Origin of the sequence: Cyanobium sp. Candia 9D4 (genome assembly GCF_024346155.1) — a bacterium.
GTDB lineage: Bacteria > Cyanobacteriota > Cyanobacteriia > PCC-6307 > Cyanobiaceae > Cyanobium > Cyanobium minutissimum.
On record NZ_JAGQCK010000005.1, the window covers coordinates 107,784 to 160,458 of the forward strand.

Consider the following 52,675-nt stretch of genomic DNA (forward strand, 5'->3'; position numbering starts at 1 on the left):
GAGTCGGGGAGACTGGCCGAAACCCCTGAGGTGCCAGGCCACGTTGAAGGGGGCCCCGCCGAGGACCTCGGTGCCATCGGGGAAACAATCCAACAGGACTTCGCCGAAAACGGTGATCGCACAGGGTGCCTGCATCCGGTCACTCCAGCTCCCGCACGGCATCGGCATGAAAGTGGCCGATTCCTTCCAGGATGCCCGAACTGTAGTTGCCATTCATCCCCAGGAAGCCACCCCTGGCCAGATACAGACGATCCTGGGTGCCCATGCGCATGGATTCCGCCACGGCCTGCGCCTTCACATCGGGGTGGGCATTGGCGACCAGCACGGCTGGCACGGAACTGGTGAGAACGGACAGGTCATTGCCACTGTCACCGGCAAAGATCGTCTGCTGACAGGACAGTCCCTGCTCGCGCATCAGAAACTCAATCGCCTGAAGCTTGCCCGCCCGCCGGGGAAGGATATCCAGCAGGCCGATGGCAGCGGCTTCATCAACACTGTGAACAAGACAGACGGCGACATCCCGTTCCTGCAGGCGGGCAAGGATCTCCCGGTTCAGGGCCGGAAGATCGGCCTCCCGGGGAACGAAGAAACTGAGCTTGTGGGAGTTCTGTCGGCTTTCCGGCTGCAGAGTCAAACCGGACACATCGGACAGCACCATCGCCAGATCGGACCATCCATCGCCTTGCCAGTCCGCCGAGATGTGCCTGGACCACGCCTCCAGAGGGGACCAGCCACGGTTCTGCCTGGCGTAGATGGAACTGCCCACATCGGCGATGATCCAATCAGGCTCAGGCAGTCCATAGTCATGGATCGCCTCCTCCACCAGGGCCAGATGTCGGCCACTGACGTAGGCCAGCAGCGTCTGGGGCCGGGAGACCAGCTGGGCGAAGGCCGGCCGGGCACCCACCGATTCGGTGGCCTCGCCGTTGGGCAGAAGGGTCCGGTCCAGGTCCGTGCAGATCAGGAGAGGTGGCATCAACGGGTGGCGACGGGCTGCGACATCAACGGAAAAAACCGTAGTGATCAATCGCTTCAAGAATGCCGGCTGCATGCGATCCCTCAGAGAAGTACACCCGCTCGGTATCGTTGAGCTGGTCGAGCTCATCGCGATGGGGGCTGTCCACGACCACGCCCAGCGTGTTGCCCCGGAGCATGTCCTCATCACCCCGGGAGCCTCCGTTCACCAGCACCTTCCCGAGGGGAATGTTCCAGCGGTTGGCCACGTACCGAAGGGCCTGCCCCTTGGAAGCGCGGGCAGGGACGAAGTCGAGGAACTGCCCGAAGGACAGACTGGTGTGGGCGGACAGCTCATGCTGACGCAGGAGCGTGAGAATCTCCTCGAGGGGAGGCGCCTGGTGGTCATCGTAGTAATAGGAGAGCTTGAACCGGCTCTGGTGCTCCTTCTCCTGCAGGGTCAGTCCAGGCAGGGATTCCATGAGGCGTTGCAGGACCTGGGGGGTCCAGAGATGGTCGATGTGGTGGGTCCAGGCGATGTCCGTGGTCAATTGGGGTGGGGTGTAGATCTCCGTGCCGAGGCTGGTGATCAGGACATCGGGCATCGGGATCCCATGCACCTTCAGGAGTTTGAGCACGGAGTTCAGCCGTCGTCCGGTCGCAATGCCGAACAGAACCCTGCGATGGTGCTGCCGGATCAGCTTCACAAACTGAGCGAGAGCCTCAGGATCACCCAGCAGGGTGTTGTCGATGGCCGTGAAGATCGCGCGGGTGCGGGTCTGCACTGCCGGGGCCTTCGACAGAGGGGCCGGACGGGCCTTTTCGCGAGCCTGGAGAACCAGATCTCCCAGCCGTTCGAGATAGTTCCTGGCGTGGGCTTCCCACGAATAAATCCTGGCGACATTCACCAATCCGTTGCGGGAGAACGTGGACCACAACTCCCCATCCTCAAGAATCTGCAGCAGCGCCCTGGTGATGGAGGTCTCGTCAAGGGGATCAATCAGCAGACCGTTTCTGCAGTTCCCGATGATGTCGACCGGCCCGCCCACCTCAGTGGCCACCAGGGGCAGCCCGCTCGCTGCTGCCTCCAGGAGCGTGAGCCCGAAGGGCTCGGTGAGGGCCGGGTTGACAAACACACCCTTGGAGGAGGCCGCTAACCGATAGATGTCGGCCACATCGCTGGGGGAATGGTGCTTGGGCAGGGCCACCAGCCCATTGAGCTCATGGCAGTCGATGACCAGGAGCAATTCCGTGAGGACGTTCTGGGCGCCTTCCTGGAGTTCACGGATGTCATTACGATTGCCGGCAATGATGACAAGATTCGCGAGCTTCTTGAGGCGTTCTGATGTCCCATAGGATTCCAGAAGAGAAACGATGTTCTTGCGTTTATCTGGCCTTGAGAGGGCCAGAATCATGGGCTTATCGGGTTCCCGGAGATACTTGCCAAGGGTGCTGGCAAAGGCGACGGGGCCATCCTCGGGGTCGGGGGGATGGAACTGATTCAGGTCGGTCCCCGGTGGAATGACCGACATCTTCTCCGGGGTGTAGCAATCGTAGAGCTCATATTGGTCTTCAATCTCATTATGCGTACTCGTGATCACAAGGTTGGCACTGTTCAGCACATCCTCTTCGGCACTGATCCTTTCAGCCATCCGGTAGCGCTGTTGAATCTCTTCCACCGGCAATCCCAGGGCCAGAAGCCTCCGCAGCTTGTCCCGACCCAGGGAGTGGCCCGTGTGCACAAGGGGAAGGCCGGTGAGGTGGGAGAGGCGGACACCCACATAGCCGGCATCGGCATAATGGCTGTGCAGCACATCCGGTCGACGCGGCTGGCGATGGAGCCAGGAGTGAAGCTCATCTGTAAAGGCATCGAGATGGCCCCAGAGCTCTTCCTTTGGGAGGTAGAGATCCGGTCCGGCAGCGATGCGAATGATGCGTGCCTTCCTCTCAAGAGGCTCAACGGGCCTGGCGTAATCCGCAGACACCTCGGGATCCCGGATGCAGCGGGTGACCAGATCCACCTGGGCAACACCCGGTTGCTGGGCCAGGGCCCTGGTGAGCTCCACCACGTACTTTGTCTGTCCTCCGGTATCGGCATCACGACCCAACTCCAGATTCTCCCCGCGGATCAGACCATGGATGCTGATCATCAGGATGTAAAGAGAACGGTCGGGGATATCCATCGGCATCGTTTCGGGGTCGGACAACCCTGGGGGCACTTCAAAAAATCACCCGACCCGTCCCATGCGCGACCACGAGGGCTGGATTGTGGTGACTGAGTTGTGGTGAGAGAGAGGTGGTGATCGGAGCGCTAGACGCGCTGCTCGGTACGCATAGCGATTCTACCGCAAATCGCTGGTGACAACCCTTCCGATGGGGTGACACAGTCGTTGCATGGAGCTCTCACGACAACACCATCGAATAGCACACGAACAAACAAACTCCAGACCAAAGGGCACGTCCCGTGGTCGCCGTATCGACCCCACGTTGTCACCTGCCCGCCTGGACACGCCACCCTGCCGTCGATCGAGCCGTGGGCCTGATGCACGGGCTCAGCCCAGCAGCCAGCGCAGCATCAGGGCCAGCTGACCGACAATCCCCCTGCCGGTGAGCTCTTCGCCGATCAGGGCCGCCAGGAATCCGATCATCGCCACCCGTCCGTTGAGTCGCTCGACCCCGGCCAGGGCGGACCGATTCCAGGGGCGGGAGGTGGTGAGGCCCTCCCCGAACCGCTCCAGGGGCTCGTAGAGAAACGGCGGCTCGGCCGTGTCCGTACCGGGTTGCTGCCTGCTGTCTTCGTCCACGGATGATGCCCTCGGATGCATCCAGCCTATGGGTCACCGCCAGAACGGTGACGCGCCCGCATGGTCCGGCTACAGTACAGGTGTACCAGAGGTCCGCCATGGCACCCGGCCAGATCGATCCTGCGGTGGCCCCGCTGCGGCGGGCCAACCCCCAGCGCTTCCGTGAAGCTCGAGCCGGCCACCTGGCCGTCGTCGCCATGGCCGGCAGGCCGTGGTTCATCGGCAGGATCTGCGAGCTCAGCGGCCCCACACCGGCGGATTTCGCCCGGGTGCTCAATATCGACACCGGCGACATCGAGAGAATCCCGGCACCCTGGATTGTCGAACTCATGGGCGACGGTGGACTTCTTAACGAGCGCCATCCTCGCCAGCGGATGATCAGTTCTCGAGCAGATTGATGCGGTACAGCACCTCCTCGAGGGCATCTGCAGCGGAGATGGCGCTGTAACGCTGCGGCTGATCCGGGCCGCAGCAGGAGGGCACCGGCGCCAGGACCGTCCAGGGCCGGGCATGGCAGAACTGCACGACGCTGTGGCGCTCACCGGTGGCCCCCGGCGGCGCCACCACCCGATGCCAGCCGGTGGGGATGCGGCCGTTGGACAGACGCTCCAGCATCAGACCCGTGTTGATGATCACCCGCCCCTCCGGCGGGGCGGCCTCCACCCATTGCCCGGCCACATGCACCTGCAGCCCCGGCCCGGTGGCCCTGGGCAGGGCGGTGATCAGATTGATGTCCCCATGGGCCGCCGCCCACACATGGTCCTGCCCCGGAGCCTGGGCCATGGGGGGGTAGCGCAGGGCCCGGGTGAGGGTGGGGGCCTCACGCACCATCTCCTCGAAGAAGCCCTCGGCGCAGCCCATGCCCACGGCGATCACCCGCAGAAAGCGGCGCTGGAGATCGGCGATCGCCCGGTGGAACTCCCCCAGCACGGCGGTGATGCCGGGAACGGCCGCCTCCGGCAGGACCTGCTCGGGGTAGAGGGACGGGAACCGGAGCCGCAGGGGATGCCCGGGCGGCAGCGGTTCCGACCAGTTCAGCATCTCCTTCCAGTCCGGCTGGTCGTTGCCCGCGGCCGTCTCCACCAGCACCTCCGTGTAACCGGTCTGGCCGCTGGAGCCCGGGGCCCGGAAACGCCGCTTGGTGTCGGCCTCGAGGGCGAAGAACCGCTGCAGGAGCCCGTAGGCGGTGTCCAGCAGGTCGACGGGCAGGTCGCTGCTGGTGTAGACGAAGCCGCTGGCCAGGCTGCGCCTCACCCCGTCGACCACGGCGTCGCGGGCGTCCGCGTCACCCCGCTCGAAGGCCAGCAGATCCACATCCAGAATCGCCTCGTGCATCGGGTGTCCCGCTCAGCTGCGGCCGTTGACGATCACCGGGCTGCCGCCGCCCCCGGCCGCCCCCGGCAGGGCCGGCACCACCGAGGTCTGGCCGTCCCACTTGTCGAGGAACAGCTTGTAGAGCACCTGGTCGTCGAGGCTGGAGTTGAGGGTCTGGTAGCGCTTGGCCTCCTGCTCGGCGATCAGCACCTCCGTCTGGGCCCGCAGCAGCTGCTGCTCGGCGATCTGCTTCTGCTCGATGGCGGCGCGGTACTCCTCGGCGATCTGCAGACCGGTCAGATCCAGACCCTGCACGGTCACGTAGTCGAACTTGCGCAGCTCCTCGGCCACCTTCTCCTGCACCAGTTCGGAGATGGAGTTCCACTCGGTGGCGATGGTCACCAGTTCGTACTGGGAGAAGACCGACTTGAGGGCCTTCAGCAGGGACGGCTGGATCACCCGCGGATAGATCTGCTGGTCGTCGGTGGCGATGGTTTCGTAGATGCGGCCCGCTTCGGCGGGCTTCATGGCGTACTTGACCGTGGCCGTGGCCTGGATCACCTGCAGGTCCTTGGTGAGGGTGGAGAACTGCTCCGGCCGCACCTGGGTGCGCACATCGAAGAGGGAGGTGTTCTGGGCCAGGGGGATCTTGAGGTTGGCCCCGGGCTGTCGCGGCGCGCCGGTGACCTTGCCGAGGGTGGTGACCACCGCCACGCTGCCCGCCGGCACGATGAAGACCGTCTGGGTGAGCAGCACCAGGCCGGCGAGCGCGGCGGCGAAGACCAGCTGCCAGAGGCCGCCGAAGCCGTTGTCGGCCCCGGAGCGCATGGGGGATTGCATCGGAGAGCTGGGCACCTGGGGAAGCGACGACCCTAGGCAGCGCCGCAGACCGGGGGCCGCCATGGTGGGGGCGCCCGATGGCCTGGGGAGGGCTGGTGCTGCGGTTCCTGCTCGAACTGGTCCCTCCCCTGGGTGTCGGCCTGCTGCTGGGGATGCGGTTCCCCGGGCTGCCCGGACGGCTCGCCCCGCCGTTGATCCACTGGGGCATCCCCTTCAGCCTGGTGGCCCTGCTGCTGCGGGCGGGCTTCCGGGCCGAGCTGCTCACGGCGGCCCTGATGGCGGCGGTCGCCTCGGGTCTGGGCCTGCTGCTGATGCGCCTGCCGGCTCTGGGCCGCCGCATCCCCGAGGGCAGCCTGCAACTGGGCTGCATCGTGGGCAACACGGGCTACTGGGGGCTGCCCGTGGCCCTGGCCCTGCTGCCGGCCGAGGCCATCGGCTTCACGATCGCCTTCGATCTGATGGCCACCCTGATCACCTGGAGCCTCGGTCCGCTGCTGGTGGACCGGCGCGCCAGCGGCGTCCGCCGCCAGCTGCTGGGGCTGGCCACCAGCCCGGCCATGCGGGGGCTGGCGCTGGCCGTGCTGCTGCAGCAGACCCCCTGGAGCGCCGCCCTGGCCGAGTGGCTGTGGTGGCCGGCCTGGCTGGTGGTGCTGGTGGCCCTGGCCCTGGTGGGGATGCGGCTGGGTCTCATGCTGCGGCGCCGCCCGGCCGGCCAGGTCGGGGGGAACGTCCTGGTGGCGCCCCTGGTGGGCAAGCTGCTGGTGCTGCCGGCGGCCATGCTGCTGCTGGCCGGCCTGCTGGGGCTGCCCTCCGCCTTGCGGGACGCGGTGGTGCTGCAGGCGGCGGCCCCCACGGCCCTCTCGGTGCTGCTGCTCACGGAAGCGGCCGGCGCCGGGCAGAGGCCGTCCCCCGAAGCCGGGGGGCGGCAGGCGGTCGAGGCGGTGGCGATGCTGGTGCTCTGGAGCACCGCCCTGGCCCTGGTCTCGGTTCCGCTGTGGTGGTGGCTGCTGAGCGGTCCGCTGGGGAGCTAGGACAGGCCGACACGCACTGCCCGTCCGCCTACGGCCATGGCCGGTTCCCTCGCCCAGCGGCTCGACCGCAGCCTGTCCCGTCTCAAGGGCATGGCCGTGCTGCCGGTGCTGATCCTGGCGGTGCCCTGGGCCCAGGAGATCATCGACCAGGTCTTCTTCGGGGGCCGCTGGAACCTGCCGATGGTGCCGGGGGGCCCCTTCCTCGGGGTGCTCACCGCCCCCTTCAGCCACGGAGGCTTCGGTCACCTGATCAGCAACAGCCTCTGGTTCCTGCCCCTGTCCTGGCTGGTCCTGGCCAAGAGCCGGGGCGACTACCTGGCGGTGTGGCTGGGGGTCTACGCCACGGCCATCCCGGTCTGGCTGTTCTGGCACCAGGCCAGCCATGGCCTCTCCGGGGTCATCTACGGGCTGCTGGGCTACCTGCTGCTGATCGGCTGGCTGGAGCGCCGCCCCCTCTCGATTCTGCTGTCGCTCACCGCGCTGGTCGCCTACGGGGGGGCGCTGCCCAGCCTGCTGCCCTTCCTGAGTCCCCCTGGGGTGAGCTGGATCGGCCACGCCTCCGGTTTCGCCGGCGGCGTGCTCGCGGCCCTGGCGATCCACCGGGAAAGCGGCGGTTAGCACCCATGGCGCCGCCCCCTGCCGAGCCCGGGCGGCCCCGCCCCGACCGCAGCCGCCGGGTGGCGCTTCTGGCGGCCGCCATGGCCATGGTGCTGCTGGTGCTGCCCCTGGCCACGGGTGTCCTGGGCGCGGTGGTCCCGCCACCGCCCACCAGCTACGACCTCGCGTGGCGCGCCCCCTTCAACCGTCCGGACCACTACCCGCTGGCGCGGCGGCCGGATCCGTCCCTCTACCGCCCCCACGGTGACTGGTTCGGTCGCCTGATCCTTCCGGCAGCGGCCGAGATGGTGCAGGGCGGCGGTGACTGGGTGTGGCTGGAGCTGGAGCAGGCCCCGGCGGACCACGAGGGCCTGGTCGGCCAGCGCCTGCGGCTGGGCTGGCGGGACGAACCGATGCTGCGGGCCCTGGTGGACAAGGTGAGCACGCCGGTGCGGCTCGGGGAGCAGGCCGCTCTGGCGGCGCAGCAGGGCAATGTCGTGCCCACCCGCCTCGACGGCCGCAACGACGTGGGGCCGCTGCAGACCCTGGCGGGGGCCCATCCCCACGACGACATCACCGTGACGCTGGAGGAGGTACGCGTCGAGCAGCGGGACGGGAACACCGTGCTGCGGATCGGCCGCCCGCCCCTGCAGAGCACGGGCCGCTGGATGGCTCTGGTGCGGCTGCTCTCCCGGGACCCTGCCGACCAGGAGCGCTTCCGGGTGCAGCACTACGACCGGGGCCGGGGGAACTTCGGCGGCCCGATCGAGACGGTGCGACTGCCCCGCCAGCCCCCCGATCGCCATGGCCGGCGCTTCTTCGACCCCCAGGGACTGCTGGAGTCCCCCGTGGGCACGGACGGCTGGTACCTCTATGGCGCCCCGGACAGGGAAGGGACCTTCACCGCCCAGGCCCTGGAACCGCGCCGCCTCACCCGTCTGGAGAGCGACCGGGTTCTGCGGGGCACCGCGGCCGGCCTCAACGCCATCAGCCGGGTCAACTGGAGTGATGGCGAGACCCGACGCGGCCGCTTCAGCCGGGTGGGCCTGGTTCCCGATGGGGAGCAGGCCCCCTGGCAACCCGGTGACCGCTCCCTGGTGATTCACAACTTCGGAGGCATCGGCGGGCCCGATGGCGAGCCGATCAGCGGCTTCACGGTGACGGGCCACTTCGCCTTCGGCGCCGCCCGGGTCGTGCGCGATCCCTTCACCGGGGAGCCCCGCTTCGACCTGCGCTCCCACCAGATCTACGCCAACAATCCCAACGGCATCGTCTCGGGCAGCCAGGACTGGAGCGCCTACACCGGCAACCTGCAGCGGGGCTGGCTCGGGACGCGGCCGATCTCGGACGTGCTGGTGCGCACCGATCCCCTGCTCCTGGAGGAACTGGCGATCCAGGCGGAGGTGCTGATGGCGCGCTACCGCAGCGGCGACGGCGGCGGCGTCTCGCTCGTGTCCCCGGCCATCTCCTGTGTGCAGGATTCCAGCCAGGCCCTCTGGATCGCCATCGACCAGCTGCGCCGCCGCCGTCGTGAGCTTGACGGCACCGAGCTGCCCCGGCTCGCCTCCCTGGCCCGCTCCCTCGATGCCCTGCTCACCCCCTTCGGCATGGTGCGCGCCGACTGGCGCCACAACGCCTCGCTGATGGACCGCCCCGGCGATGCACCGGACCGGTTCCGGGCCAGCCCCAGCCTCTGGGATGGGCTGCTCAGCTGGCGCTCCATGCTGCCCCGCCGCGCCCACGACGAAATGGCCCGGGTGTTCCTGCGCCACGGAGACTTGCTCCATGTCCTGCGCACCAACCAGCTCCCCGGCGCCGACCGACGCCTGGCTCCCCTGGCGCCGACCCAGCTGCTCGGTCAGCTGCCGGTGGTGGGGCTGGCCCTGCCCCGGCTGATGGATGCGTTCTTCACGCCCCTGAGCCCAGCCGGCCTGGCTCTGGCGGCCCTGCTGCTGGGGGCCTACGCCGCCATCGCCCTGCCGCTGGGGCGCCGCAGCGGCTTCCTGCCGGCGACGGCTTCAGCGGTGGGGCCGTGGCTGCTGCTGCGCCGGGCCCCGGCCCTGCTGCTGTCCCCGGCGCTGGTGGAGGAGACCCTGTTCCGGGGCGCCCTGCTGCCGCACCCCCTCGAAGGTCTGGGCATGGCGGACACCGTCGCCTGGGGGGCGCTGAGCGTGGGGCTCTTCGTCGCCTGGCATCCGCTGGCGGGCCGGCTCTGGTACCGCCAGGGCCGGAGGCTGTTCGACGACGGCCGCTTCCTGCTCCTGGCCGGCCTGCTGGGGGTGGCCTGCGTGGTCGCCTACCAGGTCACCGGGTCCATCTGGGCGCCGGTGCTGATCCACTGGCTGGTGGTGCTGATCTGGCTGGAGCCGCTCGGGGGCCGCCGCTGGCTGGACGCGGGGATTCAGGGGTAGGCGTTGGGCACGAAGAACTGCTCGTTCATCGGCGGACGCTGGTAATCGGACCCGCTCTTGCGGGGGGGCAGTTCGATCGCCTTGGGTGTCATGTCCTCATAGGGGACCTTGCTGAGCAGATGGCGGATGCAGTTGAGCCTGGCCCGGCGCTTGTCATTGGCCTCGACGGTGAACCAGGGGGCCTCCGGGATGTTGGTGTGGGCGAACATCTCGTCCTTGGCCCGGGAGAACTCCACCCAGCGGTCCCGGGATTCCAGGTCCATCGGGCTCAGCTTCCAGCGGCGGGCCGGATCCTCCAGGCGGGAGCGGAACCGGGCCTCCTGCTCGTCATCACTGACGGAGAACCAGTACTTGATCAGGGTGATGCCGCTGCGCACCAGCATGCGCTCGAACTCCGGACAGGAGAGCATGAACTCCTCCACCTGCTCGGGCGTGCAGAAGCCCATCACCTTCTCGACGCCGGCCCGGTTGTACCAGCTGCGGTCGAACAGGACGATTTCACCGGCGGAGGGGAAGTTCTCCACATAGCGCTGGAAGTACCACTGGGTCTTCTGCTGGTCGGAGGGGGTGCCGAGGGCCACCACGTTGCAGCCCCGCGGGTTCAGCGGCTCCGTGATGCGCTTGATGGTGCCGCCTTTGCCGGCGGCATCCCGGCCCTCGAACAGCAGGATCATGCGGTAACCCACATGTTTGACCCAGTACTGCATCTTCACCAGCTCCACCTGGAGCCGGGCCAGTTCCTTTTCGTAGAACTTGCGATCCAGCTTGGGGGGACGTCCCTCGGAATGGTGGGAGAGGTCGTCGAGAATCGGCGAGGGCCTGTAGAGGTCCGACTCGCTCACACCGGAGGAGGCGAGACCGTTGCCATAGGCGCTGTCCGAGCGGTGCTTGCCTGCGGAGTCCTTCTTCTTGGGCGACTTGATCTTCAGGGTCTTGATCTTGAGACCACTCTTGTCCTTCTTGCCCATACCTTTGCCCTTCCTGCCGACAGTGGTGTGCTGTCTACGGAATAGCGGGTCAAGGGGAGCCCGAGAGCAACAAGGGACACCCGACGGCAAAGCGAGGGATTTTCTTCATGTTGGCGCCGGTGCCGGCGCGCCGCCCGTGGAAGCGAAGAAAGGGGTCGACAGGTCGGAGGCGGCCACCCACTGGGCGATCAGCTGCTCCTGCCGCACCAGCCGGTAACGGTTCCGCTCGCTGGGATGCTGCCGGTACTGGTCCCTCAGACTCTCCAGCCTGGCCATGAGGGAGTGGTAGACGGGGTGGTTCTTGTTCATCACCTCACGGGGGAGGCATCAACAGGGGGAGGGAGGGCTCAGCCGGCGACGCTGACACCGGGGGCCCACTGGGCGATCAGCTGCTCCTGGCGCACGACGCGGTACCGGTTGAGCTCGTTGGGGAGGTGGCTGTACTGCTCGTTGAGGGAGCGGAGCTGCTGCAGCAGCGCGTTCATCACGGGATGGTCTTCGTACATGCCGGGGATTCGTCCGCTGCCCAAACCTTAACTGAATCGGAAGGGGTGCCACCCCCCCCGGCGCCGGGCTGGTCAGGGAACCCCCATGGCGCTCGCCTCTGGCCGATCGGCGACCGGCGCGGGAATGTCCCCGGATGGGGGGCGCGCCCCGGCCGCCGATGGACGACAGTGGATGGATCTCTGCGGGGCCTGCCCCGAAGGATGGCCGATGACCGCCCGATCGCTTCCAGCGTCCCTGCCGAAGGTCACGATCCCGAAAGTCACCATCGGTGAACTGGAGGCCAATTATTCGATGTATTGCAAGGCTCTGCGCCTGCTGGTCCGGGAAGGTCGGACCCTCAAAAAGATCCAGCGCACGGTCTGCTGGCACCGGCTCGAGCAGCTGCACCAGTGCCTGCCGAGCCAGTACAAGGACCCGGACTATCTCTTCCTGCTGCTGCGCCGCGAGACCAACCGCAAGGCGGCCGGTCTCCCCTGCCCTACCTGAGACCCGCGCCCGAATCCCGTAGCAACCGTCACAACCGTCCCGCCCGGGGGCCTTCAGGATCACTGAGCGGATATTGCTTCTAGGGTTCCGGTCCCCCATTGCTGGCCTTGCCATTTCTGGCACTGCCGGCAACCGGGGGGATGCCTGGTCCGAGAGAAGCGCACCCACCGGATGCGAGAACCCTGTTCTCACCGGTGCGTGGCACGGAGGGACAAAAGCCCGGGAGACCGCCCCATCCCCACCGTGCCCAGAGGTCCGAATGAACGATCCGTCCAGCGGCCGCCCGTCCGATGCGGCCAGCGCCTTCGACCGGGGGCCCCACCCGGCCGGCAGTGAAGGGGCCCGGGCCCTGGAGAAGGAAGCCTCCCTGCCCCTCACCGGCTGGCAACAGGAAGTCGACCTGGGACACCGCTATGGCCTGGAGGCGGCCGCGAGCATCGTCGACCGGCGCATCTCCACCTTCTCCCGCGGTGAACTGCCCCATTTCGCGGGCATCAACACGTTCATGAAGGCGCCCTACATCGAGGATGTGAACCGCGTCGGCGAGTTCGACGTGGCGGTGGTGGGCGTTCCCCACGACAGCGGCACCACCTACCGGCCCGGCACCCGCTTCGGCCCCCAGGGCATCCGGCGCATCTCGGCCCTCTACACCCCCTACAACTACGAGATGGGGGTGGATCTGCGGGAGCAGATCACCCTCTGCGACGTGGGTGACATCTTCACCATCCCCGCCAACAACGAGAAGAGCTTCGATCAGATCTCCAAGGGCATCGCCCACGTGTTCGCCAGTGGCGCCTTCCCGATCATCCTGGGCGGCGACCACTCGATCGGCTTCCCCACCGTCCGGGGCGTCTGCCGCCACCTCGGCGACAAGAAGGTGGGCATCATCCACTTCGATCGCCACGTCGACACCCAGGAGACCGACCTGGACGAGCGCATGCACACCACCCCGTGGTTCCATGCCACCAACATGGCCAACGCCCCGGCTGAGAACCTGGTGCAGCTGGGCATCGGCGGCTGGCAGGTGCCGCGGGAGGGGGTGAAGGTCTGCCGCGAGCGGGGCACCAACGTGCTCACCGTCACCGACATCTGCGACATGGGCCTGGAGGCGGCGGCCAAGTACGCCATCGAGCGGGCCACCGACGGCACCGACTGCGTCTACATCTCCTTCGACATCGACTGCATCGATGCCGGTTTCGTGCCGGGCACCGGCTGGCCCGAACCGGGAGGGTTGCTGCCGCGCGAGGCCCTCAAGCTGCTGGAGCTGATCGTGCGCAACGTGCCCGTCTGCGGCCTTGAGGTGGTGGAGGTCTCCCCCCCCTACGACGTCAGCGACATGACCTCCCTGATGGCCACCCGGGTCATCTGCGACACCATGGCCCACCTGGTGGTGAGTGGTCAGCTGCCCCGCAAGTCAGCCCCCGCCTGGCTCTCCAGGGACTGCAACATGCAGGTCGACCGCGCCTGGAGATAGGGCATGCATGAAGTCGACATGACGCGCTGCCTGCTGCTGTCCATGAACGAGTGGAAGCAGCAGCATGCTCCCCGGGTGCCGGCGGTGGATCGGGTCCATCTCGAAGTGGGCACCTTCACCTGCGTCGAACCCGACCAGCTGGTGGTCACCTGGGCCGATGCCGTCAAGGGCAGCTGGCTCGACGGCGCCGAGCTGGTGATCGAGTCGGTGCCCCTGGTGGGGCGCTGCGTCCGCTGCCAGGCCACCTACAGCCCCGACCCGGCCGACGGTTTCCGCTCCCCCTGCTGCCACCACCCGATGGAGGAGATCGTCAGCGGCCGTGAACTGCGAATCCGCTCCGTCGCCTACGGCTTCGAAACCGCCCCGTCCACCAGCCCCGCCTCGCCTACCGCACCAACCAACGCTTCCCTCCCCACCGCCGCCCGCTGATCCGCCATGCACATGCCCCTCGAAGACACCCTCGGCCTCAACCTGCTGGCGGCCAACCAGCACCGGGCCGAGCACAACCGCGAGCACTTCGACGCCTGGAACCTGCTCTGCCTCAACGTGATGAGCAGCCCCGGCGCCGGCAAGACCTCCCTGCTGGAGCGCAGCCTGGCCGCCCTCGCCGGCCGCTGGGCCATGGCCGTGCTCGAGGGCGACATGACCACCCTGCTGGATGCCGAGCGTCTGGAGGCCGTGGGGATTCCGGTGGTGCCGATCACCACCGGTCGTGCCTGCCACCTGGATGCCGCCATGGTCAGCGGCGGCCTCAAGCTGCTGCGCCAGCGGCTCGATCCCGCCGCTCTGGACATCCTCTGGGTGGAGAACGTGGGAAACCTGGTCTGCCCCGCCGAATTCGCCATCGGGGAGCACCGCAAGGTGGCGCTCCTGAGCGTCACCGAGGGGGACGACAAGCCGCTCAAGTACCCGGTCATGTTCCGGGAAGCCGACTGCGTCCTGATCACCAAAGTGGATCTGCTGCCCCACCTGCCGGTGGATGTGGAGCGGATCGAGGCCCACATCCGCCAGGTGAACCCCCGCACCGCCGTGTTCCGCCTCTCCGCCACCACCGGAGAGGGTTTCGAGGCCTGGCACGACTGGCTCGACGCCCAGCGCCAGGCCGTCCAGACCTCCCCCGCCCTGATGCACGCCTGATGAGTCACCAGCATCCCGCCTCCGACCCCACCACGGCCCTGCAGGCCGACCTGCGTTCCAAGGGGGTCCGCTACGCCCTGGCGAGCTTCGTGGATCTGCACGGGGTGAGCAAGGCCAAGGCCGTGCCCCTCGAGCACCTCGGCCAGATGATGGCCGGCTCCGAACTGTTCACCGGGGCGGCCCTCGACGGCGTTCCCCAGGAGGTGAGCGACGACGAGGTGGCCGCGGTTCCCGATCCCGCCAGCGTCACCGTGCTCCCCTGGCAGCCGGAGGTGGCCTGGTTCGCCAGCGACCTGCACCTGCACGCCCGGCCCTTCGAGGCCTGCAGCCGCCACATTCTCGGCCGGGTGCGCCAGGAGGCGGCCGCCATGGGCTTCCGCTTCAACCTCGGCATCGAGACCGAGTTCTTCGTGCTGAAGAAGGGGGCCGCGGGGGGCTGGGTCCCCTTCAGCGACCGCGACACCCTCGACAAACCCGCCTATGACGTGCGCGGCCTGCTCGACAACCTGCCCTGGCTGGACGAACTGGTGCAGGCGATGAACGGCCTGGGCTGGGGGGTCTATTCCTTCGACCACGAGGACGGCCCCGGCCAGTTCGAGACCGATTTCGACTACGCCGACGTGCTCACCATGGCCGACCGGCTCACCTTCTTCAAGCTGATGGCCAAGGAGATCGCCCATCGGCACGGTCTGCTGGCAACCTTCATGCCCAAGCCCTTCGGGGATCGCACCGGCAGTGGCGCCCACTTCAACATGTCCCTGGCGGACGTTCAGACCGGGGCCAACCTGTTCGCCACACCCGAGGCGACCCCCGGCAAGGTCACCCGGCTGGCGGAACATTTCATCGCCGGTGTGCTGCGCCACGCCCCCGCCATCTGCGCGGTGATCGCCCCGACGGTCAACAGCTACAAGCGCCTGGTGGCCCAGGGGAGCATGTCGGGATTCACCTGGGCACCGGTGTTCGTCTGCTACGGCAACAACAACCGCACCAACATGCTGCGCATTCCCTCACCCGGTGGCCGGGTGGAATGCCGAGCTGCCGACATTTCCTGCAACCCCTATCTCGGCGCTGCCCTGATGCTGGCGGCCGGGTTGGAAGGGATCCGAGAAGAACTGGATCCCGGCGCCCCCAACCTGGTGAATGCCTACACACTCAGCGCCGCGGAACGGGCCGAACGGGGCCTGAACATGCTGCCCCGAACGCTCGGTGAGGCGGTGGAGGCCTTCGCGGCCGATCCACTTGCCGAAAGCGTATTCGGTGATGCCATGTTCCAGGCGTTTGTCTCCTACAAACGTGAAGAGTGGGAGTCCTACCACTCGGCTGTTTCCGAATGGGAACAGCAGCGTTACCTGGAGTTCTTCTGAGCCTCTTCACGGGGGGCTCCCTTCACCCATCCACCCACGCAACCAGGTCTCGAACCCAGCCCACTTTCCAGTTCACCATCGACTCGGAAACGCGCCTGAACCGGTCGTCTTCCCATCCGAGCAGCCACCGCCCCTCCCCCGATTTCCTGATGTTGAAAGCCACCTTTTTCCGTCGTCAACGCCGGGCCATCGCCCTCGCCCTGATGGCCGCCCTCGGGGGAGGATTGCTGGCCGGTTGCCAGCAGCCGGCCAGCCAGGAGACGCCCGTCAAGATCGGCTACAGCGCCTGGCCGGGCTGGTTCCCCTGGAAGGTCACCGAGGTCAAGGGGCTGTTCGACAAGCAGGGGGTGGCGGCTTCGATGCAGTGGTTCGACGGCTATCTGGATTCGATCAACGCCCTCAACGCCGGCCAGCTGGACTGCAACAGCCAGACCCTCAACGACACGATCAGTTCGGTGGCGGGTGGAGCGGATCTCCAGGTGGTGCTCCAGAACGATTTCTCCACCGGCAATGACCAGATCATCGCCGCGGCCGAGATCAAGTCGATCCCTGATCTGAAGGGCAAGAAGGTCGCCGCCGAGGAAGGCACCGTCGACCACTTCCTGCTGCTGAAGGTGCTCAAGGATGCGGGCCTCTCCGCCAAGGACATCACCTTCGTTCCCCTCGAAACCGGTGCCGCCGCCGCCGCCTTCGCGGCGGGCAAGGTGGATGCGGCGGGCGTTTATGCGCCATTCACCACCCAGGCTCTGAAGCGGCCGGGTAGCCGGGCCCTGGCCACCTCCAAGGATCACCCCGGGGCGATCAGCGATCTGCTCGTCTGCCGCACGGAATTCGTCGCCAAGAATCCCGAGAAGGTCCAGAAGATCGTCAACGCCTGGTTCGCCACGCTCGCCACGATCAAGGACGACCCCGCCGGCACCCTGCCGATTCTGGTAGAACGCTCCGGCGTGAGCGAGGCCGAGTTCAAGGAGTACAACGCCGGCACCACCATCCAGACCCTCGAGGAGAACCGCAGCAACTTCAAGCCGGGCACCACGATGCTGTCGCTGCCCTATGCCGCCGAGCAGATCAGCGCCTTCCTGGTGGAGACGGGCCTGGCCAAGACCAAGCCCGACCTCACCAACCTGCTGAATTCCCAGTTCGTCGACAACGCCCGTTGAGCACCATGGCCCGGTCCCCCGCCCTGCGCCGCCTCCTCAGCCACCCCTGGGTTCTCGGGGTGCTCGGCATCCTCACCGTCTTCCTGATGTGGTGGCTGGTCACCGCCAGCGGCATGGTCGACAAGCTCTTCCTGCCGAGCCCCGGAGCGGTGTGGCTGGCGGGCAGCGACCAGTTCCAGCGCGGCATCCTGGTGGCGGATGCGGTGGCCAGCATCCAGCGGGTGTTCATCGGGTTCGCCATCTCAGCAGGGCTGGCCCTGCCGATCGGCATCGCCATGGGCACGAACCGGACCATCTGCCACTTTCTCGAGCCACTGATGGCGCTGATCCGCTACATGCCGGCGCCCGCTTTCATTCCCCTGCTGATCATCTATTTCGGTCTTGAGGAGTTGCCGAAGGTGATGCTCATCTTCATCGGCACCTTCTTCTTCAATACCCTGATGATCATGGATGCGGTGAAGTTCGTTCCCTCCGAACTGGTGGAAACGGCCCTCACCCTGGGAGGCCGGGGCCTGCCGATCCTGACCCGGGTGGTGGCCCCCTACATCGCCCCCCAGGTGCTCGACACCTACCGGATCAACATGGCCTCGGCCTGGAACCTCGTGATCGTCGCCGAACTGGTGGCCGCCAACGAGGGACTGGGTAAACGCATCAGCCTGGCCCAGCGATTCCTGCGCACCGATGAGATCTTCGTCGGCCTGATCGTGATCGGACTGATCGGCCTGATGATCGATCTGGGTTTCCGGTTTCTGATGCGACGGTCCTGTTCCTGGGCCAATTGAACCCCATGCATCTCCAGGTTTCCCAGGTCTCCAAGAGTTTCGGCGAGGGGCGGGATCGCAAGCTCGTTCTCGAGAACATCAGCTTCGAACTGGTCTCGGGTCAGTTCATGGCCCTGGTCGGCAGTTCCGGCTCCGGCAAGTCCACCGTGATGCGGCTGATCGCCGGTCTGGAGCGGCCCAGCGAAGGCACCATTCAGCTGGATGGCGTGCCGGTCCGGCGTCCCGGCTCCGACCGGGGCATGGTGTTCCAGAAGTACAGCCTCTACCCCTGGCTCACGGCGGCGCAGAACGTGGCCTTCGGCCTGTCGCTCCAGGGACGGGACAAGGCGGAGATCCGCGAGCGGACCGCCTACTTCCTCGACGTGGTCGGGCTGGCGGACGCGGCCCGGCTGCTGCCCCGGGAACTCTCGGGGGGCATGCAGCAACGGGTGGCCATCGCCAGGGCCCTGGCGACAGAGCCCAAGGTGCTGCTGCTGGACGAACCGTTCGGGGCGCTGGATCTGCAGATCCGCGAATCGATGCAGGAATTCCTCCACGACCTCTGGAAGCGCACCGGACTCACCGCCCTGCTGATCACCCACGACATCGAGGAGGCGCTGCTGCTGGCCGGCACCGTTCACATCATGGCGCCGCGGCCCGGCCGGATCGTCCACAGCGTCGATGTCCGTCTGGATCGCTCCGACCTGCGCCACCTGCGCGTGTCCCAGCCCTTCCTGGAGCTGCGGGAGGAACTGGCCAGCCGCCTGCGCAGCCTGGATGGTTCCCTGCTCTGAGCGTTCCGTCCGCCCCGTCCTGACCCACCGTTCCATGGACACCGCCACCCGGGCCGCCTTTCTGCCGCCGGAGCTCTACGGCTCTCCGGCCGTCGCCGCCCTCGAGCGCGAGCACTACGCCACCCGCTTCTGGCACCCCGTCGCCGCCGCCGCCGATCTGCCGCCGGGGCATGTGCGGGCGCTGGAGCTGCTGGGGCTTCCCGTACTGCTCTGCCACGGCCGTGATGGGGCCGTGCGGGCCTTCCGCAACCGCTGTCCCCACCGGGCCGTGGCCTTCCACGAGCCGGCGGAAGGCAGCGTGGCCTGCCGCCGGCTGGTCTGCCCGTACCACGGCTGGACCTACGACCTGGGCGGAACGCTGCTGGCGGCCGCCAGGGAAGGGGAGTTCGTCGACCCGTTCGAGCGCGGCGCCTGGCCGCTGGAGGCCCTCGACTGCCAGGTGCGGGCCTCCCTGATCTGGGTGGCCCTGGGGGCCGAGCCGATCCCCATCGACGACCAGCTGGATCTGCCGCTGCAGGAAGCCCCCGACGCCCTCGCCCGAACCCTGGTGCCCCTGGCCTTCCACGAACGGGGGCTTGCCTGCAACTGGAAGATCGCCCACGACAACACCCTCGACGACTACCACGTCGCCATCGCCCATCCCACCACCCTGCATCGGCTGCAGGGCCCGGTGCGCGACTACCGCCATCGCTTCGGCACCTGGGCCAACGTGCTGGCCACCCCCTCACCCGAGGGGGACGGTGCGTTTCTCACCTTCGGCCTGCCGCCTTGGAACCACCTGCTGCTGTGGCCCGACGGACGGCTGGCGATGATCCAGTTCCTGCCCGAGACGCTAGACACCTGCCGGATGCAGGTGTGGCTGCTGGGGCCCGCCTCACGCCAGGACGAAGGGGAGGCACTGATGGCGGAGATGGTCCATTTCCTGGCCGAGGACCGGGCCCTGGTGGAATCGGCCCAGCGCGGTTACAGGGAGGGTTTCCGCACCGGCCCGCCGCACAGGCTGGAGGCCCGGATCCTGCACCAGCAGGCGATCTACGCGGCGCTGCTGGAGCCCTGGTACGCGTCGGGGCGGATGCCCAGGTAAGCGGCCTCCTTGAACAGGGCGCGCTTGGCATCGGCGTCCTGGCGCTGCTCGGCGATGGCATAGCGGGCCCGCAGGGAAGCGACCAGGGCGGCCCGGCGGGGATCGGACCCATCGCTGGAGCGGCTGGCCGACGGTGAGGCGGTCGGGGCGTCGATCACGCTCATCATGACGTCACTCTGTTCACTATGAACACAGCTTATCGCTGTTTCCGGCTAGCGGCTGGCTACGCAACCACTGCGCCATCGCCACGTTGATCGTCAGCAGGTCGGCCACCGGACGGTCGGTGAACGGCAGGGTGGGCATGTAGCCGTCCGGTCCGAACTCGGGGGTGAAGCTGGGCGGGGCAGCACCACGCTGGAGCGCCCTTTCGGTGAACAGGCGCCAGCAGGCCCGGTGGGCCGCGAGTGCCTCCGCATGCTCCGGGGCGAAGGGATGGGACACCTGGGGACCCTGGGCATGGCCCACCCGGGCATGGATGTGGTCGACCCGGTCGGCCATCAACCGCACCGGCGCCAGATCCGGGGTCATCAGCCTTTCCGCCACGACGCACCAGTGGCTCAGGTCGGCCGTGAGCCGCAGAGCCGGCACGGCCTCGAGCAGCGGCGCGATCGTCCAGGGCATCCCCAGGCAGCGAGAACGGTGGGTCTCGAAGCTCACCGCCAGGCCACTGGTCGCCGCCAGCGTCTGGGCCTCGGCCAGGAAGGCCTGTTGCCACTCCAGGGGCCAGGCATCGCTGCCGGTGAGCACGGTCACCCGGTGGGGGCAAAGCGCGGCGCAGCGGCGGAGCTGGTCGTCCAGTTCCGCCAGGTGCTGCGCCGGCGAGACGGCCAGCTCCGGCACGTAGCCGCCGCCGGTGACCACCTCCAGCACCAGGGGTCTGCCGGACCCCAGCAGGCGGGCGGGTCCGGCCGGGTCGCTGACCAGGGATGGATGGAGGATGTTCAGCTCCAGACCGTCGAAGCCCCCCCGCTCGGCCGTCTCCAGGGCGGTGGCCAGGGGGCCCTCGAAGCCCCAGAGGGAGAAGAACAGCAGGGAAGGCACTGGAGGGGCACGACGCGGGGCCCACTCTTCCCTGCCGCCGGCCGGCGCCCGGTAACCATCCCCACCGCCCCACCCGGAGCAAGTGTTCGTGACGAACGGTGTGCGGCCGACCCCGGGCGGGACAGTGGACCCACGACATCTTCCATGCGCCGGCCGACGGCGACCTTCGTGACCGCCTCCCCACCCTCCGCGCCACCGGCGGCCGGCCCGGGCGCCGCCGAGCCGCTGCTGTCCGCTCCGCTGCTGCAGCGCCTCAACGAGCGTCGCGACGGACCCGGCTGGCGCCGGCTGACCTTCCACCTCGCGGTGCTGGGGCTCGGGGCCCTGCTCTGGGGAGGGCCCTGGCCGCAGGCCCTTCCCGGCGCTGGGTCCTGGGCCCTTCGTCTGACGGGCCTGCTGCTGCTGGGCTGGGGCCTGGCCTTCGGCTTCTGCGCCATGCACGAGTGCGGCCACCGCACCGCCTTCGCCGGCAAGGGCCTCAACGACACCGTGGCCTGGTGGGCCGGACTGCTGAGCTTCTACAACGCCGACTACTACCGCCGCTACCACCAGTGGCACCATCGCTTCACCCACCAGCCGGGCCTCGATCCGGAGCTGGAGGAGGCCCCCCCCAGCACCCTGGCCGCCTATCTGCTGGAGCTCAGCGGGATTCCCTGGTGGATCGGCAAGCTGCGGGGCCACACCGCCGGCCTGCGCGGTGACTTCGGCGGCAGGCCCTACATCCCCGCCGAGGCGGCCGCGGCCGTCACCCGCTCGATCCGGCTCCAGGTCGCCGTCTACGCCGCCCTGCTCGCAGCCTCCTTCTGGCAGGGCAACGGCGCCCTGTTCTGGTACTGGCTGCTGCCCCTGGCCGTCGGCCAGCCCCTGCTGCGCTTCGTGCTGATGGCCGAGCACGGGGGCTGCAGCACCGACAGCAACGGCCTCAGCAACACCCGCACCACCTGGACCCTTCCTCCCCTGCGCTGGCTGATGTGGGAGATGCCCTTCCACGTCGAGCACCACCTCTACCCCTCGGTACCCTTCCACGCCCTCGCCGAGGCCCATCGCCATCTGGCCCCCCACGAGGTGCACACAGGCCAGGGCTATCTGTCGGTGCACCGCGACTTCCTGCGCGATCCCGCCCGTCTGGCCCTCCCCTGAATCCCACTCCCTTGCCCGCCAGCCCAGCCCCCCCGCGCCGCTTCGCGCTCGGGGACCTTCCCCTCGCCGCCGGGGGCACCCTTGCCTCCGCCTGGCTCGACTACCGGGTCTACGGAACGCTGGCCAGCGACCGCTCCAACCTGGTGCTCTATCCGAGCTCCTACGGCGCCTGGCCCGAGGACATCGACTGGGTGGTGGGACCGATCCTGGATCCGCAGCGCTGGTGCGTGGTGCTGGTGAGCCAGTTCGGCAACGGCCGCTCCACCAGCCCCAGCAACGCCGGGCCAGGGCTCGTGGCGGGGCGCTGGCCCGTGGATCACCGTGACAACGTGGCCGCCCAGCGCCGACTGCTGGAGGAGGTCTTCCAGGTGGCGAGCCCGGCCCTGATCTACGGCTGGTCCATGGGGGCCCAGCAGGCCTACCACTGGGCCGTGCTGGAGCCGGAGCGGACCCAGCGCATCTGCTGTGTCTGCGGCACCGCGCGCACCACAGCCCACAACCGGGTGTTCCTGCTCAGCCTGCGCCAGGCCCTCACCGCCGATCCCCACTGGGATGGACTGCGGTTTCAGGGCGTGCCGGAGCAGGGCTTGCGCACCTTCGCCCTGATCTACGCCAGCTGGGCTGCCAGCCAGCCCTTCTATCGCCGCGGCGCCCACCGCCAGCTGGGCTACGCCAGCGTCGAGGCCTACGTGGAGCAGGCCTGGCTGCCGGCCTACCGCCGCCACGACCCCCATGACCTGCTGGCCATGCTCGACGTCTGGATGGCGAACGACGTGGCCGCCGCCGCCGGGATCAGCGCCGCCGGTGGCGATGGCAGTGGCGGTGGCGATCCCGATGCCGACCTGGCCGCGGCCCTGGGCCGGATCCGGGCCCGCACCGCCGTGATCGCCGGCCGCCACGACCTCTATTTCACCCCCGACGACTGCCAGGCGGAGGCCGCCCTGATCCGCGATGCCCACTTCGAGGTCCTGGAGTCCGACCTGGGCCACCGGGCCGGCAACCCCCGCGACTCCCCAGCCGAGCAGGGCCAGCTGCGGGCCGCCGTGAACCGGCTCTGCGCCGACTGACGGCCCTGCAGCGAAGGACCGCCTCCGGCCAGCCACCACCCTCACCGCCCCACACCCGCCCACCCCACACCCCCCGATGACCGATCTGGCCCGCTTCGCCGCCACCCATGGCATCCGCCACTTCCTCTTCTCCTTCTGCGACCTGTTCGGGGTGCAGCGGGCCAAGCTGGTGCCGGCGGCCGCGGCGGCCGAACTGGCCCGATCCGGCGCCGGCTTCGCCGGTTTCGCCGCCTGGCTGGACATGACCCCGGCCGATCCGGACGTGCTGGCGATCCCCGATCCCACCAGCCTGATGGTGCTCCCATGGCAGCCGGACGTGGCCTGGGTGGCCACCGATCTGCAGGTGGAGGGCCAGGTGCTGGAGCAGTCGCCCCGCCGGGTGCTCCAGCGCCAGATCGCCCGGGCAGCGGCCCTGGGCCTGCAGTTCCGCAGCGGCGTGGAGGCGGAGTTCTTCCTGATGGACCCGGAACGGGACGCCATCGCCGATGGCCTCGACCGGCAGTCCAAGCCCTGCTACGACCAACTGGCCCTGATGCGCCACTACCCGCTGATCAGCGAACTGCTGGACGGCATGGAGAGCCTCGGCTGGGGCCCGTACCAGGCCGATCACGAGGACGCCAACGGCCAGTTCGAGCTCAACTGGACCTATGCCGAATCGCTGCTGACCGCCGACCGCCATGCCTTCTTCCGGGTCATGGCGGCCGCCCTGGCGGAACGCCATGGGGTGCGGGTGAGCTTCCAGCCCAAGCCGATTCCGGCCCTCACCGGCAACGGGGCCCATCTGCATGCCTCCCTCTGGGACGAGGGGGGGCGCAACGTGTTCCACGACCCGGCCGGGGAGAAGGGCCTGTCGGAGATCGCCTACCGCTTTCTGGCCGGTCTGCTGGCCCATGCGCCGGCCCTGTGCGCCCTCACCAATCCGGTGGCCGGCAGCTACCGGCGGCTGGCCCGGTCCGTCACCAGTTCCGGCGCCACCTGGTCCCCCTCCTGGATCAGCTACGGCGGCAACAACCGCACCCACATGGTCCGCATCCCCGACGACCAGCGGATCGAGCTGCGGCTCGGCGACGGCGCCGCCAACCCCTACCTGCTCCAGGCGGCGGTGCTGGCGGCGGGCCTGGACGGCATGGAACGGCAGCTCGATCCCGGGGCCCGCAGCGACGTGAACACCTACGTGGAGTCGCCGGCGGGGGCGACCTCCCTGCCCACCTGTCACGCCGATGCCCTCGAGGCCTTCCGCCACGACGCGCCCCTGCGGGACGCCCTGGGGGAGCCGTTCTGCACCGCCTATGAAGCCCTGGTGGCCCAGCGCAACGACGAGTGAGGGCGCCGGGAGCTGGCCCGCCCCCCGCAGGGGCGAAGACCGGCACGATTGCCTATGGCCAGGGCGGCGGGGAGGGGTGAAAGTGAGTTCAGAAACCAGGAGGCTCCAGCGATGGATGACACCCCACCCGGTCAGATGTCAGGAGTGTGCTGACGGCAGGCCCCTGCTCCAACAGTCTTGTTCCCATCAACGGTTTCCCGGTCGTTCACCGATCACCCGATGCATCGTTCAGGTGCCCACGGGTTCATGGAAACCGGCCCCTGGATGCCTCGGCCCCAGGTGCCTCCCTCCGCAGCTCCGACTCCGAAACCCACCCCCGGGGACTCCGATGGATCCCCATCCCCGCTGACCTCCCATTGATGGCGCGCCCATGGCGGAGGAGCATCCTCGGCTCCCCCCCATCACCCATCCACGGTCCCCAAGGACCCGATCGTCAGCCCTTCTGAACAGCTCGTCAGACCCTTCATCTGATCGTCAATCATCAGTGATAGTGCTGGAACAGCTTCGTTCCGCCCCAAGCCCGGCGATCCTGGACGCCGGGCTTTTTCATGGGCCATCGCCAGTCGGGCGGCCGGATCCCGCCGGCCCGTTTCAACCGCCTAGGTTGTCTTAACAATTGGTCAGGGTCGATGACACGCCTGCCCTGGGCCGTGCTGCTGCTGACACTGCTGGGGGCCCGCTACCTGGCCTGGCGCTTCACCGCCAGCCTCAACCTGGCCACCCCGCTGGCCGCCAGCCTGAGCCTGCTGACCCTGGCGGCGGAACTGGTCCTGCTGGCCGGGTTCTTTCTGCAGCTCTGGTTCACGCTCCTGCCCGAACGGCCGGCGCCCGCCGCCGATCCGATCCCCACGCCTGCCCCGTCCGTCGACGTGCTGGTGCCCAGCTGCGGCGAACCGGCCGATCTGGTGGAGCGCTGCCTGCGGGGCTGCCTGGCGATGGACTACCCCAGCCACACGGTCTGGCTGCTCGACGACAGCGACCGGCCCGAGCTGGCGGAACTCTGCGATCGCCTCGGCTGCCGCTATGTCGCCCGCCGGGAGCACGCCCATGCCAAGGCCGGCAACCTCAACCACGCACTGCGCCTCTGCAAGGGGGAGCTGGTGGCGGTCTTCGACGCCGACGTCGTGCCCCTGCAACCCTTCCTGCGCCGCACGGTCGGCCTGTTCGCCGACCCGGCCGTGGGTTTCGTGCAGACGCCCCAGAGCTACATGAACGCCGATCCGGTGATGCGCAACCTGCGCCTGGAGCGCTGGCTGCTGCCGGACGAGGAAAGCTTCTACCGCTGGATCCAGCCCACCCGCCAGAACCTCAATGCCGTGGTCTGCGCCGGCACCTCCTTCGTGATGCGGCGTGAGGCGCTCGAGCGGGTGGGCGGTTTCGAGACGGCCACCCCGTCGGAGGACCTGGCCACCGGCATTCGGATCACCGCCGCCGGTTACCGCAACCATTACCTCTCCGAGAAGCTGAGCGCCGGTCTGGCCCCCTTCACGGCCACGGCCATGGCGCGGCAGCGCTGCCGCTGGGGCAGCGGCTCCCTGCAGACCCTGCGCACGGGCGCCGATCCGCTGCGGATCCCCGGGCTCAGCCCCCTGCAGCGTCTGGCCTACAGCGAAGGCATCCTGCACTGGTTCACCTTCCCGGCCCAGCTGGTGCTGCTCTGCACGCCGCTCAGCCTGGGCCTGCTCGGCGTCGCCCCGATCCTCTTCAGCGGCGATGCCCTGCTCACGGTCGCCATGCCGTTCGTTTGCAGCCAGCTGCTGCTCACCCGCTGGCTGAGCGGCCACGCCCGCGCCGCGATCCTGCCGGAGCTGTACCGGTGGATCTTCCTGGTGCCGATCTGTGCCGCCGTGGTCGCCACGGCCCTGGGCCGGCCGCGGCGCTTCCTGGTCACCCCGAAGGCGGTGGTCGGCCGGGGGGCCTCCGGCCCGGATCCCGGCCTGCTGCTGCCGCTGCTGGTGCTGCTGGCGCTGCAGCTCGTGGCGCTCTGGAACCTGGCGCCGGGTCGGCTGCCGCTGCTGGCCGGCCAGCAGGGGGTGCTGCCGGTCTCGGCCGCCACGGTCGGGGTGGTGCTGGGCTGGAGCCTGCTCAACGGCCTGCTGCTGCTGCTGGCGATCCGGAGCTGCTGGGATCGGCCCCACCGGGATGGGGTTCCCTGGTTCGCCCTGTCGGTGCCGGTGCGGCTCCGTCACCGCGGCGGGATCGTGCACGGGCGCCTGCGGGCCGTCAGCGCCACGGGCGCCGAACTCGGCCTGGAGCGGGCAGAGGATGGGCCGACGCTGCAGGCGGCCGACAGCCTCAGCCTGGAGGGTCTGGTGCCCGGTGTGGCGCTGCCGTTTCTGGCGATGGCCCTGGAATCGGGTGCCATCGGCGGGGTCTGGGGACCGCTCACCCCGTCGCAGCGGGATGAGCTGGACACTCTTATCTACCGACGCGAGGGACTCTGGCCCACCCTGCGGGCCCCCTTCGAGCTCCGCACCCTGCCCCTTGTCCTGCTGCGCACCCTGCAGCGGGTGGCACCGGAGAGCTGGTTCCGCCGCAGTCTCATTCCCCAGCTTCCACCGCTGGTGGGGCTGCCGCTCCCCAGGCGTGCAGACCTTCCAGCACGGGCAGCAGCGCCCGACCCCGCTCGCTGAGGTCGTACTCCACCCGCGGCGGCACCTCACCGAAGACGTGCCGGCAGACGACGGCATCGGCCTCCAGCTCCCGCAGCTGGGCGGTCAGCACCTTGTGACTCACCCCCGTCAGGGCCCGCTGCAGGGCCGAGAACCGCTGGGGACCCTCGCGGAGCCGGCAGAGGATCAGCAGCTTCCAGCGGCCGCGCATCACCCGCAGGGCCAGCTCGGCCGGGCAGAGCTCGGAGCCACCGGAGGGTTCGGGATCGGAAAGGGAGGCCGTCACGGGTCTCGGTTACCGGTGGGTGCCCCAGGCACAAGCCGGTGCGTTCTTGTCAGTCAGGGTGCGTGTCCGCCAGAGTCCCCCCATGACCTTAACAATCCCTTACGGCCCGGGGCCTTCCCGCCCCGGCCGGCCGGTCACCGCCCCATGAGCGACCTGTTCACCCCCCTGACCGTGGGCCCGCTGCTGCTGCCCAACCGGGTGCTGATGGCCCCCCTCACCCGATGCCGGGCCGAGCCGGACCACGTCCCGGGCCCGCTGATGGCCACCTACTACCAGCAGCGGGCCAGCGCCGGCCTGCTGATCGCCGAAGCCACGATCGTGATGGAGGGCAACTCGTCCTTCTGGCACGAGCCCGGCATCCATTCGGCGGCCCAGGTGGCGGGCTGGCGGCTCACCACCGACGCGGTCCATGCCGCCGGTGGGCGCATCGTGCTGCAGATCTGGCACGGCGGCCGGGCCTGCCACCCCCTGCTCAACGGGGGCCGCCAGCCGGTGGGGCCGAGCCCGATCGCCATCACCGGCGATGAGGTGCACACCCCGGAAGGGAAACAGCCCTATGTCGTTCCCCGGGAGCTGGCTGACGACGAACTGCCCGCCATCGTGGAGGGGTTCCGCCAGGCCACCCGCAACGCCATCGACGCCGGCTTCGACGGGGTCGAGGTGCATGGCGCCAACGGCTACCTGCTCGACTCGTTCCTGCGGGACGGCAGCAACCGGCGCCAGGGTCCCTACGGCGGGCCGGTGGCCAACCGGGCCCGGCTGCTGCTGGAGGTGCTGGAGGCCGCCCGGGCCGAATCGCCCCTGGTGGGCCTGCGGATCTCGCCGCTCAACGGCTACAACGCCATGGTCGACAGCGACCCCATCGGCCTGTCGGGCTGGCTGGCGGAACGGCTGGAGAGCACGGGCCTGGATTACCTGCACGTGATGCGGGGGGACTTCCTCGGCCAGCAGCACGGCGATGTGCTCACCCCGATCCGGGCCGGCTTCAGCGGGGTGCTGGTGGGGAACATGGGTTACACGGCCGAGGAGGCCAACGCCGCCATCGCCGCCGGCCAGCTCGATGCGGTGGCCTTCGGCACGCCGTTCCTGGCCAACCCGGACCTGCCCGTGCGCCTGCTCCGCGGCGCACCCCTGCAGGCCGCCGATCCATCCACCTATTACACCCCCGGTCCGGCCGGCTACACCGACTACCCCTTCCTGGAATCCGCCTGACATGTCCCCCGATCTCCTGGTGCTCAGTGCCAGCAACGGCGAGAACCTGAAACTCGCCGAGCGTTTCGCCGCCGCCGGCCGCGCCCGCGGCATGGCCGCCGAGGTGCTCGACCTCACCAGCCTGCCGCTGCCGCTCTACAACCCCCGCACCCACGCCGCCTCCGGCCTGCCCGCCGAAGTGGAGGGGCTGAGCCGCAGGCTCGAGACCGCCCCCCGCTGGGTCATCTGCGCCCCCGAATACAACGGCTCCCTGCCGCCGGTGCTGACCAGCGCCATCGCCTGGCTCTCGGTTCAGGGGGACGGCTTCCGCACCCTGTTCAACGGCCGGCCGGTGGCGATCGCCACCCATTCCGGCGGTCCCGGCATCGAGGTGCTGGCCGTGCTGCGCATCCAGCTGGCCCACCTCGGGGCCCACGTGGTGGGTCGCCAGCTCTCCAGCAGCCGCAGCAATCCCGCCAAGGACACCAGCATCGACGACATCGTGCATCGCCTCCAGCGCATGGAACCGATTCAACCCTGAGGACCCGCCCCATGACCCTCGTCTTCCGCCCCGCCGCCGAGCGCTTCCACAGCCAGCTTGACTGGCTGGACAGCTGGCACAGCTTCTCCTTTTCCCACCACCACGATCCGGCCTGGATGGGGTTCGGACCGCTGCGGGTGATCAACGACGACACCATCGCCGCCGGCCGCGGCTTCGGCATGCATCCGCACCGGGACATGGAGATCGTCACGGTGATGGTGGATGGCCAGCTCAACCACCAGGACTCCATGGGCCACAGCGAGGTGCTGCGGGCCGGAGAAGTGCAGGCGATGAGCGCCGGCACCGGGGTGGTCCACAGCGAGATGAACCGGGGCGCCATCCCCTGCCGGCTGCTGCAGATCTGGATCGAGCCGGACCGTGCCGGCCACCCGCCCGCCTACCGCCAGGAGCCGTTCGTGCTCCGGCCCGGCTGGACGCCGCTGCTCGATCCGGACGGCCGCGATGGGGCCCTGGCCATCAACCGGCCGGTGCGGCTCTGCCGGGCCCGGGCCGGTGCCGGCGAGCGGCTGGAGCTGGCCATCGCCCCCGACGCCAACGGCTGGCTGCAGATGATCGAGGGGGAGGGCACGGCCTTCGGGCGGCCGCTGCGGCGGGGTGACGGTCTGGGCTTTGCGGCGGCCCCGGCGGACAGCTTCCTGGCGGGCCCTGGCGGGGCGGATGTGCTCCTGTTCGAACTGCGCTGATCGGCCCCCCGACGGCCCCGGCGGACGCCGCCCCCGGCACGGCCCCAGGATGGGGGGACCAGCCCGACGTCATGGCCCGTTTCCTGCTGCTCTTCAGGCCCCGGGTCCCCCTGCCGCCGACGGAGCTCATCGGTCGGCTGGATCCCCTGGTCCTGCGGTTCCACGCCGATGTGGAGCACCGCTCCCCCGCCCATCTCAGCGCCATCGTGCGGGGGGAGCACGAGACCCTGCGGCTGCAGCTGATCGCCGACGTGCAGGCCAAGGCGGACGGCCCCGTGCTGGAACTGGTGCTGATGAGCCGGGAGGCCATGGGGGCGGGGGCGCCCCACACCAAGGCGCTGTTCGAGACCCTGGTGGCGATCGCGGCCGAGGTGATGCCCGACCTGGAGCTGGTGTTTCGATCCGACAGGGACGGCGCGCTCCCTGACCGCAACTGAGAGAATCCATCGGATGCAGACGCTCTCACCGACCCCTGCCGCCCTTGCGGAACTGCAGCCGCCCCGCGGCTACCGGGTGCTCGCCTGGCTCGGCCTGGTGGCCAACCTGCTGGCCCTGCCACTCGGCCTGGCGGCGATCCTGCTCTCCAGCCTCTGGCGGACGGCCAATATCGTCGTCTACACCAGTGCCGTGCTGCCGGCGGTGGCCCTGGGCGTGGTCGCCTGTGTCGCCCTGCTGAAGTGGCGCCTCTGGGGCCAGGTGGTCGCGATCGTGGCGCTGTCGCTGGATCTGGCGATCGAGATGGCCTACGGCATCGTGCGCCTGGCGCTGGTGGGTGAGGAACGGCTCCTGCTGGCGGTGGCCGCCCCCCTGGCCTGGGGCCTGACCCTGGCGGCCCTGGTGTTCTGGTGCCGCCCTGCGATCCGCTCCTACCTGCGCTGAGGGCCGCCGGGCAACCTGCCGTTCTGTATCAACGGCTCCACCCATGGGGCAGGACACAAGGATTGGATACCCCCCAGCCGACCCAAGCTGTTTCCATGCCCAGCCCCCAACGCTTCGCCGCCATTCAGGAGATTCACCAGCGCCCCCCGGTGGTGACCCCCCCCATCGAGTCGCTGGATGAGCTCTGGGCCAGCGACGTGTTCAGCCTGGCCAAGATGAAGGCGGCCCTGCCCAAGGACATCTTCAAGTCGGTGCAGCGCACCATCAAGGAGAACGGCAAGCTTGACGTCTCGGTCGCCAACGTGGTGGCCCAGGCGATGAAGGAATGGGCGACCAGCCGCGGCGCGCTCTACTACGCCCACGTCTTCTACCCCCTCACCAACGCCACCGCCGAGAAGCACGACGGCTTCATCTCGGTGCAGGGTGACGGCTCGGTGATCACCGAGTTCACCGGCAAGGTCCTGGTGCAGGGCGAACCCGACGGCTCCTCCTTCCCCAGCGGCGGCATCCGCACCACCTTCGAGGCCCGCGGCTACACCGCCTGGGACATCACCAGCCCGGCCTTCCTGATGGAGACCCCCAACGGTCTCACCCTCTGCATCCCCACCGTCTTCATCTCCTGGACCGGCGAGGCCCTCGACAAGAAGACCCCCCTGCTGCGCTCCAACGCCGCCATGAACAAGCAGGCCCAGCGGCTGCTGCGGCTGCTTGGGGAAAGCGACGTGGCCCCGGTCAACTCCAGCTGCGGCGCCGAGCAGGAGTACTTCCTGGTCGACAGCGCCTACGTGCCCCTGCGCCCCGACCTGCTGCTGGCGGGCCGCACCCTCTTCGGCAAGCCCTCCGCCAAGGGCCAGCAGTTCGACGACCACTACTTCGGCGCCATCCCCCAGCGGGTGCAGGTGTACATGCAGGACGTGGAGCGTCAGCTGTACAAGCTGGGTATCCCCGCCAAGACCCGCCACAACGAAGTGGCCCCGGGCCAGTTCGAGATCGCCCCGTTCTTCGAGGCGGCCAACGTGGCCACGGATCACCAGCAGCTGATCATGACCATTCTCAAGAGCACGGCACGCCGCCACGGCATGAACTGCCTGCTCCATGAGAAGCCCTTCGAAGGCATCAACGGCTCGGGCAAGCACGTCAACTGGTCGGTGGGCAATGCCACCCAGGGCAACCTGCTGGATCCCGGCAGCACCCCCCACGAGAACATGCAGTTCCTGCTGTTCTGCGGCGCCGTCATCCGCGGTGTGCACAAGTTCGGTCCGCTGATGCGGGCCGTGGTGGCCACCGCCGGCAACGACCATCGCCTCGGTGCCAACGAAGCTCCGCCGGCCATCATCTCCGTCTATCTGGGCAGCCAGCTGGAGGACGTCTTCCGCCAGATCAAGGAAGGGGACGTGAAAGGCTCCAGCAACGCCGGCGTGATGCAGCTGGGCGTCGACACCCTGCCGGAATTCCCCAAGGATCCCGGCGACCGCAACCGCACCTCCCCCTTCGCCTTCACCGGCAACCGCTTCGAGTTCCGGGCCGTCGGCTCCAACCAGTCGGTGGCCGGCCCCCTGGTGGCCATGAACACGATCCTGGCGGACTCGCTCGCCTACGTGAGCGACCAGCTGGAGCAGAAGATGGCCGCGGGAGAAAGCCTGCCCGGCGCCGCCTTCTCCGTGCTCAAGCAGATCATGACCGACCACGGCAACGTGGTCTTCGGCGGCGACGGCTATTCCAGCGAATGGCACCGCATCGCCGTGGAGGAGCGGGGCCTGGAGAATCTGCCCACCACCGCCGATTCCCTGCCCGTCCTGCAGCGGCCTGAGGTCCGCGACCTCTTCGCCCAGCAGGGTGTGCTCACCCCTCTCGAGCTGGAGAGCCGCTTCGAGGTCTACGCCGAGCAGTACGTGCTCGCCATCGACGTGGAGGCCAAGCTGGCCGTGCAGATCGCCCAGACCCAGATCTATCCCGCCGCCATGCGCTATCTGGGAGAGCTGGCCAGCTCCCTGCAGCTCCAGACCTCCATGGGCCTCCAGGTGTCCTCGGAAACCCAGACCAAGGTGGCGTCCCTCAGCGCCAAGCTCATGGAGCTCAGCAGTGCCCTGGAAAGCGCCATCGGCAACGCCCCCCACGGCACCATGGCCCACATGCGCTATTCGGCCGACACGCTGCTGCCGCTGATGCACCAGCTGCGGGAGGTCGTCGACGGCCTCGAGGCCGTGGTGGACGACAACCTCTGGCCCCTGCCCTCCTACCAGGAGATGCTGTTCATCCGCTGATCACCCCATCGGTCCCGGCGGCGAGGGCCCTCCGGGGCCCTCTTTTTTTGCGCTGGTCCTGCCCGCGGGTTAGGCCGCCGGGGCGAAACCTCACGATCTGTCCGCTTGGTTCCCCTCGTCACAGTCGCTGTCCGAGCGGAAGTGCTGGAGTCGATGCATGAGCGTTCCCTCCGACCAGCGCTCCAGCGCCGACCGGTCCCGCGACCTCCCGGACCTGGATGAGCACTACGGCTCCTACTGCCGGGCCATGCGGATGCTGGTGCGGGAGAGCAAGAGTCTCAAGACCGTGCAACGGACCGTCTGCTGGCTGCAGCTGGCCCGGCTGCACGACTGCCGTCCGGCGCGGTACCAGGAGCCGGACGCCCTCTATCTGAGGCTGTGCCGTGAGGGCGGGGCTGCCGGCGGCGGCGCCGCGAAGCGCTGAGGAGCTCACCGGGGCGGCGGGGATCCTTTCCCGGATTCGGTCGCATCGGCCACTGACAGACACCCCTGAAGCGAACGATGACAGGGGGTCCCAAGCTTTCCACGTTGTCCATGGACGCACCTACGGCCTTCGCCGCGGTCGCTCTCGCCGCCGTCTCCTGGGACGGTGCCCTCACCATGGCGGGCACGCGGGCCCTTCGCCACGCCCTTGATTACCGCACCCCCTTCAAGGGCAGGAGCGATAAGGAGATGATCAGCCTGATGGACACCCTGCTCCAGGGGCTGCGGGCCAAGGGCGCGATCGGCCTGATGGAGGAGGCGGCCGCGGTGCTCGACGACCGGCAGCGGCACACGGCCTATGCGGTGGCGGCGGAGATCATGCGCTCCGACGGCCCTTTGCAGGACCAGGAGCAGGCGATCCTCGCCGACCTGGCCAGCACCCTGCGCCTGGACCCGGAGGAGACCACCAAGGTGCTGGAGGTGATGGACGTTCTCCATGCCAGCATCCTGGAGCCCGCCGTGAGCGCATGAGTTCCGCCCCCGCCGGCCTCCGCATCGCCGTGGTGGGGGCCGGCAGTTCCGGCCTGCTGCTCGCCCTGATGCTGCAGCGCCAGGGCCACCGGGTCTGCCTGTTCGAGCGCTCCGCGCGGCTGCGCACCGAGGGCTGCGGGATTCTGCTGGTGAAGAGCGGTGTGGAGGCGGTGGCGGCGGCCGCCGTCCCGGGCCTGCTCGACGACCTGCTGGCGGGCGGCCATCCCGTGCAGCGGTTCGTGTTCCGCAACCTCCGGGGCGACCTGATCGAAGCCAGCCCGGCCGAGCGGGAGGCCGGGGAGCTGCCCTCCCTGCTGATCCACCGCCGCGCCATTCTCGATGCCCTCTGGGGCCATCTGGATCCCGCCTGCTTCCACGGCGACCATGCGCTCGTCAGCTGGAGCCAGGGGGAGGACGGGGTCGTGGCCCGCTTCGCCGACGGCCGGCAGTGGACCGGGGATCTGCTGGTGGGGGCCGATGGAATCTTCTCCCGGGTGGCGGCCCTGCTCTGCCCGGATCGGCGCCTGCAGTACCTGGGGGACCGGGTCTGGCGGGGGGTGGTGACCGACGAAAGCTTCTGCAGCGGCGGGGATTTCTTCGTGTATGCCCGGGGCCGGGGCATCTACGCCAATTTCTTCGACCTGGGCCCCGACCGGGAGGGCCGGGGGCGCACCCACTGGGGCTTCTTCCAGGAGGAGGAGCTTCCCGACGACCGGGAGACCCGGCAGCGGCTGCTGGAAGAGGGGGTGCCCGCCGCCGCCCTCGCCAAGCTTCCGGCTGATGCGGCCGCCGTGATCGCCGCCACCGCTCCGGAGGGCGTGGTGGCCAACTGGTCGTTCGACATCGATCCCCTGCCCGCCATCGTGGCCGGGCGGGTGGCCCTGATCGGCGACGCCGCCCATGCCATGAGCTCCTCCCAGGCCCGGGGGATGACGGCGGGGCTGGAGGATGCGGTGGCCCTGGCGGCAAAGCTCGCGCCGGGCGCCGCCGCCACACCGCAGCTGGCGCTGCAGGCCTACCAGGAGGAGCGGCTGGCGGTCGTCCACCGGTACCAGGAACGCAGCCGCCAGGTGAGCCATCGCACGGGAAGGAAGCGCTCTCCCACCCGGGCGGCAAGCGCCGCACCGGTTGTGGAGCAACACCGAAAGATGTTGTGAAGGTGACAGTTCCGATCTGGCACAGGGGCCAGAATGCCAATCCTGTATACGAGGCAAGACGTGGCGATCTCCTTACCTCAATCCTCCCGCTCGCGCAGCATGTCCCAGACGCGCAGCAGCGGCCAGACGTGCCGCACCTACCGGCTGGTGGATCTGCAGGGTGAGCCCCATCCCATCCTCGACGACCTCTACGAATCCCTGGATGCCGCCTGGAGCGAGGCGCTCAACTGGTGGCAGGAGGAGTTCGGCCCCGTCCAGGGTCCTGTGGGCATCGGCGTGGAGGTGAGCACCCTCAGCGGCGAGTGGCGCACCCTGCGCTATCCCGGCACCTGATCGTCGGGCCCCTGGGGCCTCAGGCCACCGTCACCCCTTTCCAGAACGCCACCCGGCCCCGGATGTTGCTGGCCGCTTCCTTCGGCTCCGGGTAGTACCAGACGGCGTTGGCATTCTCCTTGCCGTCGACGATCAGGTCGTAGTAATGGGCCTCCCCCTTCCAGCCGCAGAACGAGCGGTGGCTGGAGGCCCGGATGCAGGCCGGGTCGAGGGCATCGGCCGGGAAGTAGGCATTGCCTTCCACCGTCACGATGTCGTCACTGCTGGCGATCACCTTGCCGTTCCAGCTGGCCTGCATCGTGGGCATCCTTTGGGGGCACCATCCTGGCGCCTGACCAGCGACAACGGCCGATTGTCTCACCACTCGTTCGGCTGATAGATCCTCAGGGTCCCCACCCCCACGGGGCTGGGAACCGGCCCGGGGCCGGCCGGGATCGCCGTCACCTGGAACAGGTAGGTGTCGGCCTGGACGGGATTGGTCCAGGGCCGAAGCGACACCGTGACCGTCGCGCCGGGCGGCACGGGCTCGGGGAAGCTGACGTTGAAGCGCCTGGCCGCAGGATCGAACCCGGCCTGCACCGGGATCCGGGGCCCCTCACGGCGGGGCACCCCGAGAAAGGCGCGGGTGCGCTCGACGGCAAACGGGAACTGCCAGTCGGCGCCGCGGATCTGCTGAATGGTCAGGCCACCGAGGGAGGCCCCTGCTCCCGCTTCGAGGCTGAGGGTGAAGAAGTACTCCGCGGGCGACTGGCCCACGTTGGTGGTGTAACTGGTGAGGGTGACCTTCCAGGGGGCCCGCAGGAACTGGGTGCGACCGCCCGGTTCCTGGGCGGGGGCGGCAGGGGCGGCGGGGGCGGCGGCCGCCATGGCCAGGGTCAGGGCCGCCAGGGGCGGCACCAGCCGGCGGAGAACCCCCAGGGAAGCGGGAGCTGAATCGTCTGCCATGCTCTCCACCGGCACCGGGGCCAACGCTAGGGGCCGCCGCCCGAAGGGCGGCTGGCGATGGCCAGGAAGGGGGATGGATCCTGGTCGCGGCGATGCTGCACCGGGATCGGTTCTCCCGCCGCCGAGGGATCGGCCGGATCGAGGCGGGCGGTGGCCTCCAGGGAACGGCGCAACAGGCGGGCCGCGTGCAGCGGCATGTCCCGGGGCACGCTGATGCGATCCCGCAGGTAGCGCAGGCCCCGGGCCGAACCGGGGGGAGGCGGACAGTCCAGGCCCGTGATCAGCCGGGTGAGGGCGCAGCGCAATGGCCGCTCGAACCCCTCGGCTCCAAGGGGATTGCGCGCCAGGAGGGCCCCCCGGTGCCGGAGCACCCGGGCCAGGGCCACCGAGGCCGCGTCATCCGGCTCGCTCTGGCTGGTTTCAGGGTCGGCGCCGGGTGGCGCCACGATCGGCCAGGGGCCCGCATCGATCCGGTCAGCCAGATACCGCTGCTCGCCAGTGCCGCTGGCGTAACAGCCCCCCATCTGGGGGGGCAGGTCATGGGCGTGGGTGTGGAAATCGCTCTGGGTGCCGAGGTAGGTGGAGCGCTCCTCGAGGGCCCGGAACCAGCGATCGATGGCCGGATGGCGCTCCCGCAGCAGGTAGCCCTTGTAGTAGGCCAGGCTGGCATTCATGCGCTCGACGTAGGGCACGAAGATCAGATCCACCGTGCCCAGGTCCCCGAGCAGAAAGGCTCCCGGCTGGGCGTCGAGGGCGGTCGCGAAGCGCTCCGCCCAGCGGTCGAAGCCCTCCCGGCCCCGGGCCTCCTCGGCGGCCCCCCGGGCCGGGACGCAGAGCCACTGGCACCAGGCCCGGAACAGCTGCCGCTCCAGCTGGCGGAGCGGCAGGGCCCGGGACGACTGCATCGCCTCCCCCAGGGAACCGAAGCTCTGCTCAAGGGCCTCGAGGATGCGGTCGCTTTCGGTGATCAGCCGACCATCCAGCTCCAGGGCCGGCAACATGCCGCTGGGCACCCGCTTGGTGTACCAAGGCTCCTTCTGCCCATAGCAGAACATCGTCACCTTGCGGATCCGATAGGGAATCCGCTTCTCCTCGAGCCACAGCCAGACCTTCTGGCAGTACGGACACCAGGCGTGGTGATCGCGGTACAGCGTGACCCGGACCTCCGCCTCCGGGCGGCCGAACAGCCGCAGCTGGGCCTGGGGGCTGGCGGGACCGGCCGTTCGATCGCTCGGCAGCGGGCTGGCCGCCAGGGCCAGCGCACCCCAGTCCATCGGCTCGGGAGGCATGGTTGCGGAGCCGGCCATGCAGGGGGGCGGGGCCCACCAACCTAGTCAGGCCGGCAGGGGCGCTTCCTCCGGCGCGCTCGCACCAACAGGGCCGGCGAATCTAAAGTTCACATCTCCACGCTCCCCAGCAGCTCCCATGTTCGACGCCTTCACCAAGCTCGTCGCCCAGGCCGACGCCCGCGGCGAATTCCTCAGCCCCGGCCAGATCGACGCCCTGGGAGCGATGGTGGCCGAGAGCAACAAGCGGATGGACACGGTCAACCGCATCACCTCGAACGCTTCCAAGATCGTCACCAACGCCGCCCGCGATCTGTTCGATCAGCAGCCCGCCCTGATCGCCCCCGGCGGCAACGCCTACACCCATCGCCGCATGGCCGCCTGCCTGCGCGACATGGAGATCGTGCTGCGCTACATCACCTATGCGATCTTCACCGGCGACGCTTCGGTGCTCGAGGACCGCTGCCTCAACGGCCTGCGGGAGACCTACCTGGCCCTTGGCGTGCCCGGTGCCTCCGTGGCCGAAGGGATCCGCAAGATGAAGGACGCCGCCATCGCGATCGCCAACGATCGCAACGGCATCACCCCCGGCGACTGCTCCGCCCTGATGTCCGAAGTGGGCACCTACTTCGATCGCGCCGCCGCCGCCGTCGCCTGAGTCGGGTCTCCCATCTGCCATCCCGCCGGGGCCACGCCCCGGCTTTTTTGTGACCGTTCGCTGGTGGGAGGGTCTGTTTGTTCGTTTGGCTACATAGCCATCCTTCCCATGCGTTGAGGGTGATTTTGGCCTTTTCCAAGGTTTCACCCCCCTTTTCCGATGCATGGATCTCCGACTGGTGCATCGTCGTCATCCGCGCCATCCGCGCTGACGACCTTCGATCGCCTCCGCAGCCGTTGTCTAAGTGGTCTTCAGGACCAACGACTCAGGCGGATCGCCTTCTTCCTGCTGGCGGTGGGGGCCGGCATCGGCCCGCTGCTGGCCGGCTCGGCCAAGGCGGCCCTGGCCATGGCCCCCACCGACGGCGCCGACACCCTGCTGATGCTGGTGGGTTCGGCCCTGGTTCTGCTGATGACCCCGGGTCTGGCCTTTTTCTACGGGGGCTTCACCCGTCCCAAGAACGTGCTGAACTGCATGATGATGAGCTTCTTCCTGATGGGGCTCATCGGTGTTCTCTGGGTGGTGATCGGCTACAGCTTGGCCTTCGACGTCGGCTTCGGCAGCCCCTTCATCGGTGGGCTGGGATCGATGTTTCTTCATGGGGTCGGCGGTGAACTCGGCGACCAGCCCCTGGCGGCCGGCTTCCCGATCAGCGCCACCTCCTTCGCCCTGTTCCAGGGCATGTTCGCGATCATCACCCCAGCCCTGATTTCCGGGGCCCTGGTGGAGCGCATCAGTTTCAAGGCCTGGTTCTGGTTCTGCCTGATCTGGAGCCTGCTGATCTATTCCCCCATGGCGAAGATGGTGTGGGGCGGCGGCTTCATCGGTCCGTTCGGCGCCATCGGCGCGATCGATTTCGCCGGCGGCACCGTGGTTCACATCGCTTCCGGTGTGGCGGCCCTGGTGGCGGCGGCCATCATCGGCCCACGCAGCACCTGGCCCAACAGCAAGCGTCCGCCCCACAATGTGCCCTTCATTCTGCTGGGGGCCGGTCTCCTCTGGTTCGGCTGGTTCGGCTTCAACGGGGCCAGCATGTTCGCCTCCAAGACGGCGGGGTACCCCTTCCTCACCACCACCACGTCCGCCTCGGCGGCCCTGCTCACCTGGTGCCTGATCGAATGGTTCAAGGACGGCAAACCCACGGCCGTCGGTGCTGCCACCGGTGCCGTCGCCGGCCTGGTGGGCATCACCCCGGCAGCAGGCTTCGTCTACATGGAGCAATCGCTGCTGATCGGCGTCCTCACGGCGGCGGCCTGCTTCGCTGCGGTCCGGGTGAAGGCCGCCATCCAGTTCGACGATTCGCTTGACACCTTCATGGTGCACGGCGTGGGCGGCACCGTGGGCGCTCTGCTGACGGGCATTCTTGCTTCCAAAGCGCTTGTACCTGGCGATTACTTCCCCTTGTCGGCCAAGATCCTTGAGGAATCAGGAAACTTCGGCCTGTTCATCGCCCAGCTCAAAGCCGTTATCCTCACCTATGGATTTGTCGCTCTCGGCACGGCTATTATTCTTTGGATTCTCGGGGCCCTGATGCCACTCCGCGTCAGCCCTGAAGAGGAAGAGCGCGGTCTCGACTTCGTGGCTCACGGAGAAGAGGCGTACGATCCAATGACCAACTGACGACCAAACCTTCCATGAAAATGATCACGGCCATGGTCCGCCCCTCCAAGGTGGATGCCATCAAGACTGCCCTCGTCGCCCTTGACATCATCGGCATGACGGTCACCGACTCCCGTGGATTCGGTCGCCAGAAAGGCCAGGTGGAGCGCTACCGGGGAACGGAGTTCACCGTCGAGTTCCTTCCCAAGGCAAGGATCGAGATCGTCGTCCCCTCCGCCAAGCTGGACGCGGCGATCGCCGCCATCACCCAAGCGGCCCACACCGGTGAAATCGGCGACGGCAAGCTCTTCGTCACCCCGGTCGAATCGGTGATCCGGATCCGCACCGGCGAATCCGGCGAATCCACCCTCTGAGCCTCAGCCGCCGGCATCGGCGCCCCCCACCCGGAGCTGGCCATCAAGGTCAGCTTTTTTTTGGCTCCCGACACGGACATCCGACGGTCACCAGACCCACCGCGATCCGACCCACCAGAGGTCCCAGCCGGATCCCCCTGGCCGCCCCCGGCCGCCCCCCTGGTCATCGGCCAGGATTTCCGGATCCGTCGTCGCCGGCCATGGAGCAGCCCCGCACCCTGCTGATCAGCGGCGCCAGCCGGGGCATCGGCCGAGCGATCGCGGAACGGGCCCTGGCCGAGGGCCATCGGCTCAGCCTCGGCCTGCGCGATCCTGCCGCCCTGCCGGAGGGCCCGCTCCGGCAGGCCGCCAACCGGCGGAGCGACCGAGTGTTCGTCCATCCCTACGAGGCGCGCGACCCCGGCCAGGCGACCGCCTGGGTGGCGGCGACGCTGGCCCGGTTCGGCGCCATCGACGGGGTGATCCACTGCGCCGGTCTCTTTTCCCGGGTGGGCCTGCTGTTCGCGCCGGGGGACGAGCAGGAGATCGAGGACCTGTGGCGCGTCAATCTGATGGGTCCCTGGTGGCTCACCCGGGCCGCCTGGCCGGCGTTGGTGGCCAGTGGCGACGGCCGGGTGATCACCCTGGTGTCGATGAGCGGCCAGCGGGTGAAGGGCTCCCTGGCGGCCTACCCCTGCAGCAAATTCGCGCTGATGGCCCTGTGCCAGTCGATGCGCAACGAGGGCTGGGACGCCGGGATCCGGGTGACGGCGATCTGCCCGGGCTGGGTCAACACCGCCATGGCCTCCCAGGTGACGGCCCTGCCGGCCGGCGCCATGACCCAGCCCGAGGACCTGGCCGCCCTCACCGCCCAGCTGCTGCGGCTGCCCGCCAGCGCCGTGCCCTTCGAGCTGAAGATCAACTGCGTGCTGGAACCCTGCTGAGGCCGCTCAGATCAACCGCGAGCCGGAGGCCGCCTGGCGTTGGGAGGGGTCGAACACGGCCGCCACGGTGCGGATCAGCCAGCGACCCGAGGTGGTGACCTCCACCAGGCCGCGGCCATCGGCCCGACTGAGCCGCACCAGCCCGTCGTCAGCCAGGGCCTCGAGGGCAGCCCACTCGGCGGCGTAGCGCTCCGGATCGATCGCCACCTTGAACTGGCACATCACCTCGCGGATCAGCTCCCGCCGCTCCAGCACCTCCGGATCCCTCACCACCAGCCCCCGCTCCACCGGCAGCTGACCGGCGGCGATGCTGGCGGCGTAGGCCTTGAGATCCCGCTGGTTCTGGCTGAACAGCCCGGGGAACTGGCTGATCGCCGTCGGGCCCACCCCCAGCAGCTCCAGCTCCCCGCCGGTGGTGTAGCCCTGGAAGTTGCGGTGCAGACGCCCCTCTCTGGCCGCCACGGCCAGGCTGTCGCCGGAAAGGGCGTAGTGGTCCATGCCGATGGCGTCGTAGCCGCAGCTGCCCAGGCGGGCCGCGGCACTGTCCAGCATCTGCAGCCGCTGGCGCTGGCTGGGCAGATCCTGCGGCGCGATCTTGCGCTGCAGGGGCAGCTGCTCGGGCAGGTAGGCGAAGGAGAACAGGGAGACCCGGTCGGGGCGCAGCTCCTGCACCAGGGCCAGGGTGGCGTCGAACCGCTCCGGGGTCTGGAGCGGCAAACCGCAGATCAGATCGACGTTGACGCTGGCGAAGCCCGCCTCCCGCATCCAGGCCATGGCCCGGCGCAGCTGGTCCACCGGCACCACCCGGTTCACCGCCTGCTGCACCAGGGGGTCGGCATCCTGGATGCCGAAGCTGATCCGGGAGAAGCCCAGCCGGCGCAGCTCCATCACATCCTGGCGGCTGAGGGCCTCCGGATTGACCTCGATCGAGGCCTCCAGATCGCTCGCCAGATCGAAATGGCGCTCGATCAGACCCCAGAGGCGCTGACGCTCGGGGATCGTCAGATAGTTGGGGGTGCCCCCGCCCCAGTGCAGCTGGGCGAGGCGGCGGCGCTGGGCGGAGTGGCGGGTGATCAGCTCCAGTTCCGCGGCCAGGGCCTCCAGGTAGGGCTCCACCACCTTCGAGCCGGCGCCTGTGGTGATGCGGTTGCAGCCGCAGAACCAGCAGGCGTTGCGACAGAAGGGCACATGCACGTAGAGCGACAGCGGCGCGTCGGTGGGGCGGGCCAGCTGGGCCTCCAGATCGGCCGCGCTGACGCCGCCGTGGAACGCCGCGGCCGTGGGATAGCTCGTGTAGCGGGGGACGGGCCGGTCGTGCTTGAGCAGCAGATCGATCGGGGTGGCGGGACGCGGGGTGAGGGTGGCCGCAGGGGTCATGGGGAAGGGAGTTGGGGGCGGAAGGGGTTGGAGGGGCCGATGGGTTGTGGAGGGGCGATCAGGCGGCGAGGTCCCCCAGCTCCGCCAGCAACCGCTGGGTGTCGTGGAAGGCGATCACCGATTCCTCCAGCAGTTCCAGCTCCTCGTCAGCGCTGAGGTCCATCCGCTCGATGGCGTCATGGAGCTCCTGCTTCAGTTCGGGGATGGGGCGCTGGAACTCCCAGAACTGCAGGGGCGGCAGGCCCTGGGCCGCGAGGATGGCGTTGGCCTGCTCGGCCAGCTGCTGGCCCCCGGAGAGATCGCCGCCGTAGCGCACGTAGACGTGGGCCATGAACCGGTGCGGGGCCTGCTGGGCCAGACGCTGCAGGTGCTCCAGCCAGATCGCGGCCGCTGCGGAAGCGGGCGTGGCCGGGACCACGGCCAGCCTGGCGATGTCCCCGTCCAGGGCCCGGGTGCGAGCCAGGTCGGCCCAGGGGAAACCCTCCGCTCCCAGGGCGGCGGCGAGCAGGGGGCCCCGGGCCTCGATCAGGTCGTAGGCGGGGGCAAGGGCACGGATCAGGGCCGCCAGCTGGAGGGGGTGGGCCTGCCCCGCCAGCAGCGACCGGGAGAAGGCCATGCCCTCGGCCTGGTGGTGGGCGGCACCGATGCGGCCATGGAGCCGGCGCACCCGGGGGCCGAACCCCTTGTGGGCGAGGACATCGGCGGGCCTGACGTGGTCGGAGATGGCGGCAGGGATGGCGGCGGTCATGGGGAACGGAACCGAAGGAGAACGGGCCCGGTGGGGCACTGATGCCTACGATATAACGGTACTGTTGTTCCATGCTTCTGTGGCAACAGATTCGTTGCAACCCACCCCATCCACCATGTCCTTCACCACCCAGGCCCCGGCCGCCGCGCCCCTGCGCTCCCTCTCCTTTCTGGTGGCCCCACGGGGCCAGCTCAGTGGGGACGGCCAGCTGCGGGAGCTGATCGAGGAACGCCGCCAGCGCAAAGGCGCGGATGTGGAGCTCTGGTATCTGGGACCGGAGCTGGTGGAGGAACTGCACCTGGCTCAGGCCTTTCACCATTCCCCTGCGAAAGACCAGGGCCAGACGCGGCCACAGGACCCCATCGAAGCGATCGTGGCCGGTGACACCGCCGTGATCACCTGGCTCCAGCTGCGCTTCGGTGGCTGCACCGGGACACTCGCTCTGACGACGGGCTGGCTGCAGAAGCGGGCGGGGGCACTGCCCCCCCGGGCGCCGGCCGCCGACACCGCGACCAGCAGCGCTGGCGCCGAGAGGACCTAGAGGGGGGATCGGGCCGCCACCGACCAGCGGTGGCTGGCCTCGCAGAACACCCCCAGCGGTGGTCCCGGAGCCGTGACAGCGACCCTCAGGGGTGTTTCTGTTGGGCTGACGGCCCGATTCCCCGGCGGAGGCGCAGTGAACCCAACCGCAACGACCCGTTCGGGCCATTGCCAGGCCCCTGCCGCCGGTGCCTGATCTCACCCCGGCCGTCGGCGGCACCTCCGCCGCCCCTTTCTGCAACCTGCTGCTGCCCACCGGCGCCCAGGCGCGGGGGCGCACGCTCCCCGGGCGCAAGGTGGTGATCGTGGGCCGCGCCGTGGGCATGGCCTGCGCCGTGGCGATCCTGCACCGGGGCTGCCAGGAGGAGCTGGTGCTGGTGGATGTGGCCCATGACCGGCTGGAGGGGGAGGTGATGGACCTCTGCCACGGCCTGCCGTTCCTGCCCCGCACCGACCTGCGGGCCGGGAGCGTGGAGGAGGAGGGACGGGACGCCGATCTGGTGGTGATCACCGCCGGCGTGGCCCAGCAGCCGGGCCAGTCGCGGCGGGAGCTGATCGAGCGCAATGCGGCCCTGTTCCGCAGGCTCATACCGCCGATCGCGCTCCACTGCCCCCGGGCGGTGCTGCTGGTGGTGAGCAACCCGGTGGATGTGCTCACCCACATCGCCGGCCAGCTGAGCGGCTTCCCCGCCCATCGGGTGATCGGCTCGGGCACCGTGCTCGATTCCGCCCGCTTCCGCATGGCCATCAGCCGCCGGCTGGGCATCGATCCCCACGACGTCCAGGCCTGCGTGATCGGCGAACACGGCGATTCCGAGGTGCCGGTGTGGAGCCGGGTGGCGGTGGCTGGCTCCGGGCTGGTGGATGGGGGCTGGGAAGGCAGCCGCACCCTGGCGGATCCGGAGCTCCAGGAGCTCTTCCATGGCGAGGTGCGCCAGGCGGCCGACGCGATCATCCGGCTCAAGGGCAGCACCTCCTGGGCCATCGGGCTGGCCACTGCCGAGATCGTCGAGGCGGTGCTGCGCAGCAAGGACCAGATGCTCACGGTGAGCAGCCGCAGCCACGGCCACTACGGCCTGCCCGATGTCTGCCTCAGCCTGCCCACGATCGTCAACGACAGCGGCGCCGCCGCCCTGGTGCAGATGGCCCTGACCGAGAAGGAGATGGGGCAGCTGCGCCACAGCGCCGGGGTGCTGCGGAGCATGCTCGATGCGGCGGGGTTCTGACCTACGCCGCCGCCTGCGCCGCCCGGCCCGCCAGTCGCGCCACCAGGGCGCGGGCCTGGGACGGCGGGAAGCCCACCGTCTCGATCGCCGCCTGGAAGCAGCCCACGAATTCGCCCACCAGCTCGGCCGGATCGATGCCGATGGCCTTCATGTCGTCGCGGACGCTCTGGAGCATCGCCATCACGATCGGGACGGCCCGCTCACAGCAGGCCGCGATCGGTGCGGCCACCTCCGGGAACCAGGCCGCCAGCCAGCGCCCGCCGTACTCCAGGTGTTCGGCCTCATCGGTGAGCACCGACTGGATGATCGGCGCGGCGAAGGGGTCGGCCACCGGCTGGTAGCAGCGGTAGGCGGCCACGGCGAAGCTCTCCACGATCAGGCACTGGATCACCAGGGCGCTGACGCGGTCGCCGCTGCGCACGGCCTCACGGAACAGCCGGTGCAGGGGCGCGAACAGGCGGCGTGCCAGCGGCAGATCCGGGCGGATCCCCAGCTGCCTGCCACAGCCGGAGAAGTCGCGGGCATGGTGCCCCTCCATGGCGGCGAGCCGCATCAGGTCGTCCCGGTCCTCCGGAAGGAGGCCGGCCAGCAGGCGGAAGTGGCTGTCCGCCAGGCCCTCGCCCACGATCACCAGGGCGTTGATGCGGCTGTAGGCGTCGCGGTAGGCGGCGCTCAGATGGGGCTGGGGCATGGGAAAAGAGGCGAGGGAACAGAAGCTGAACGATCCGCTGGTGGAGGCCGCAGGGAACGCCGCGGGCAGCCCGGGCTCAGCCGGCCTCCGCCCGCACCATCGGCTGCCAGAACTGCTGCCACAGCAGCCCGCCGAAGCGCAGCCGCAGGCCCAGCTGCTGCAGGGGGCCGGCCCCCCGGCGGCGGGCGGCGCCCATCTCCTGGAAGCAGGCGACGAGGCGGTCCCGCAGGGCGATGAAGCCGCCGGACTCCAGATCGAACACCCAGGGGAAGGCCCGGCGGGCGGTGCGGTTGGTCTGACGCATCACCTCGGCGTCGAAGGCCTCCGGGTCCATCCCCAGGATCCGGTAGAACTCGCCCCGCTCACAGACCGTGAGGCTGTGGGTGAGAAACACCGACCACAGAAAGAAGCGACTCAGCAACTTGCCGCGCAGCCCCTGGCGCAGGGCGGGCCAGCAGCGGATCAGCATGTTGAAGATGTCGCCATGGCGGTTCTCGTCCTGGCACCAGGGTTCGAAGAAATCGAACAGGGGCGCGAAGTTGCTGTCGGGATGGGCCTTGAGATGGCGGTCGATGAGGATGTACCGCCAGTAGCCGATCTTCTCCGACAGGAAGACGCTGTAGAGCACCCAGCTGAGGGGGAACCAGGTGATCGGCCGCTTGGTGCTGAGGCTGGGCAGGTCGATCTCGATGCCCTCGGCCACCAGGGCCCGGTTGAGGAAACCGGCATGGCGGGCCTCATCCCGGGCCATCAGCTGGAACAGCCGCCCCATCTCGGGACGCTGCGCCTGGAACAGCCGCCGGGAAAGCTCCTTGAACAGCAGGAAGCCGGAGAACTCCGACACGCAGGAGCGCACCAGGTAGCTCTCATACGCCTCCTTCTCCTCGGGGCTCAGGTCCCGGAGCCGGTCCAGCGGTGCCTTGCGATCGAAATGGTCCCGGTTGTAGTCCGCCTCCATCTCGGCGAGCATCGCCTCGAAGGCCGGCCGCTGCGGCTCCAGATCCGTGCGGGCCGCCTTGGCGATCTGGGTCGTGTAGAACCGCGGGGTCAGCAGGTCTTCCCGCAGGTGGGGCGCCGCAGCTGGGGAGGAGAGAGTGGCGGTCATCAGGGAGCGACGCTGGTTCACGTCATAACGACAACGTGATACTACGTGGTCCAGGTGTCGCAGACCTGTGGTTTCACGTTTCTGTATCAACAGTCTGAGATGCAAGCGTGGTAACCTCAGCCGATCACGGGCTGCGCGGCGGTCGATGGAATCTCTGGCCGACTACTTCAAGGTGTTCTCCGAGCCCAACCGGCTCACCGTGCTCGAGACCCTGCGCCAGGGGCCTCTCAACGTCACCGCCGTCGTCGAGAAGACCGGCCTCAGCCAGGCCCTGGTGTCCAAGCACCTCAAGCTGCTGACCATCGCCGGGGTGGTGCGCCGCCGTCCCGAAGGCAGCCTGGTGTTCTATGAAGTGATCGACAAGGGCGTCTTCCAGCTCCTGGCCCAGGCCCGGAAGCTGATGCTCGCCTCCCGCCGCCAGCAACTCGATGCCCTTGCGGCCATCCTCTGACCGTCCCGCCGACCTGCCGGACGACCTCCCCGCCGATCTGGACGCCCTCAAACGCGCCCTGGCCGGGGGCCGCCGCCACTTTGCCGGCCTGCGGCTGGGGGATCTCGATGGCGTGGCGCTGGATCTCGGTGACTGCGACCTGAGCGGCGGCTGCTTCAAGGAAGGCCGCTTCGGCCACGCCCGGCTGGCGGGAGCGAACGTGGAGGCCGCCTGCTTCCAGCAGGCCCTGCTCTGGGGGGCCGACCTCTCCGATCTCAAGGCCGGCGGCTCCTTCTGGCACGACGCCGACCTCTCCTCGGCCCGGCTGCAGGGGGCCGATTTCGGCGCCGCCCTGATGCACCGCTGCTGCCTGCGGGGGGTGCTCGGGGCCCACAGCCGCTGGCGAGCCACCCGGCTGGTGGAGGCCGACTTCCGCGGTGGACTTGACCAGCGCACCGACCTGGGCGGAGCCGATTTCCAGGGGGCCGACCTCAGCTTCGCCCAGATGCAGGGGGCCCTGCTGCAGGGGAGTGATCTGCGCGGTGCCTGCCTCTACGGCACCAACATGGGAGGCGCCGACCTGCGCGAGGCCGATCTGAGCGGCTGCGACCTGCGGGACACCGATCTCCGGGACGCCATGCTGGAAGGCACCCTGCTCCACGACGCCCTGCTGCCATGACCGACTGCTTCGATCTGATCGTCCTCGGGGCGGGCTCCGGTGGCCTGGCCGCCGCCAAACGGGCTGCCTCCTACGGGGCCTCGGTGGCGATCGTGGAGGGCGACCGGGTGGGGGGCACCTGCGTGATCCGCGGCTGCGTGCCCAAGAAGCTGCTGGTCTACGGCTCGGCCTACCGCCACCTGCTCGGCGATGCGGCCAGCTACGGCTGGCAGCTGGAGGGCTTCCGGCCGGATGCCTCGGTGCTGCTTGCCAACGTGCGCCGCGAGGTGGACCGGCTCAATGAGCTCCATATCGGCCTGCTGGAGAAGGCGGGCGTCCAGCTGGTGCGGGGCTGGGGCCGCTTCGCCGATCCCCACCACATCGATATCGTCCAGGGTGGCGAGACCACCCGTCGGCTCAAGGGGGAACGGATCCTGATCGCCGCCGGCGGCCGGCCGCACCGTCCCAGCTTCCCCGGGGCCGAACTGGGCTGGGTGAGCGACGACATGTTCCTGCAGGAGCGCTTCCCGGACCAGGTGGTGGTGGTGGGGGCGGGCTTCATTGCCTGCGAATTCGCCTGCATCCTGCATGGCCTGGGCGTGGCGGTGACCCTGCTGGTGCGGGGCGACCACCTGCTGCGGGGCTTCGACCGGGAGGCCTCCGCCGCCGTGCAGGAGGCCATGGAGGCTGAAGGCATCGAGATCCGCTTCGCCCACAGCCCCGCCGCCATCACCGGCGTCCCCGGCGCCCTGGAGCTCACCACCCAGAGCGGTGAGGTGCTGCCCTGCGGCGGCGTGCTGCTGGCCACGGGCCGCCGGCCCTTCCTCGAGGGGCTGCAGCTGGAGTGCGCCGGGGTGGCGGTGGAAGGGCACCGCATCCCGGTGGATGCCGACCAGACCACCAACGTGCCCCACATCCATGCCGTCGGCGACGTGACCGACCGCATCAACCTCACCCCGGTGGCGGTGGATGAAGGCCGCGCCTTCGCCGACACCGTCTACGGCAACAAGCCCCGCCGGGTGAACCACGACCTGGTGGCCAGCGCCGTCTTCAGCCAGCCGGAACTGGCCGGGGTGGGGCTGAGCGAGGAGGCGGCGATCGAGCGCTTCGGTGCCGAGGGCATCCGGGTGCACCGGGCCCGCTTCCGCCCCATGGCCCAGGCCCTGCCGGCCCGGGGCCCCCGTGTGCTGCTCAAGCTGATCGTGGAGGCCGCCACCGACCGGGTGGTGGGTTGCCACATGGTGGGCGAGCACAGCGCCGAAATCATTCAGATGGCGGCGATCGCCATCGGCATGGGCGCCACCAAGGCCGATTTCGACCGCACCATGGCGCTGCATCCCTCGGTGGCCGAGGAGTTCGTCACCATGGCCGGCTGAACGGGACCGGGACGATCAGAGCTCCTCTTCCACCCCCGGCTGGATGGTGCAGTCGGAGAGGGGGTAGCTGACGCAGAGCAGGGCGAAGCCTTCGCCGATCTGGTCATCGTCGAGGAAGCTCTGGTCGGACTGGTCGACGCTGCCGGAGAGGATCTTGCCGGCGCAGGTGCTGCAGGCCCCGGCGCGGCAGGAATAGGGAAGATCGATGCCCTGCTCCTCGGCCGCGTCGAGGATGTAGGTGTCGTCGGGACAGGTGAAGGATGTCCCTCCTTCCAGGCTGATCGTGAAGCTCGCCATGGTGCCGCAGGAGGACGATCAGCCAATCCTTGGGGGAACCTCGGGCGGCGGTATGTATCGCAGCGAACAGGGTGCGCGGGCGGACACGCGCGGCGATCAGGCCACCGGACCGCTGGAGGGGTCGGCGGGGAAGCCCCAGGCCCGGCGGAGTCCCGGGTCGGACAGTTCCCAGGCATGTTCGCTGGCCACCACGGCGGCCCGCACCCCTTCCCCCGTCAGCCCCCTGGCCGCCCGGCAGCGCTCCAGCAGCTGGCGGAAGCGCAGGCTCTCCTGCAGCAGCCGCTCGACCCGCTCGCCCCCCCCGGCGCTGGCGAGCATCGTCGGCTGCCGGGCGCAGAGTTCGAGGGTCTCGATGTGCTGCTCCAGCCAGGCGGCCTCGTAGTGCAGCATGGCGTCGCTGCAGTCCTCGAGACGGGCGGCATAGAGGGTCAGGTGCTCCTCCAGCACGGCAGGGTCCCCGGAGCGATCGACCGGGACCGGAGCGGTGCTGCGGTCATGGAGCCGCTGCATGATCTGACGCAGGTAACTCATCGGCGGTGGCCTCGCAGCACTCGATCGGTCGGTGGGGTCAGACGGCCGCCAGACCCCGTTCGTTGAACACCCCTTCGAACAGCACCGAACTGAGGTAGCGCTCGCCGGAGTCGGGCAGCACCACCACGATCGTGCGGCCCTCGAAGGCCGGCTCCCTGGCGAGCCGCAGGGCGGCCACCGTGGCGGCGCCGCAGGAGATGCCCGCCAGGATCCCCTCCTCCTTCATCAGGCGGCGGGCCATGGTCACCGCCTCCTCATCGCTGACGGCCTCGACCCGGTCGACCAGGCTCAGGTCGAGGTTGGCGGGAACGAAGCCGGCGCCGATGCCCTGGATCTTGTGGGGGCCGGGCCGCAGGTCCTCACCCGCCATCGTCTGGCGGATGACGGGACTGTTAAGCGGCTCCACCGCCACCGACACCAGCGGCTGGCCGAGGGTGGTCTTGATGTAGCGGCTGACGCCGGTGATGGTGCCGCCGGTGCCGACGCCGCAGACCAGCGCATCCACCACGCCGCCGGTGTCCGTCCAGATCTCGGGGCCGGTTGTGTCGTGGTGGATGCGGGGATTGGCCGGGTTCACGAACTGCTGCAGCATCACCCAGCGGTCCGGTTCGGACTCCGCCAGCTCCCGGGCGGCGGCGATGGCCCCCCCCATGCCCTGCCGCCCTTCGGTGAGCACCAGGTGGGCGCCGTAGGCCGTGAGCAGCTTGCGCCGCTCCAGGCTCATCGTCTCCGGCATGGTGAGGGTGAGGGGGATGCCCCGGGACGCGGCCACGAAGGCCAGGGCGATGCCGGTGTTGCCGCTGGTGGGCTCGATCAGTTCCTTGCCGGGCCCCAGCAGACCATCCTTCTCGGCCTGCCAGATCATGGCCGCGCCGATGCGGCACTTGACCGAGTAGGCCGGATTGCGGCCCTCGATCTTGGCGAGCACCCGGGCGCCGCATCCCTCCGTGACGCGATGCAGCTCCACCAGCGGGGTCTGCCCGATGCTGAGGCTGTTATCGGCGTGGATGGGGCTCATGGCGCTCCCTCTGGATCCGGTCCATGGGCACCTTAGTCAGCGTCCGATCCCCGGGGACTGTCAAGCAGCTGGGGCACGTCGTCCGGGCGACGTCGGCCCATACCATCGCCCCCGTCGGATGCAGCGTCGTCAGGGGTGAAGACACCGGTCCCCGGGATCCATGGACCCATCGCCCTGCTGCTGCTGCTGCTCTCCATCGCCGTGGTGACCGTGGTGATCGACCGGGGGCGGTACTGGTGGTCGTGGTGGCGCGGCCGCGCCTCCCGCCGCCAGCAGTGGGAGCGGGTGCTGGCCGACCACGGGGGGCCGGCCGCCGGACGTCTGCTGGAGGACTGGGAGCTGGAGATGCGCTTCGGCGAACCGCTGCTGCAGGCGGCCGTCGTGCTGGCCCCGCTGCTGGGGCTGGTGGGCACCGTGCTCGGTCTGATGCAGGTGCTCGCCAGCCTCGGCCCCCAGCTGCTGCTGCCGGCCGGGGCCAACCTGGCCGGATTCGGCCAGGTGTTGCTGAGCACGGCCCTGGGGCTGATCCTCAGCCTGATCGCCAGCACCGGGCTGTTCGCCAACCAGTGGCTGCGGCGCAGCCAGTGCCTGCGGCTGCAGCGGCTCGGCCGTGCCTGGGCACCGCCGGCATGAACCACGCCCTTGCCGCCCTCGTGGGGTTGACCCTGCTGCTGTGCGGGTCGGTGGCGGCGCTGGCCGACCTGGCCCGGCAGCGCCAGCCGCGGCTGCGGCCGCCGGGGGGCCCGTCCCTGACGGGCGCCGTCTGGGTCGTGCAGGCGCCCGGCGATCGCTGGTTCGTGAACGGGGAACCCGTCTCCCGCGGCCGGCTGCCGGGCCTGCTGGGCTCCCAGCCGGCCGGCAGCGAGATCCACTTCCTGCCGGCGGCCCGCCTTCCCCTGGGCGAGGTGGCCCGGTCCCTGGCCCACCTGCGTTCGATCAGCCCCCGGCCGGTGGGGCTGGCGCTGCCGGAGGCAGGGCCATGAACACCGACGCCGGCCCGACGCCTCGCTGGGGGCACGCCCTGGACGCCGTGGCCCTCGGGGCCATGGCCACCGGACTGGCTCTGCTGACCCTGGCCCTGGTGCTGGTGCCCCAGCGGCTGGCCCAGCGTCCGGCCCACCAGGGGGTCGTCAGCCTGCACCTGGACGTCGACGGCCGGCTGCGGCTCTGGAACCAGCCGGTCCCGCCCGGGCAGCTGGCCGCCGTACTCCAGCGGCTCCAGGATGGCCCCGGCCAGCCGACCCTTCGTCTGATCCCTGATCGAGACGTCCCCTGGGGATCGGTGCAGCAGCTGATGGAGCGCCTGGGCCGTTCCGACCTGCCCCTGGAGCTGCAGCTGCCATGACCATCAAGGCCAGCTTCCGCTTCCCCCGTTGGCGCCATCTGCGCCTGCCCCTGCTGGGGGCCCTGGCCCTGAACGGACTTCTCGTTGTGGCGGCCCTGCGTCCGCCCGCCAGCACAGCACCCGCTGCGGCGGCCCCACCGGCGGATGACACTCCGGAATTGCTGCGGTTCAGCCGCCAGCAGGCGCGGGAGCCGGCCCTGGCGGCCCTGCCCCTGCCCCCGCTCAGTGCCCTGCCGCCGCCCCCGCCGACGGATCTGCCGGCGCAACCGCGTCGCGGGGCCGACAGGGGCGCGGCCCGTGCCCGGGCAGCGGCCGGCACGCCGGCGCCGCCGGGAGCTGGCCGGGAGCGCGCCGGCGCCAGGACGGGCC

The 52,675-nt window shown here is 69.4% G+C and carries 62 protein-coding genes and 1 riboswitch (2 of these 63 only partly in view); of the genes, 40 read left to right on the top strand and 22 right to left on the bottom strand.

The window, feature by feature from the left end; all coding sequences use genetic code 11:
• The 4 genes from KBZ08_RS11785 to KBZ08_RS11800 all read right to left on the bottom strand — a co-directional run.
• On the bottom strand, nt 1–135 hold the start of the coding sequence (locus tag KBZ08_RS11785; protein ID WP_254973142.1) for a PfkB family carbohydrate kinase. It extends 762 nt beyond the left edge of the window; the window shows 135 of its 897 coding nt (coding positions 1–135); it begins with the start codon at nt 133–135; its stop codon lies beyond the left edge, outside the window.
• 4 nt (nt 136–139) lie between these two features.
• The gene (locus KBZ08_RS11790; RefSeq protein ID WP_254973144.1) at nt 140–1,051 is read right to left on the bottom strand and encodes an HAD-IIB family hydrolase; all 912 of its coding nucleotides are present in this window, start codon (nt 1,049–1,051) and stop codon (nt 140–142) included.
• Entirely contained in the window at nt 1,002–3,137 is a 2,136-nt protein-coding gene (locus KBZ08_RS11795; protein WP_254973146.1) for an HAD-IIB family hydrolase, read from the bottom strand. Before KBZ08_RS11795 ends, KBZ08_RS11790 begins: the two co-directional genes overlap by 50 nt.
• A gap of 369 nt (nt 3,138–3,506) precedes the next feature.
• Nucleotides 3,507–3,758: a chlorophyll a/b-binding protein gene (locus KBZ08_RS11800; protein ID WP_106222864.1), complete on the bottom strand. Its 252-nt coding sequence runs from the start codon at nt 3,756–3,758 to the stop codon at nt 3,507–3,509.
• Nucleotides 3,759–3,856: 98 nt separating this feature from the next.
• Between KBZ08_RS11800 and KBZ08_RS11805 the strand changes: the two genes are divergently transcribed.
• The gene (locus KBZ08_RS11805; RefSeq protein ID WP_106222863.1) at nt 3,857–4,156 is read left to right on the top strand and encodes a hypothetical protein; all 300 of its coding nucleotides are present in this window, start codon (nt 3,857–3,859) and stop codon (nt 4,154–4,156) included.
• On the opposite strand, the gene KBZ08_RS11810 is transcribed toward KBZ08_RS11805, so the two are convergent.
• Entirely contained in the window at nt 4,137–5,093 is a 957-nt protein-coding gene (locus KBZ08_RS11810) for an isopenicillin N synthase family oxygenase (protein WP_254973149.1), read from the bottom strand. The two genes, KBZ08_RS11805 and KBZ08_RS11810, sit on opposite strands and share 20 nt — an antisense overlap.
• A gap of 12 nt (nt 5,094–5,105) precedes the next feature.
• Nucleotides 5,106–5,912: a prohibitin family protein gene (locus KBZ08_RS11815; protein WP_254973257.1), complete on the bottom strand. Its 807-nt coding sequence runs from the start codon at nt 5,910–5,912 to the stop codon at nt 5,106–5,108.
• Nucleotides 5,913–5,989: 77 nt separating this feature from the next.
• On the opposite strand from KBZ08_RS11815, the gene KBZ08_RS11820 reads away from it, so the two are divergent.
• Genes KBZ08_RS11820 through KBZ08_RS11830 form a run of 3 tightly spaced genes read left to right on the top strand, consistent with a single transcriptional unit; the run spans nt 5,990 to nt 9,951 of the window.
• Nucleotides 5,990–6,943 carry a malate transporter gene (locus tag KBZ08_RS11820; protein ID WP_254973151.1) on the top strand — a complete coding sequence of 318 codons (954 nt, stop codon included), beginning with the start codon at nt 5,990–5,992 and terminating at the stop codon, nt 6,941–6,943.
• A 36-nt stretch (nt 6,944–6,979) separates the two neighbouring features.
• The gene (locus KBZ08_RS11825; RefSeq protein ID WP_106222860.1) at nt 6,980–7,561 is read left to right on the top strand and encodes a rhomboid family intramembrane serine protease; all 582 of its coding nucleotides are present in this window, start codon (nt 6,980–6,982) and stop codon (nt 7,559–7,561) included.
• A 5-nt stretch (nt 7,562–7,566) separates the two neighbouring features.
• Complete coding sequence (locus tag KBZ08_RS11830; RefSeq protein ID WP_254973154.1) at nt 7,567–9,951, top strand: type II CAAX prenyl endopeptidase Rce1 family protein; 2,385 nt, start codon at nt 7,567–7,569, stop codon at nt 9,949–9,951.
• Here KBZ08_RS11830 and ppk2 read toward each other — a convergent pair.
• The 3 genes from ppk2 to KBZ08_RS11845 form a co-directional block, all read right to left on the bottom strand.
• The gene (ppk2, locus tag KBZ08_RS11835) at nt 9,942–10,919 is read right to left on the bottom strand and encodes a polyphosphate kinase 2 (protein ID WP_106222858.1); all 978 of its coding nucleotides are present in this window, start codon (nt 10,917–10,919) and stop codon (nt 9,942–9,944) included. The genes KBZ08_RS11830 and ppk2 overlap by 10 nt on opposite strands.
• A gap of 105 nt (nt 10,920–11,024) precedes the next feature.
• Entirely contained in the window at nt 11,025–11,228 is a 204-nt protein-coding gene (locus KBZ08_RS11840; protein ID WP_254973156.1) for a hypothetical protein, read from the bottom strand.
• Between the two features lie 38 nt (nt 11,229–11,266).
• Nucleotides 11,267–11,404, bottom strand: coding sequence for a hypothetical protein (locus KBZ08_RS11845; protein WP_219904507.1), 138 nt, complete (start codon nt 11,402–11,404; stop codon nt 11,267–11,269).
• A 229-nt stretch (nt 11,405–11,633) separates the two neighbouring features.
• Here KBZ08_RS11845 and KBZ08_RS11850 point away from each other — a divergent pair, with 229 nt between their 5' ends.
• From KBZ08_RS11850 to KBZ08_RS11890, 9 genes are all read left to right on the top strand, one after another.
• The gene (locus tag KBZ08_RS11850; RefSeq protein WP_106222890.1) at nt 11,634–11,912 is read left to right on the top strand and encodes a DUF3136 domain-containing protein; all 279 of its coding nucleotides are present in this window, start codon (nt 11,634–11,636) and stop codon (nt 11,910–11,912) included.
• Nucleotides 11,913–11,980: 68 nt separating this feature from the next.
• Nucleotides 11,981–12,140: riboswitch (guanidine-I (ykkC/yxkD leader) on the top strand.
• Between the two features lie 31 nt (nt 12,141–12,171).
• Nucleotides 12,172–13,386, top strand: a complete 1,215-nt coding sequence (gene speB / locus KBZ08_RS11855; protein WP_106222856.1) for an agmatinase — start codon at nt 12,172–12,174, stop codon at nt 13,384–13,386.
• A 3-nt stretch (nt 13,387–13,389) separates the two neighbouring features.
• On the top strand, nt 13,390–13,815 hold the full coding sequence (locus KBZ08_RS11860; RefSeq protein WP_254973161.1) for a hydrogenase maturation nickel metallochaperone HypA: 426 nt from the start codon (nt 13,390–13,392) through the stop codon (nt 13,813–13,815).
• A gap of 6 nt (nt 13,816–13,821) precedes the next feature.
• The gene (gene hypB, locus KBZ08_RS11865) at nt 13,822–14,523 is read left to right on the top strand and encodes a hydrogenase nickel incorporation protein HypB (protein WP_254973163.1); all 702 of its coding nucleotides are present in this window, start codon (nt 13,822–13,824) and stop codon (nt 14,521–14,523) included.
• Entirely contained in the window at nt 14,523–15,887 is a 1,365-nt protein-coding gene (gene glnT, locus KBZ08_RS11870; protein ID WP_254973165.1) for a type III glutamate--ammonia ligase, read from the top strand. Before hypB ends, glnT (KBZ08_RS11870) begins: the two co-directional genes overlap by 1 nt.
• 149 nt (nt 15,888–16,036) lie before the next feature.
• Nucleotides 16,037–17,047: an ABC transporter substrate-binding protein gene (locus KBZ08_RS11875; RefSeq protein WP_106222852.1), complete on the top strand. Its 1,011-nt coding sequence runs from the start codon at nt 16,037–16,039 to the stop codon at nt 17,045–17,047.
• 5 nt (nt 17,048–17,052) lie between these two features.
• Nucleotides 17,053–17,829 (top strand): ABC transporter permease, encoded by a 777-nt coding sequence (locus KBZ08_RS11880; protein WP_106222889.1) that lies wholly within the window; start codon nt 17,053–17,055, stop codon nt 17,827–17,829.
• Nucleotides 17,830–17,834: 5 nt separating this feature from the next.
• Nucleotides 17,835–18,602, top strand: coding sequence for an ABC transporter ATP-binding protein (locus KBZ08_RS11885; RefSeq protein WP_254973169.1), 768 nt, complete (start codon nt 17,835–17,837; stop codon nt 18,600–18,602).
• A 34-nt stretch (nt 18,603–18,636) separates the two neighbouring features.
• Nucleotides 18,637–19,686 (top strand): aromatic ring-hydroxylating dioxygenase subunit alpha, encoded by a 1,050-nt coding sequence (locus tag KBZ08_RS11890; RefSeq protein ID WP_254973170.1) that lies wholly within the window; start codon nt 18,637–18,639, stop codon nt 19,684–19,686.
• Here KBZ08_RS11890 and KBZ08_RS11895 read toward each other — a convergent pair.
• Together KBZ08_RS11895 and KBZ08_RS11900 are read right to left on the bottom strand one after the other, a co-directional pair.
• A complete protein-coding gene (locus KBZ08_RS11895) occupies nt 19,635–19,850 on the bottom strand; it encodes a hypothetical protein (RefSeq protein ID WP_254973171.1) in 216 nt (71 codons plus the stop codon). The genes KBZ08_RS11890 and KBZ08_RS11895 overlap by 52 nt on opposite strands.
• A 19-nt stretch (nt 19,851–19,869) precedes the next feature.
• Nucleotides 19,870–20,727: a sugar phosphate isomerase/epimerase gene (locus KBZ08_RS11900; protein ID WP_254973174.1), complete on the bottom strand. Its 858-nt coding sequence runs from the start codon at nt 20,725–20,727 to the stop codon at nt 19,870–19,872.
• Nucleotides 20,728–20,871: 144 nt separating this feature from the next.
• Here KBZ08_RS11900 and KBZ08_RS11905 point away from each other — a divergent pair, with 144 nt between their 5' ends.
• From KBZ08_RS11905 to KBZ08_RS11920, 4 genes are all read left to right on the top strand, one after another.
• On the top strand, nt 20,872–21,867 hold the full coding sequence (locus KBZ08_RS11905) for a fatty acid desaturase (RefSeq protein ID WP_254973176.1): 996 nt from the start codon (nt 20,872–20,874) through the stop codon (nt 21,865–21,867).
• An 11-nt stretch (nt 21,868–21,878) separates the two neighbouring features.
• Nucleotides 21,879–22,934: an alpha/beta fold hydrolase gene (locus KBZ08_RS11910; RefSeq protein ID WP_254973178.1), complete on the top strand. Its 1,056-nt coding sequence runs from the start codon at nt 21,879–21,881 to the stop codon at nt 22,932–22,934.
• A gap of 76 nt (nt 22,935–23,010) precedes the next feature.
• A complete protein-coding gene (gene glnT / locus KBZ08_RS11915; RefSeq protein ID WP_254973180.1) occupies nt 23,011–24,258 on the top strand; it encodes a type III glutamate--ammonia ligase in 1,248 nt (415 codons plus the stop codon).
• 629 nt (nt 24,259–24,887) lie between these two features.
• Nucleotides 24,888–26,891 (top strand): glycosyltransferase, encoded by a 2,004-nt coding sequence (locus tag KBZ08_RS11920; RefSeq protein ID WP_254973181.1) that lies wholly within the window; start codon nt 24,888–24,890, stop codon nt 26,889–26,891.
• On the opposite strand, the gene KBZ08_RS11925 is transcribed toward KBZ08_RS11920, so the two are convergent.
• Nucleotides 26,800–27,156, bottom strand: a complete 357-nt coding sequence (locus KBZ08_RS11925; protein WP_254973182.1) for a helix-turn-helix domain-containing protein — start codon at nt 27,154–27,156, stop codon at nt 26,800–26,802. The two genes, KBZ08_RS11920 and KBZ08_RS11925, sit on opposite strands and share 92 nt — an antisense overlap.
• A 144-nt stretch (nt 27,157–27,300) precedes the next feature.
• Between KBZ08_RS11925 and KBZ08_RS11930 the strand changes: the two genes are divergently transcribed.
• The 10 genes from KBZ08_RS11930 (at nt 27,301) to KBZ08_RS11975 (ending at nt 35,179) form a co-directional block, all read left to right on the top strand.
• Nucleotides 27,301–28,368 (top strand): alkene reductase, encoded by a 1,068-nt coding sequence (locus KBZ08_RS11930; protein WP_254973184.1) that lies wholly within the window; start codon nt 27,301–27,303, stop codon nt 28,366–28,368.
• A 1-nt stretch (nt 28,369) separates the two neighbouring features.
• Entirely contained in the window at nt 28,370–28,888 is a 519-nt protein-coding gene (locus KBZ08_RS11935; RefSeq protein ID WP_106222844.1) for an NADPH-dependent FMN reductase, read from the top strand.
• An 11-nt stretch (nt 28,889–28,899) separates the two neighbouring features.
• Nucleotides 28,900–29,592, top strand: a complete 693-nt coding sequence (locus tag KBZ08_RS11940) for a pirin-like bicupin family protein (RefSeq protein WP_254973186.1) — start codon at nt 28,900–28,902, stop codon at nt 29,590–29,592.
• A gap of 71 nt (nt 29,593–29,663) precedes the next feature.
• A complete protein-coding gene (locus KBZ08_RS11945; RefSeq protein WP_106222842.1) occupies nt 29,664–30,029 on the top strand; it encodes a hypothetical protein in 366 nt (121 codons plus the stop codon).
• A 13-nt stretch (nt 30,030–30,042) separates the two neighbouring features.
• Entirely contained in the window at nt 30,043–30,471 is a 429-nt protein-coding gene (locus tag KBZ08_RS11950; RefSeq protein WP_106222841.1) for a Hepatitis C virus core protein, read from the top strand.
• A gap of 95 nt (nt 30,472–30,566) precedes the next feature.
• Nucleotides 30,567–32,735: a glutamine synthetase III gene (locus KBZ08_RS11955; RefSeq protein WP_106222840.1), complete on the top strand. Its 2,169-nt coding sequence runs from the start codon at nt 30,567–30,569 to the stop codon at nt 32,733–32,735.
• Between the two features lie 157 nt (nt 32,736–32,892).
• Nucleotides 32,893–33,159: a DUF3136 domain-containing protein gene (locus KBZ08_RS11960; RefSeq protein ID WP_254973189.1), complete on the top strand. Its 267-nt coding sequence runs from the start codon at nt 32,893–32,895 to the stop codon at nt 33,157–33,159.
• Nucleotides 33,160–33,269: 110 nt separating this feature from the next.
• Nucleotides 33,270–33,689: a tellurite resistance TerB family protein gene (locus KBZ08_RS11965; protein ID WP_219904506.1), complete on the top strand. Its 420-nt coding sequence runs from the start codon at nt 33,270–33,272 to the stop codon at nt 33,687–33,689.
• A complete protein-coding gene (locus tag KBZ08_RS11970) occupies nt 33,686–34,846 on the top strand; it encodes an NAD(P)/FAD-dependent oxidoreductase (RefSeq protein ID WP_254973192.1) in 1,161 nt (386 codons plus the stop codon). Before KBZ08_RS11965 ends, KBZ08_RS11970 begins: the two co-directional genes overlap by 4 nt.
• 99 nt (nt 34,847–34,945) lie before the next feature.
• Complete coding sequence (locus tag KBZ08_RS11975; protein ID WP_219904504.1) at nt 34,946–35,179, top strand: hypothetical protein; 234 nt, start codon at nt 34,946–34,948, stop codon at nt 35,177–35,179.
• Nucleotides 35,180–35,198: 19 nt separating this feature from the next.
• On the opposite strand, the gene KBZ08_RS11980 is transcribed toward KBZ08_RS11975, so the two are convergent.
• The 3 genes from KBZ08_RS11980 to KBZ08_RS11990 are packed head-to-tail and all read right to left on the bottom strand — an operon-like array spanning nt 35,199 to nt 37,431.
• Nucleotides 35,199–35,477, bottom strand: coding sequence for a DUF427 domain-containing protein (locus KBZ08_RS11980; protein ID WP_106222885.1), 279 nt, complete (start codon nt 35,475–35,477; stop codon nt 35,199–35,201).
• A 59-nt stretch (nt 35,478–35,536) separates the two neighbouring features.
• A complete protein-coding gene (locus KBZ08_RS11985; RefSeq protein WP_254973195.1) occupies nt 35,537–36,124 on the bottom strand; it encodes a DUF2808 domain-containing protein in 588 nt (195 codons plus the stop codon).
• Nucleotides 36,125–36,150: 26 nt separating this feature from the next.
• Nucleotides 36,151–37,431 (bottom strand): glutathione S-transferase family protein, encoded by a 1,281-nt coding sequence (locus KBZ08_RS11990; RefSeq protein WP_254973197.1) that lies wholly within the window; start codon nt 37,429–37,431, stop codon nt 36,151–36,153.
• A 118-nt stretch (nt 37,432–37,549) separates the two neighbouring features.
• Here KBZ08_RS11990 and KBZ08_RS11995 point away from each other — a divergent pair, with 118 nt between their 5' ends.
• The 4 genes from KBZ08_RS11995 to KBZ08_RS12010 all read left to right on the top strand — a co-directional run bounded on the left by KBZ08_RS11995 (nt 37,550) and on the right by KBZ08_RS12010 (nt 40,964).
• Nucleotides 37,550–38,068: a phycocyanin subunit beta gene (locus KBZ08_RS11995; RefSeq protein ID WP_015108656.1), complete on the top strand. Its 519-nt coding sequence runs from the start codon at nt 37,550–37,552 to the stop codon at nt 38,066–38,068.
• A gap of 294 nt (nt 38,069–38,362) precedes the next feature.
• Nucleotides 38,363–39,688 (top strand): ammonium transporter, encoded by a 1,326-nt coding sequence (locus KBZ08_RS12000; protein ID WP_254973200.1) that lies wholly within the window; start codon nt 38,363–38,365, stop codon nt 39,686–39,688.
• Nucleotides 39,689–39,702: 14 nt separating this feature from the next.
• Nucleotides 39,703–40,041 carry a P-II family nitrogen regulator gene (locus tag KBZ08_RS12005; protein WP_106222833.1) on the top strand — a complete coding sequence of 113 codons (339 nt, stop codon included), beginning with the start codon at nt 39,703–39,705 and terminating at the stop codon, nt 40,039–40,041.
• 200 nt (nt 40,042–40,241) lie between these two features.
• Complete coding sequence (locus tag KBZ08_RS12010; protein WP_254973202.1) at nt 40,242–40,964, top strand: SDR family NAD(P)-dependent oxidoreductase; 723 nt, start codon at nt 40,242–40,244, stop codon at nt 40,962–40,964.
• A 6-nt stretch (nt 40,965–40,970) separates the two neighbouring features.
• Here KBZ08_RS12010 and hemN read toward each other — a convergent pair whose 3' ends face one another.
• Together hemN and KBZ08_RS12020 are read right to left on the bottom strand one after the other, a co-directional pair.
• Nucleotides 40,971–42,341 carry an oxygen-independent coproporphyrinogen III oxidase gene (gene hemN / locus KBZ08_RS12015; protein WP_254973204.1) on the bottom strand — a complete coding sequence of 457 codons (1,371 nt, stop codon included), beginning with the start codon at nt 42,339–42,341 and terminating at the stop codon, nt 40,971–40,973.
• 58 nt (nt 42,342–42,399) lie between these two features.
• A complete protein-coding gene (locus KBZ08_RS12020; RefSeq protein WP_254973207.1) occupies nt 42,400–43,089 on the bottom strand; it encodes a biliverdin-producing heme oxygenase in 690 nt (229 codons plus the stop codon).
• A gap of 115 nt (nt 43,090–43,204) precedes the next feature.
• On the opposite strand from KBZ08_RS12020, the gene KBZ08_RS12025 reads away from it, so the two are divergent.
• Nucleotides 43,205–43,630, top strand: coding sequence for a hypothetical protein (locus KBZ08_RS12025; RefSeq protein WP_106222829.1), 426 nt, complete (start codon nt 43,205–43,207; stop codon nt 43,628–43,630).
• A gap of 295 nt (nt 43,631–43,925) precedes the next feature.
• Complete coding sequence (locus tag KBZ08_RS12030; RefSeq protein ID WP_254973259.1) at nt 43,926–44,855, top strand: L-lactate dehydrogenase; 930 nt, start codon at nt 43,926–43,928, stop codon at nt 44,853–44,855.
• Between the two features lies 1 nt (nt 44,856).
• On the opposite strand, the gene KBZ08_RS12035 is transcribed toward KBZ08_RS12030, so the two are convergent.
• Together KBZ08_RS12035 and acsF are read right to left on the bottom strand one after the other, a co-directional pair.
• Entirely contained in the window at nt 44,857–45,546 is a 690-nt protein-coding gene (locus tag KBZ08_RS12035) for a long-chain fatty aldehyde decarbonylase (RefSeq protein WP_254973210.1), read from the bottom strand.
• A 76-nt stretch (nt 45,547–45,622) separates the two neighbouring features.
• On the bottom strand, nt 45,623–46,651 hold the full coding sequence (gene acsF, locus KBZ08_RS12040; RefSeq protein ID WP_106222880.1) for a magnesium-protoporphyrin IX monomethyl ester (oxidative) cyclase: 1,029 nt from the start codon (nt 46,649–46,651) through the stop codon (nt 45,623–45,625).
• A gap of 145 nt (nt 46,652–46,796) precedes the next feature.
• Between acsF and KBZ08_RS12045 the strand changes: the two genes are divergently transcribed.
• From KBZ08_RS12045 to gorA, 3 genes are read left to right on the top strand one after another with little or no spacing between them, the layout of a single operon-like run.
• Entirely contained in the window at nt 46,797–47,102 is a 306-nt protein-coding gene (locus KBZ08_RS12045) for a metalloregulator ArsR/SmtB family transcription factor (RefSeq protein WP_015108675.1), read from the top strand.
• Nucleotides 47,080–47,760, top strand: a complete 681-nt coding sequence (locus KBZ08_RS12050) for a pentapeptide repeat-containing protein (RefSeq protein ID WP_106222822.1) — start codon at nt 47,080–47,082, stop codon at nt 47,758–47,760. Before KBZ08_RS12045 ends, KBZ08_RS12050 begins: the two co-directional genes overlap by 23 nt.
• Nucleotides 47,757–49,115 carry a glutathione-disulfide reductase gene (gene gorA / locus KBZ08_RS12055; RefSeq protein ID WP_254973214.1) on the top strand — a complete coding sequence of 453 codons (1,359 nt, stop codon included), beginning with the start codon at nt 47,757–47,759 and terminating at the stop codon, nt 49,113–49,115. Before KBZ08_RS12050 ends, gorA begins: the two co-directional genes overlap by 4 nt.
• Before the next feature lie 15 nt (nt 49,116–49,130).
• Here the strand turns inward: gorA and KBZ08_RS12060 are convergent, their stop codons facing one another.
• From KBZ08_RS12060 to cysK, 3 genes are all read right to left on the bottom strand, one after another.
• Nucleotides 49,131–49,412, bottom strand: a complete 282-nt coding sequence (locus tag KBZ08_RS12060) for a 2Fe-2S iron-sulfur cluster-binding protein (protein ID WP_106222820.1) — start codon at nt 49,410–49,412, stop codon at nt 49,131–49,133.
• 96 nt (nt 49,413–49,508) lie between these two features.
• A complete protein-coding gene (locus KBZ08_RS12065; protein WP_254973218.1) occupies nt 49,509–49,943 on the bottom strand; it encodes a hypothetical protein in 435 nt (144 codons plus the stop codon).
• A gap of 37 nt (nt 49,944–49,980) precedes the next feature.
• The gene (gene cysK / locus KBZ08_RS12070; RefSeq protein ID WP_106222818.1) at nt 49,981–50,961 is read right to left on the bottom strand and encodes a cysteine synthase A; all 981 of its coding nucleotides are present in this window, start codon (nt 50,959–50,961) and stop codon (nt 49,981–49,983) included.
• A 135-nt stretch (nt 50,962–51,096) separates the two neighbouring features.
• Between cysK and KBZ08_RS16540 the strand changes: the two genes are divergently transcribed.
• The 4 genes in view from KBZ08_RS16540 to KBZ08_RS12090 are tightly spaced (each overlapping or abutting the next) and all read left to right on the top strand, a layout consistent with a single transcriptional unit that may run on beyond the window.
• Nucleotides 51,097–51,594 carry a MotA/TolQ/ExbB proton channel family protein gene (locus tag KBZ08_RS16540; protein WP_254973219.1) on the top strand — a complete coding sequence of 166 codons (498 nt, stop codon included), beginning with the start codon at nt 51,097–51,099 and terminating at the stop codon, nt 51,592–51,594.
• Nucleotides 51,591–51,944, top strand: coding sequence for a hypothetical protein (locus KBZ08_RS12080; RefSeq protein WP_106222816.1), 354 nt, complete (start codon nt 51,591–51,593; stop codon nt 51,942–51,944). Before KBZ08_RS16540 ends, KBZ08_RS12080 begins: the two co-directional genes overlap by 4 nt.
• A complete protein-coding gene (locus KBZ08_RS12085) occupies nt 51,941–52,306 on the top strand; it encodes a biopolymer transporter ExbD (RefSeq protein ID WP_254973221.1) in 366 nt (121 codons plus the stop codon). The genes KBZ08_RS12080 and KBZ08_RS12085 overlap by 4 nt, the downstream gene beginning before the upstream one ends.
• Nucleotides 52,303–52,675, top strand: the 5' portion of a protein-coding gene (locus KBZ08_RS12090; protein WP_254973223.1) for a hypothetical protein. It continues 389 nt past the right edge of the window; only the first 373 of its 762 coding nucleotides appear in the window; it begins with the start codon at nt 52,303–52,305; its stop codon lies beyond the right edge, outside the window. The genes KBZ08_RS12085 and KBZ08_RS12090 overlap by 4 nt, the downstream gene beginning before the upstream one ends.

What these genes read in the sequence shown, in the direction of transcription:
- KBZ08_RS11975 (WP_219904504.1), top strand. Translation starts at nt 34,946, where the DNA reads ATGTCCCAGACGCGCAGCAGCGGCCAGACGTGCCGCACCTACCGGCTG.
- KBZ08_RS12035 (WP_254973210.1), bottom strand. Translation starts at nt 45,546, where the DNA reads ATGCCCCAGCCCCATCTGAGCGCCGCCTACCGCGACGCCTACAGCCGC.
- KBZ08_RS11935 (WP_106222844.1), top strand. Translation starts at nt 28,370, where the DNA reads ATGTCCCCCGATCTCCTGGTGCTCAGTGCCAGCAACGGCGAGAACCTG.
- KBZ08_RS11795 (WP_254973146.1), bottom strand. Translation starts at nt 3,137, where the DNA reads ATGGATATCCCCGACCGTTCTCTTTACATCCTGATGATCAGCATCCAT.
- acsF (WP_106222880.1), bottom strand. Translation starts at nt 46,651, where the DNA reads ATGACCGCCACTCTCTCCTCCCCAGCTGCGGCGCCCCACCTGCGGGAA.
- KBZ08_RS11860 (WP_254973161.1), top strand. Translation starts at nt 13,390, where the DNA reads ATGCATGAAGTCGACATGACGCGCTGCCTGCTGCTGTCCATGAACGAG.
- KBZ08_RS11825 (WP_106222860.1), top strand. Translation starts at nt 6,980, where the DNA reads ATGGCCGGTTCCCTCGCCCAGCGGCTCGACCGCAGCCTGTCCCGTCTC.
- KBZ08_RS12025 (WP_106222829.1), top strand. Translation starts at nt 43,205, where the DNA reads ATGTCCTTCACCACCCAGGCCCCGGCCGCCGCGCCCCTGCGCTCCCTC.
- KBZ08_RS11885 (WP_254973169.1), top strand. Translation starts at nt 17,835, where the DNA reads ATGCATCTCCAGGTTTCCCAGGTCTCCAAGAGTTTCGGCGAGGGGCGG.
- KBZ08_RS11845 (WP_219904507.1), bottom strand. Translation starts at nt 11,404, where the DNA reads ATGAACGCGCTGCTGCAGCAGCTCCGCTCCCTCAACGAGCAGTACAGC.
- KBZ08_RS11985 (WP_254973195.1), bottom strand. Translation starts at nt 36,124, where the DNA reads ATGGCAGACGATTCAGCTCCCGCTTCCCTGGGGGTTCTCCGCCGGCTG.
- KBZ08_RS11965 (WP_219904506.1), top strand. Translation starts at nt 33,270, where the DNA reads ATGGACGCACCTACGGCCTTCGCCGCGGTCGCTCTCGCCGCCGTCTCC.
- KBZ08_RS11920 (WP_254973181.1), top strand. Translation starts at nt 24,888, where the DNA reads ATGACACGCCTGCCCTGGGCCGTGCTGCTGCTGACACTGCTGGGGGCC.
- KBZ08_RS11945 (WP_106222842.1), top strand. Translation starts at nt 29,664, where the DNA reads ATGGCCCGTTTCCTGCTGCTCTTCAGGCCCCGGGTCCCCCTGCCGCCG.
- KBZ08_RS11940 (WP_254973186.1), top strand. Translation starts at nt 28,900, where the DNA reads ATGACCCTCGTCTTCCGCCCCGCCGCCGAGCGCTTCCACAGCCAGCTT.
- KBZ08_RS11980 (WP_106222885.1), bottom strand. Translation starts at nt 35,477, where the DNA reads ATGCAGGCCAGCTGGAACGGCAAGGTGATCGCCAGCAGTGACGACATC.
- cysK (WP_106222818.1), bottom strand. Translation starts at nt 50,961, where the DNA reads ATGAGCCCCATCCACGCCGATAACAGCCTCAGCATCGGGCAGACCCCG.
- KBZ08_RS11905 (WP_254973176.1), top strand. Translation starts at nt 20,872, where the DNA reads ATGCGCCGGCCGACGGCGACCTTCGTGACCGCCTCCCCACCCTCCGCG.
- KBZ08_RS12060 (WP_106222820.1), bottom strand. Translation starts at nt 49,412, where the DNA reads ATGGCGAGCTTCACGATCAGCCTGGAAGGAGGGACATCCTTCACCTGT.
- KBZ08_RS11960 (WP_254973189.1), top strand. Translation starts at nt 32,893, where the DNA reads ATGAGCGTTCCCTCCGACCAGCGCTCCAGCGCCGACCGGTCCCGCGAC.
- KBZ08_RS12005 (WP_106222833.1), top strand. Translation starts at nt 39,703, where the DNA reads ATGAAAATGATCACGGCCATGGTCCGCCCCTCCAAGGTGGATGCCATC.
- KBZ08_RS11950 (WP_106222841.1), top strand. Translation starts at nt 30,043, where the DNA reads ATGCAGACGCTCTCACCGACCCCTGCCGCCCTTGCGGAACTGCAGCCG.
- KBZ08_RS11875 (WP_106222852.1), top strand. Translation starts at nt 16,037, where the DNA reads ATGTTGAAAGCCACCTTTTTCCGTCGTCAACGCCGGGCCATCGCCCTC.
- KBZ08_RS11805 (WP_106222863.1), top strand. Translation starts at nt 3,857, where the DNA reads ATGGCACCCGGCCAGATCGATCCTGCGGTGGCCCCGCTGCGGCGGGCC.
- gorA (WP_254973214.1), top strand. Translation starts at nt 47,757, where the DNA reads ATGACCGACTGCTTCGATCTGATCGTCCTCGGGGCGGGCTCCGGTGGC.
- KBZ08_RS12045 (WP_015108675.1), top strand. Translation starts at nt 46,797, where the DNA reads ATGGAATCTCTGGCCGACTACTTCAAGGTGTTCTCCGAGCCCAACCGG.
- KBZ08_RS12050 (WP_106222822.1), top strand. Translation starts at nt 47,080, where the DNA reads ATGCCCTTGCGGCCATCCTCTGACCGTCCCGCCGACCTGCCGGACGAC.
- glnT (WP_254973165.1), top strand. Translation starts at nt 14,523, where the DNA reads ATGAGTCACCAGCATCCCGCCTCCGACCCCACCACGGCCCTGCAGGCC.
- KBZ08_RS12065 (WP_254973218.1), bottom strand. Translation starts at nt 49,943, where the DNA reads ATGAGTTACCTGCGTCAGATCATGCAGCGGCTCCATGACCGCAGCACC.
- KBZ08_RS11955 (WP_106222840.1), top strand. Translation starts at nt 30,567, where the DNA reads ATGCCCAGCCCCCAACGCTTCGCCGCCATTCAGGAGATTCACCAGCGC.
- hypB (WP_254973163.1), top strand. Translation starts at nt 13,822, where the DNA reads ATGCACATGCCCCTCGAAGACACCCTCGGCCTCAACCTGCTGGCGGCC.
- KBZ08_RS11930 (WP_254973184.1), top strand. Translation starts at nt 27,301, where the DNA reads ATGAGCGACCTGTTCACCCCCCTGACCGTGGGCCCGCTGCTGCTGCCC.
- speB (WP_106222856.1), top strand. Translation starts at nt 12,172, where the DNA reads ATGAACGATCCGTCCAGCGGCCGCCCGTCCGATGCGGCCAGCGCCTTC.
- KBZ08_RS11990 (WP_254973197.1), bottom strand. Translation starts at nt 37,431, where the DNA reads ATGGCCGGCTCCGCAACCATGCCTCCCGAGCCGATGGACTGGGGTGCG.
- KBZ08_RS11995 (WP_015108656.1), top strand. Translation starts at nt 37,550, where the DNA reads ATGTTCGACGCCTTCACCAAGCTCGTCGCCCAGGCCGACGCCCGCGGC.
- KBZ08_RS11970 (WP_254973192.1), top strand. Translation starts at nt 33,686, where the DNA reads ATGAGTTCCGCCCCCGCCGGCCTCCGCATCGCCGTGGTGGGGGCCGGC.
- KBZ08_RS11890 (WP_254973170.1), top strand. Translation starts at nt 18,637, where the DNA reads ATGGACACCGCCACCCGGGCCGCCTTTCTGCCGCCGGAGCTCTACGGC.
- KBZ08_RS11840 (WP_254973156.1), bottom strand. Translation starts at nt 11,228, where the DNA reads ATGAACAAGAACCACCCCGTCTACCACTCCCTCATGGCCAGGCTGGAG.
- ppk2 (WP_106222858.1), bottom strand. Translation starts at nt 10,919, where the DNA reads ATGGGCAAGAAGGACAAGAGTGGTCTCAAGATCAAGACCCTGAAGATC.
- KBZ08_RS12080 (WP_106222816.1), top strand. Translation starts at nt 51,591, where the DNA reads ATGAACCACGCCCTTGCCGCCCTCGTGGGGTTGACCCTGCTGCTGTGC.
- KBZ08_RS12010 (WP_254973202.1), top strand. Translation starts at nt 40,242, where the DNA reads ATGGAGCAGCCCCGCACCCTGCTGATCAGCGGCGCCAGCCGGGGCATC.
- hemN (WP_254973204.1), bottom strand. Translation starts at nt 42,341, where the DNA reads ATGACCCCTGCGGCCACCCTCACCCCGCGTCCCGCCACCCCGATCGAT.
- KBZ08_RS12085 (WP_254973221.1), top strand. Translation starts at nt 51,941, where the DNA reads ATGAACACCGACGCCGGCCCGACGCCTCGCTGGGGGCACGCCCTGGAC.
- KBZ08_RS11790 (WP_254973144.1), bottom strand. Translation starts at nt 1,051, where the DNA reads ATGCAGCCGGCATTCTTGAAGCGATTGATCACTACGGTTTTTTCCGTT.
- KBZ08_RS12020 (WP_254973207.1), bottom strand. Translation starts at nt 43,089, where the DNA reads ATGACCGCCGCCATCCCTGCCGCCATCTCCGACCACGTCAGGCCCGCC.
- KBZ08_RS11810 (WP_254973149.1), bottom strand. Translation starts at nt 5,093, where the DNA reads ATGCACGAGGCGATTCTGGATGTGGATCTGCTGGCCTTCGAGCGGGGT.
- KBZ08_RS11880 (WP_106222889.1), top strand. Translation starts at nt 17,053, where the DNA reads ATGGCCCGGTCCCCCGCCCTGCGCCGCCTCCTCAGCCACCCCTGGGTT.
- KBZ08_RS11895 (WP_254973171.1), bottom strand. Translation starts at nt 19,850, where the DNA reads ATGAGCGTGATCGACGCCCCGACCGCCTCACCGTCGGCCAGCCGCTCC.
- glnT (WP_254973180.1), top strand. Translation starts at nt 23,011, where the DNA reads ATGACCGATCTGGCCCGCTTCGCCGCCACCCATGGCATCCGCCACTTC.
- KBZ08_RS11830 (WP_254973154.1), top strand. Translation starts at nt 7,567, where the DNA reads ATGGCGCCGCCCCCTGCCGAGCCCGGGCGGCCCCGCCCCGACCGCAGC.
- KBZ08_RS11850 (WP_106222890.1), top strand. Translation starts at nt 11,634, where the DNA reads ATGACCGCCCGATCGCTTCCAGCGTCCCTGCCGAAGGTCACGATCCCG.
- KBZ08_RS11820 (WP_254973151.1), top strand. Translation starts at nt 5,990, where the DNA reads ATGGCCTGGGGAGGGCTGGTGCTGCGGTTCCTGCTCGAACTGGTCCCT.
- KBZ08_RS11815 (WP_254973257.1), bottom strand. Translation starts at nt 5,912, where the DNA reads ATGCAATCCCCCATGCGCTCCGGGGCCGACAACGGCTTCGGCGGCCTC.